The 56,606-nt window shown below is 61.8% G+C and carries 51 protein-coding genes (2 of these 51 cut by a window edge); 23 read left to right on the forward strand and 28 right to left on the reverse strand.

Annotated elements, in window-relative coordinates:
• The 4 genes from OC445_RS15855 to speA all read left to right on the forward strand — a co-directional run.
• A protein-coding gene (locus tag OC445_RS15855; RefSeq protein WP_003188197.1) for a DUF2333 family protein crosses the window boundary here: on the forward strand, positions 1-589 show its 3' portion. The gene continues 479 nt to the left of window position 1, outside the view; the window shows 589 of its 1,068 coding nt (coding positions 480-1,068); its start codon lies beyond the left edge, outside the window; the stop codon is at positions 587-589.
• A gap of 2 nt (positions 590-591) precedes the next feature.
• A complete protein-coding gene (locus OC445_RS15860; RefSeq protein ID WP_054918781.1) occupies positions 592-1,128 on the forward strand; it encodes an NUDIX hydrolase in 537 nt (178 codons plus the stop codon).
• Between the two features lie 306 nt (positions 1,129-1,434).
• Entirely contained in the window at positions 1,435-1,806 is a 372-nt protein-coding gene (locus OC445_RS15865; RefSeq protein WP_003188201.1) for a translation initiation factor Sui1, read from the forward strand.
• A gap of 142 nt (positions 1,807-1,948) precedes the next feature.
• On the forward strand, positions 1,949-3,862 hold the full coding sequence (gene speA / locus OC445_RS15870) for an arginine decarboxylase (RefSeq protein WP_034126423.1): 1,914 nt from the start codon (positions 1,949-1,951) through the stop codon (positions 3,860-3,862).
• Between the two features lie 80 nt (positions 3,863-3,942).
• Here the strand turns inward: speA and OC445_RS15875 are convergent, their stop codons facing one another.
• Together OC445_RS15875 and OC445_RS15880 are read right to left on the reverse strand one after the other, a co-directional pair.
• Positions 3,943-4,269, reverse strand: a complete 327-nt coding sequence (locus tag OC445_RS15875; protein ID WP_054896399.1) for a hypothetical protein — start codon at positions 4,267-4,269, stop codon at positions 3,943-3,945.
• 100 nt (positions 4,270-4,369) lie between these two features.
• Positions 4,370-5,716, reverse strand: a complete 1,347-nt coding sequence (locus OC445_RS15880) for an MATE family efflux transporter (protein ID WP_034126425.1) — start codon at positions 5,714-5,716, stop codon at positions 4,370-4,372.
• A 299-nt stretch (positions 5,717-6,015) separates the two neighbouring features.
• On the opposite strand from OC445_RS15880, the gene OC445_RS15885 reads away from it, so the two are divergent.
• Positions 6,016-10,911 carry an alpha-2-macroglobulin family protein gene (locus OC445_RS15885; protein WP_197900134.1) on the forward strand — a complete coding sequence of 1,632 codons (4,896 nt, stop codon included), beginning with the start codon at positions 6,016-6,018 and terminating at the stop codon, positions 10,909-10,911.
• A gap of 141 nt (positions 10,912-11,052) precedes the next feature.
• Here the strand turns inward: OC445_RS15885 and OC445_RS15890 are convergent, their stop codons facing one another.
• Complete coding sequence (locus OC445_RS15890) at positions 11,053-11,346, reverse strand: hypothetical protein (RefSeq protein WP_003188208.1); 294 nt, start codon at positions 11,344-11,346, stop codon at positions 11,053-11,055.
• A gap of 245 nt (positions 11,347-11,591) precedes the next feature.
• Here OC445_RS15890 and pbpC point away from each other — a divergent pair, with 245 nt between their 5' ends.
• The 6 genes from pbpC (at position 11,592) to OC445_RS15920 (ending at position 18,472) form a co-directional block, all read left to right on the forward strand.
• The gene (gene pbpC, locus OC445_RS15895; protein WP_405647535.1) at positions 11,592-13,883 is read left to right on the forward strand and encodes a peptidoglycan glycosyltransferase PbpC; all 2,292 of its coding nucleotides are present in this window, start codon (positions 11,592-11,594) and stop codon (positions 13,881-13,883) included.
• A gap of 144 nt (positions 13,884-14,027) precedes the next feature.
• Positions 14,028-14,336, forward strand: coding sequence for a MazG-like family protein (locus OC445_RS15900; RefSeq protein WP_003188211.1), 309 nt, complete (start codon positions 14,028-14,030; stop codon positions 14,334-14,336).
• Complete coding sequence (locus OC445_RS15905; protein ID WP_047712475.1) at positions 14,329-15,078, forward strand: methyltransferase; 750 nt, start codon at positions 14,329-14,331, stop codon at positions 15,076-15,078. The genes OC445_RS15900 and OC445_RS15905 overlap by 8 nt, the downstream gene beginning before the upstream one ends.
• A 23-nt stretch (positions 15,079-15,101) precedes the next feature.
• Entirely contained in the window at positions 15,102-15,704 is a 603-nt protein-coding gene (locus tag OC445_RS15910) for a DUF4136 domain-containing protein (protein WP_262020212.1), read from the forward strand.
• Positions 15,705-15,747: 43 nt separating this feature from the next.
• A complete protein-coding gene (locus tag OC445_RS15915; protein ID WP_034126431.1) occupies positions 15,748-16,305 on the forward strand; it encodes a DUF4136 domain-containing protein in 558 nt (185 codons plus the stop codon).
• A gap of 223 nt (positions 16,306-16,528) precedes the next feature.
• Positions 16,529-18,472 carry a pilus assembly protein TadG-related protein gene (locus OC445_RS15920; RefSeq protein WP_186527435.1) on the forward strand — a complete coding sequence of 648 codons (1,944 nt, stop codon included), beginning with the start codon at positions 16,529-16,531 and terminating at the stop codon, positions 18,470-18,472.
• 488 nt (positions 18,473-18,960) lie between these two features.
• Here OC445_RS15920 and OC445_RS15925 read toward each other — a convergent pair whose 3' ends face one another.
• Together OC445_RS15925 and OC445_RS15930 are read right to left on the reverse strand one after the other, a co-directional pair.
• Positions 18,961-21,711, reverse strand: a complete 2,751-nt coding sequence (locus tag OC445_RS15925; RefSeq protein ID WP_198791524.1) for a PAS domain-containing sensor histidine kinase — start codon at positions 21,709-21,711, stop codon at positions 18,961-18,963.
• Positions 21,708-22,145, reverse strand: coding sequence for a TadE/TadG family type IV pilus assembly protein (locus OC445_RS15930; protein ID WP_003188217.1), 438 nt, complete (start codon positions 22,143-22,145; stop codon positions 21,708-21,710). The genes OC445_RS15925 and OC445_RS15930 overlap by 4 nt, the downstream gene beginning before the upstream one ends.
• 71 nt (positions 22,146-22,216) lie before the next feature.
• Between OC445_RS15930 and OC445_RS15935 the strand changes: the two genes are divergently transcribed.
• Both OC445_RS15935 and OC445_RS15940 read left to right on the forward strand, forming a co-directional pair.
• Positions 22,217-22,720 carry a prepilin peptidase gene (locus OC445_RS15935; protein ID WP_054896406.1) on the forward strand — a complete coding sequence of 168 codons (504 nt, stop codon included), beginning with the start codon at positions 22,217-22,219 and terminating at the stop codon, positions 22,718-22,720.
• Positions 22,721-22,791: 71 nt separating this feature from the next.
• Positions 22,792-23,577 carry a response regulator transcription factor gene (locus OC445_RS15940; RefSeq protein WP_034125881.1) on the forward strand — a complete coding sequence of 262 codons (786 nt, stop codon included), beginning with the start codon at positions 22,792-22,794 and terminating at the stop codon, positions 23,575-23,577.
• 136 nt (positions 23,578-23,713) lie between these two features.
• Here OC445_RS15940 and OC445_RS15945 read toward each other — a convergent pair whose 3' ends face one another.
• From OC445_RS15945 to cpaB, 8 genes are read right to left on the reverse strand one after another with little or no spacing between them, the layout of a single operon-like run.
• On the reverse strand, positions 23,714-23,986 hold the full coding sequence (locus OC445_RS15945; RefSeq protein ID WP_034125882.1) for a DUF3613 domain-containing protein: 273 nt from the start codon (positions 23,984-23,986) through the stop codon (positions 23,714-23,716).
• A 10-nt stretch (positions 23,987-23,996) separates the two neighbouring features.
• Positions 23,997-24,722 (reverse strand): tetratricopeptide repeat protein, encoded by a 726-nt coding sequence (locus OC445_RS15950; protein ID WP_034125883.1) that lies wholly within the window; start codon positions 24,720-24,722, stop codon positions 23,997-23,999.
• A 10-nt stretch (positions 24,723-24,732) separates the two neighbouring features.
• The gene (locus OC445_RS15955; RefSeq protein WP_054896408.1) at positions 24,733-25,620 is read right to left on the reverse strand and encodes a type II secretion system F family protein; all 888 of its coding nucleotides are present in this window, start codon (positions 25,618-25,620) and stop codon (positions 24,733-24,735) included.
• Position 25,621: 1 nt separating this feature from the next.
• On the reverse strand, positions 25,622-26,503 hold the full coding sequence (locus OC445_RS15960; RefSeq protein ID WP_034125885.1) for a type II secretion system F family protein: 882 nt from the start codon (positions 26,501-26,503) through the stop codon (positions 25,622-25,624).
• Positions 26,504-26,512: 9 nt separating this feature from the next.
• Positions 26,513-27,784, reverse strand: a complete 1,272-nt coding sequence (locus OC445_RS15965; protein WP_054896410.1) for a CpaF family protein — start codon at positions 27,782-27,784, stop codon at positions 26,513-26,515.
• Positions 27,781-28,974 (reverse strand): CpaE family protein, encoded by a 1,194-nt coding sequence (locus OC445_RS15970; RefSeq protein ID WP_034125887.1) that lies wholly within the window; start codon positions 28,972-28,974, stop codon positions 27,781-27,783. Before OC445_RS15970 ends, OC445_RS15965 begins: the two co-directional genes overlap by 4 nt.
• The gene (locus OC445_RS15975; RefSeq protein WP_054896411.1) at positions 28,971-30,176 is read right to left on the reverse strand and encodes a type II and III secretion system protein family protein; all 1,206 of its coding nucleotides are present in this window, start codon (positions 30,174-30,176) and stop codon (positions 28,971-28,973) included. Before OC445_RS15975 ends, OC445_RS15970 begins: the two co-directional genes overlap by 4 nt.
• 19 nt (positions 30,177-30,195) lie before the next feature.
• Positions 30,196-31,140 (reverse strand): Flp pilus assembly protein CpaB, encoded by a 945-nt coding sequence (gene cpaB / locus OC445_RS15980; protein ID WP_054896412.1) that lies wholly within the window; start codon positions 31,138-31,140, stop codon positions 30,196-30,198.
• Between the two features lie 337 nt (positions 31,141-31,477).
• Between cpaB and OC445_RS15985 the strand changes: the two genes are divergently transcribed.
• The gene (locus OC445_RS15985) at positions 31,478-31,675 is read left to right on the forward strand and encodes a Flp family type IVb pilin (RefSeq protein WP_034125890.1); all 198 of its coding nucleotides are present in this window, start codon (positions 31,478-31,480) and stop codon (positions 31,673-31,675) included.
• 53 nt (positions 31,676-31,728) lie between these two features.
• Complete coding sequence (locus OC445_RS15990; RefSeq protein WP_034125891.1) at positions 31,729-32,133, forward strand: response regulator; 405 nt, start codon at positions 31,729-31,731, stop codon at positions 32,131-32,133.
• A gap of 227 nt (positions 32,134-32,360) precedes the next feature.
• Here OC445_RS15990 and OC445_RS15995 read toward each other — a convergent pair whose 3' ends face one another.
• The 4 genes from OC445_RS15995 to OC445_RS16010 form a co-directional block, all read right to left on the reverse strand.
• The gene (locus OC445_RS15995) at positions 32,361-34,043 is read right to left on the reverse strand and encodes a ShlB/FhaC/HecB family hemolysin secretion/activation protein (RefSeq protein WP_089042157.1); all 1,683 of its coding nucleotides are present in this window, start codon (positions 34,041-34,043) and stop codon (positions 32,361-32,363) included.
• A 186-nt stretch (positions 34,044-34,229) separates the two neighbouring features.
• Positions 34,230-36,020 (reverse strand): collagen-like triple helix repeat-containing protein, encoded by a 1,791-nt coding sequence (locus OC445_RS16000; RefSeq protein WP_262020213.1) that lies wholly within the window; start codon positions 36,018-36,020, stop codon positions 34,230-34,232.
• Between the two features lie 300 nt (positions 36,021-36,320).
• Positions 36,321-37,169, reverse strand: coding sequence for a MaoC family dehydratase (locus OC445_RS16005; protein WP_198791526.1), 849 nt, complete (start codon positions 37,167-37,169; stop codon positions 36,321-36,323).
• A 2-nt stretch (positions 37,170-37,171) separates the two neighbouring features.
• Positions 37,172-38,524, reverse strand: coding sequence for a 3-oxoacyl-ACP reductase (locus OC445_RS16010; RefSeq protein ID WP_054896414.1), 1,353 nt, complete (start codon positions 38,522-38,524; stop codon positions 37,172-37,174).
• Positions 38,525-38,637: 113 nt separating this feature from the next.
• Between OC445_RS16010 and OC445_RS16015 the strand changes: the two genes are divergently transcribed.
• Together OC445_RS16015 and OC445_RS16020 are read left to right on the forward strand one after the other, a co-directional pair.
• Positions 38,638-39,915 carry an acetyl-CoA C-acetyltransferase gene (locus OC445_RS16015; protein ID WP_262020214.1) on the forward strand — a complete coding sequence of 426 codons (1,278 nt, stop codon included), beginning with the start codon at positions 38,638-38,640 and terminating at the stop codon, positions 39,913-39,915.
• Positions 39,916-40,049: 134 nt separating this feature from the next.
• A complete protein-coding gene (locus tag OC445_RS16020; protein ID WP_014716761.1) occupies positions 40,050-40,949 on the forward strand; it encodes a PA4780 family RIO1-like protein kinase in 900 nt (299 codons plus the stop codon).
• A gap of 134 nt (positions 40,950-41,083) precedes the next feature.
• Here OC445_RS16020 and cueR read toward each other — a convergent pair whose 3' ends face one another.
• The 3 genes from cueR to OC445_RS16035 all read right to left on the reverse strand — a co-directional run bounded on the left by cueR (position 41,084) and on the right by OC445_RS16035 (position 44,290).
• Positions 41,084-41,485: a Cu(I)-responsive transcriptional regulator gene (gene cueR, locus OC445_RS16025; RefSeq protein ID WP_003188242.1), complete on the reverse strand. Its 402-nt coding sequence runs from the start codon at positions 41,483-41,485 to the stop codon at positions 41,084-41,086.
• Positions 41,482-43,683, reverse strand: coding sequence for a heavy metal translocating P-type ATPase (locus OC445_RS16030; protein ID WP_198791528.1), 2,202 nt, complete (start codon positions 43,681-43,683; stop codon positions 41,482-41,484). The genes cueR and OC445_RS16030 overlap by 4 nt, the downstream gene beginning before the upstream one ends.
• A 226-nt stretch (positions 43,684-43,909) precedes the next feature.
• Positions 43,910-44,290, reverse strand: coding sequence for a hypothetical protein (locus OC445_RS16035; RefSeq protein ID WP_034125899.1), 381 nt, complete (start codon positions 44,288-44,290; stop codon positions 43,910-43,912).
• A 147-nt stretch (positions 44,291-44,437) separates the two neighbouring features.
• Between OC445_RS16035 and OC445_RS16040 the strand changes: the two genes are divergently transcribed.
• Positions 44,438-44,635: a heavy-metal-associated domain-containing protein gene (locus OC445_RS16040; RefSeq protein WP_072445975.1), complete on the forward strand. Its 198-nt coding sequence runs from the start codon at positions 44,438-44,440 to the stop codon at positions 44,633-44,635.
• Between the two features lie 86 nt (positions 44,636-44,721).
• A complete protein-coding gene (locus tag OC445_RS16045; protein WP_057977734.1) occupies positions 44,722-45,915 on the forward strand; it encodes a multidrug effflux MFS transporter in 1,194 nt (397 codons plus the stop codon).
• A gap of 8 nt (positions 45,916-45,923) precedes the next feature.
• Here the strand turns inward: OC445_RS16045 and OC445_RS16050 are convergent, their stop codons facing one another.
• From OC445_RS16050 to OC445_RS16060, 3 genes are all read right to left on the reverse strand, one after another.
• A complete protein-coding gene (locus tag OC445_RS16050) occupies positions 45,924-46,103 on the reverse strand; it encodes a hypothetical protein (protein ID WP_014716767.1) in 180 nt (59 codons plus the stop codon).
• Positions 46,104-46,249: 146 nt separating this feature from the next.
• Complete coding sequence (locus OC445_RS16055) at positions 46,250-47,263, reverse strand: zinc-binding alcohol dehydrogenase family protein (protein WP_034125902.1); 1,014 nt, start codon at positions 47,261-47,263, stop codon at positions 46,250-46,252.
• Positions 47,264-47,400: 137 nt separating this feature from the next.
• Positions 47,401-47,694 (reverse strand): putative quinol monooxygenase, encoded by a 294-nt coding sequence (locus OC445_RS16060; RefSeq protein ID WP_034125903.1) that lies wholly within the window; start codon positions 47,692-47,694, stop codon positions 47,401-47,403.
• Positions 47,695-47,811: 117 nt separating this feature from the next.
• Here OC445_RS16060 and OC445_RS16065 point away from each other — a divergent pair, with 117 nt between their 5' ends.
• The 3 genes from OC445_RS16065 (at position 47,812) to OC445_RS16075 (ending at position 51,133) form a co-directional block, all read left to right on the forward strand.
• Positions 47,812-48,741, forward strand: a complete 930-nt coding sequence (locus OC445_RS16065) for a LysR family transcriptional regulator (RefSeq protein ID WP_198791529.1) — start codon at positions 47,812-47,814, stop codon at positions 48,739-48,741.
• 134 nt (positions 48,742-48,875) lie between these two features.
• Entirely contained in the window at positions 48,876-49,562 is a 687-nt protein-coding gene (locus OC445_RS16070; RefSeq protein WP_034125905.1) for an ArsR/SmtB family transcription factor, read from the forward strand.
• Positions 49,563-49,762: 200 nt separating this feature from the next.
• Positions 49,763-51,133: an MFS transporter gene (locus OC445_RS16075; RefSeq protein WP_057977730.1), complete on the forward strand. Its 1,371-nt coding sequence runs from the start codon at positions 49,763-49,765 to the stop codon at positions 51,131-51,133.
• A gap of 126 nt (positions 51,134-51,259) precedes the next feature.
• Here the strand turns inward: OC445_RS16075 and OC445_RS16080 are convergent, their stop codons facing one another.
• Positions 51,260-52,213: an adenosine deaminase gene (locus OC445_RS16080; protein WP_014716772.1), complete on the reverse strand. Its 954-nt coding sequence runs from the start codon at positions 52,211-52,213 to the stop codon at positions 51,260-51,262.
• 193 nt (positions 52,214-52,406) lie between these two features.
• On the opposite strand from OC445_RS16080, the gene OC445_RS16085 reads away from it, so the two are divergent.
• Positions 52,407-53,498: a calcium:proton antiporter gene (locus tag OC445_RS16085; protein ID WP_003188263.1), complete on the forward strand. Its 1,092-nt coding sequence runs from the start codon at positions 52,407-52,409 to the stop codon at positions 53,496-53,498.
• Between the two features lie 135 nt (positions 53,499-53,633).
• On the opposite strand, the gene OC445_RS16090 is transcribed toward OC445_RS16085, so the two are convergent.
• From OC445_RS16090 to OC445_RS16105, 4 genes are all read right to left on the reverse strand, one after another.
• Positions 53,634-54,992: an 8-oxoguanine deaminase gene (locus OC445_RS16090; RefSeq protein ID WP_060764621.1), complete on the reverse strand. Its 1,359-nt coding sequence runs from the start codon at positions 54,990-54,992 to the stop codon at positions 53,634-53,636.
• 211 nt (positions 54,993-55,203) lie between these two features.
• Complete coding sequence (locus OC445_RS16095; protein WP_054918743.1) at positions 55,204-55,890, reverse strand: SDR family oxidoreductase; 687 nt, start codon at positions 55,888-55,890, stop codon at positions 55,204-55,206.
• Positions 55,891-55,946: 56 nt separating this feature from the next.
• Positions 55,947-56,528, reverse strand: a complete 582-nt coding sequence (locus OC445_RS16100; RefSeq protein ID WP_054918742.1) for an IMPACT family protein — start codon at positions 56,526-56,528, stop codon at positions 55,947-55,949.
• Positions 56,529-56,540: 12 nt separating this feature from the next.
• Positions 56,541-56,606, reverse strand: the 3' portion of a protein-coding gene (locus tag OC445_RS16105) for a TetR/AcrR family transcriptional regulator (protein ID WP_034125910.1). 594 nt of this gene lie beyond the right edge of the window; 66 of the gene's 660 nt are visible here — the last part of the coding sequence; its start codon lies beyond the right edge, outside the window; the stop codon is at positions 56,541-56,543.

Below are 56,606 nucleotides of genomic sequence, written 5' to 3' on the forward strand. Positions count from 1 at the left end.
CGACAACAAGAGTTGGGTGCTGCCATCCAGTGAGTCGGAATACCAGGAAGGCATCAATTCCCTGAGCCGCTACGAAGCGCGCCTGTCTGACCCGAACCAGCGCGGCGCGCTGTTTTATGCGCGTGCCGACAACCTCAACAACTGGCTGGGCGATGTGGCCACACGTTTGGGCTCGCTGTCCCAGCGTCTGTCCGCCAGCGTGGGCCGGGTCAAGTTGAACACTGCGCTGAAAACCGAGGCGCTGGCGCCGGGTGAAGTGCCGCAGGTCGATGAAGAAGTGGTGGAAACCCCATGGATGCAGATCGACAACGTGTTCTACGAAGCGCGCGGCCAGGCATGGGCGCTGTCCCATCTGCTGCGTGCCATCGAAGTCGATTTTGCCGACGTACTGGCCAAGAAAAATGCCACCGTCAGCGTGCGCCAGATCATTCGTGAGCTGGAGGCCTCGCAAGAACCGGTATGGAGTCCTATGATTCTTAACGGCAGTGGCTTCGGCGTACTGGCGAACCATTCGCTGGTGATGGCCAACTATATTTCCCGGGCAAACGCTGCAGTGATCGACTTGCGTCAGCTCCTCAACCAGGGTTGATGATGGACGCTACTCAAAAGGAGGCCGCACACCGAGCGGCCTCCGACGCTGAACTGATCTGCTGGGTCGACGAGCAGGACCACCTGCTCGGTCACCTGGTCAGGTCCGACCTGCGCCAGCGCGGCTTGATCGGCCGTTGCACATTTATCTTCCTGTTCAATTCCAAAGGCGAGCTGTGTGTGCACCGGCGCACGCTGAGCAAGGCGCTGTATCCAGGGTATTGGGATACGGCGGCGGGTGGGATGGTGGCGGCGGGAGAAAGCTATGCCCTGTCGGCACAGCGGGAATTGGCGGAAGAGCTGGGCGTGAGTGGCGTGGAGTTGGTCGAGCACGATCATTTTTACTTTGAAGATGGCGACAGCCGCCTGTGGTGTACGTCCTACTCTGCTGTATGGGACGGCCCGCTGTGTTTGCAGCCTGAAGAGGTCATGGAAGCGCGTTTTCTATCCATTGAAACGGTGCTTGCAGAGGCCGAGCAAAAGTCTTATTGCCCGGACGCCCAAGAGGGCTTGCGGCGCTATCTCGCCTCACGTCGCTAAAGTTGTATAAATTGGCGCCATTTGGCTCTTAGCAACTTGGCTTTTTGCCGTTACACTGCGCGCCTTTTCACCCGAACCGCTATTGTTTCACCCTGTAGGAGCGAGCTTGCTCGCGAAAAACGCCAAGACACCGCGTGCTGGCTGAATGCCCGCGTTATCGTTGACGATCTTCGCGAGCAAGCTCGCTCCTACAGTGGTGGTGGCCTTGACGGTTCGGTAGCGCTGCCCCTGCCTGAGTGGGGCTTCGCGGTCGGTCACCGCCTTGTGCGGCGCCGATCAGTCTTCATCCTCCCAAGAGGATTGCCGGTGGCCAAAAAAGCCGCATCCTTCGCCGCCCTTGGTGGCCTGGTATTTTCCACCGACGCAGGTCGACACTGCCCGGACTGTCGTCAGCCCGTGGATTCGTGCACCTGCAAACAGACCCTGATCCCCGAAGGCGACGGTATTGCCCGCGTGCGTCGCGAGAGCAAAGGCCGTGGCGGCAAGACGGTGACCACTATCACCGGCGTGCCCCTGGCTGAAGAAGCCCTGAAGGAATTGGCCACCTCGCTGAAAAAGCGCTGTGGCACCGGTGGCGCGTTGAAAGACGGGGTTATCGAGATTCAGGGCGATCACGTCGAGTTGCTGTTGGCCGAGCTGATCAAGCTCGGGTACAAGGCCAAGAAGTCCGGCGGCTGAAAGCCTCTTCCCAACCTGTGGCTAAACTCTGTCCTGCCAGTGGGGTCTACTTCCCTTGCAGGCAAATCGTCATTTTCATTCTTTAGACTGCGCCAGCCTCCGCGAGAGGTGGCGCCTTCGCCTTCATTTATAGGGGACTTCGATGTCCGTACGACGCACACGCAAAGACGATGGCAGCCAATGGACAGTTGCGGACAGCCGCAGTGTTTACGGGATTCGCCATTGGGGGGCCGGGTATTTCGCGATCAATGAAGCCGGTCGCGTAGAAGTCCGTCCGAACGGCCCGAACAGCACGCCCGTCGATCTGTACGAGCAAGTCGATGAGTTGCGCAAAAGCGGCCTGTCGTTGCCGTTGCTAGTGCGCTTCCCCGATATCCTGCAAGACCGCGTGCGCCAATTGACCGGTGCCTTCGATGCCAACATCGAGCGCCTGGAATACCAGAGCAAATACACTGCGCTGTACCCGATCAAGGTGAACCAGCAGGAAGCGGTGATCGAGAACATCATTGCCACCCAGAACGTTTCCATCGGCCTGGAAGCCGGCTCCAAGCCTGAGCTGCTGGCCGTGCTGGCCCTGGCGCCGAAGGGCGGCACCATCGTCTGCAACGGTTACAAAGACCGTGAGTTCATCCGCCTGGCGCTGATGGGCCAGAAGCTCGGCCACAACGTGTTCATCGTGATCGAGAAAGAGTCCGAGGTGGGGCTGGTGATCGAAGAGGCGGCGAGCCTCAAGGTCAAGCCGCAGGTGGGCCTGCGTGTGCGCCTGTCGTCCCTGGCATCGAGCAAGTGGGCGGACACCGGTGGCGAGAAATCCAAATTCGGTCTGTCGGCAGCCCAGTTGCTGTCAGTGGTCGAGCGCTTCCGCGCAGCCGGCCTGGACCAGGGCATCCGCCTGCTGCACTTCCATATGGGCTCGCAGATTGCCAACCTGGCCGACTACCAGCACGGGTTCAAGGAAGCCATTCGTTACTACGGCGAACTGCGCAACCTCGGCCTGCCGGTGGACCACATCGACGTCGGCGGTGGCCTGGGCGTGGACTACGACGGCACGCACTCGCGCAACGCCAGTTCGATCAACTACGACATGGACGACTACGCCGGCGTGGTAGTGGGCATGCTCAAGGAATTCTGCGACGCGCAGAGCCTGCCGCACCCGAACATCTTCTCCGAAAGCGGCCGCTCCCTGACCGCTCACCACGCCATGCTGGTGGTGCAGGTGACGGACGTCGAGAAGCACAACGACGAAATCCCGACCATCGAAAACAAGGAAAGCCTGCCGGAAACCGTGCAATGGCTGGTGGACCTGCTGGGCCCGACCGACATCGAGATGGTCACCGAAACCTACTGGCGCGCCACCCACTACATGAGCGACGTGGCCACCCAGTACGCCGACGGCAAGCTGACCCTGGCCGAAAAAGCCCTGGCCGAACAGTGCTACTTCGCGGTGTGCCGTCGCCTGCACAACTCGTTGAAAGCCCGCCAGCGCTCGCACCGCCAGGTGTTGGACGAACTCAACGACAAGCTGGCCGACAAATACATCTGCAACTTCTCGGTATTCCAGAGCTTGCCGGATACGTGGGCCATCGGCCAGGTCTTGCCGATCCTGCCGCTGCACCGCCTCGACGAAGAGCCGCTGCGCCGCGCCGTGCTGCAAGACCTGACCTGCGACTCCGACGGCAAGATCAAGCAATACGTCGACGAGCAGAGCATCGAAACCAGCCTGCCGGTTCACGGCTTGAACGAAGGCGAGGACTACCTGCTGGGTATCTTCCTGGTCGGCGCCTATCAGGAAATCCTGGGCGACATGCACAACCTGTTCGGTGACACCGACTCGGTGAACATCTACCAGCGTGAAGACGGTTCGGTGTACAGCGCCGGGATCGAGACTCACGACACCATCGAAGACATGCTGCGCTATGTGCACTTGTCGCCGGAAGAGTTGATGACGCACTACCGCGACAAGTGCGCGAGCGCGAAGATCTCGGCGTCCGAGCGTACCCAGTTCCTGGATGCGTTGCGTCTTGGGTTGACTCGTTCTTCTTACTTGTCTTCTTGAGTCGTGCGGCCTCACCGGAACTGAGCGAGTGTTCGTTTAGTTCCTGTGAGGCCGGCCGCATTGGCACGACGTTGATCAAGTCACCTTACGAGCAAGCATTGCGTCACTGGGCATTTGCTCTCTGAGTGAACGTTGAGGGCTATCTGCGTTATTGTGCCCTGACTGTTGAGGCGCGACAGGAGCACCTCTTTTCCATCGATTGTCAGGTCCTTTGATTCGCCTTTGGTGATTCTGTGCTGTTCAGTCCCATGTATCACCACGAGTGTGTACTCACCGGCCATTTGGTTCTCCACCCGCAGTGTCCCGGCCGGCTGCGCTGTTGAGTTCGATGGCGCCGTGCAGCCTGCGGTAGTCAGCGTGGCGATTACCCAAAGGGTGACGATGCCTGTTTGTCGTTTGATATTCATAGCGATTTTCCTTGGCGTAAGCAGGGGAGGTTGCCCACCGCTATTCAACGCTTGAAAAATCGGCTTGTAACCTGTCAGAAGTAACAGGTAGGGGCTCGTGTCAGCGGGTATCGCTCAGCCAGCGATTCTGCGTGCTCAGCCACCAGGCAATCGCCCCCAGGATCAAGCTGCGTACCGCCATGAATAGCAAAAAAGTTATCCACAGTCCGTGGTTGCCCAAGCCCTGCAAGGCCCAGGCAATCGGCAGTACCAGCATCACCGTCAGCAACATCCCATCGCGCATTTCCCGCGCCCGCGTTGCACCGATAAACAGCCCATCGAGCAAATAACTCCACACCGCAATCAACGGCAATACCGCGAGGTAGGGCAGGTAGATATCGGCGGTTTCGCGCACGCTGGGGATATCGGTTTGCATGGCGATGAACAGATGGCCGCCGAAGGTGAACAGCAGGGCGAAACCCACGCTGGCGATCAGCGACCAACCACAGGCAACCACCAATGACCGCCGTAACGCTTGCCGGTCACGTGCGCCGATGGCGTGGCCGCACAGAGCCTCGACCGCGTGAGCCAGGCCATCCAGGGCATGTGCCGTCAGTAACAGCCCATTGAGCAGCAAGGCATTGGCTGCAACTGTGGCATCTCCCAGCCTTGCGCCTTGCACCGTGATCATGAAAAACACCGACTGCAACGCCAGGCTGCGGATAAAAATGTCGCGGTTGACCGCCAGCAACGGGCGCCAGCTTTGCCACAGTTTCAAGGCGGCCCAAGCGATATGCCCAGGATAGGCGCGCAGGGCTTTTTGCGTAAGCGCCAGGCCGAGCAGGGCGCCGGTCCACTCTGCGATCACCGAGGCTCGGGCGGAGCCGACCACGCCCCAGTCCAGCCCGAGGACGAACCATAGGTTAAGCGCGATGTTGACCAGGTTGGTGGTCAGCAAAATCGCCAATGGCGCTCGTGCATTCTGGGTGCCGAGGAACCAGCCGACCAGTGCATAACTGGCGAGAGCGGCGGGCAGGCCGAACAGGCGGGTGTGGAAAAACTCGCGGGTCAGTTGGTTCAGTTCGGGCGAGGGCTGCATCCATTCCAGGGCCAGATGGCTCAGGGGAATGCCCACGGTACCCAGTAACATCGCCAGCCCCAGCGCCAACAGCAAGCCTTGCAACAGGATTTGCCGCAACGCTGCACCATCGTTACGCCCGGCGGCCTGGGCGGCGAACCCGGTGGAGCCCATGCGCAGGAAACCCATGGCCCAGGCGAGGAAGGTATACAGGCTGGCGCCGACAGCCACGGCACCCAGTTGGTGGGCGTGGGGCAGGTGGCCGATGACCATGCTGTCCACCAGAGCCACCAAGGGCACCGAGATATTCGACAGGATCATCGGCGCGGCCAGGGCCCAGACGCGGCGATGGGTGGGGCGGTGGCGCCAGTCGGTCAGCAGGGCGGTCATGAAGGCTCCTTGGTGGAGCGGCATTGTAACCGTCAACCCGCCACACAGCAGAGCCAATGTGGGACCTGGCTTGCCTGCGATAGCAGTGGGTCAGCCAGTGAAGATATCGGCTGAAAGACCGCTATCGCAGGCAAGCCAGCTCCCACTGTTTGATCTCCAGTGGCTGTGGGATTTGGCTTGGCTTCATGCCCACCTAGAACCAACCGCCCCTCCGTCGGTCAATGTGACCGGCGCCGCAGCAGCTTGGTCGGCGCTGATATATAGTTCACCCCTCGGTTCCCTCTGACTATGAGTGCCCCATGCTTAACAAAGGACTGTTCCTGGCCTGCGCGCTGGCCCTGCTGAGCGCTTGCGATTCTTCCGATAAACCCGCTGCACCGCCTGCGCCCACCGTGGCGGCAGCGCCGAAGCCGGTGAAAGCGGCGGTGGACGTGGCAGCGTTGAAGCAACGCTATGCCGGGCGTGAGCTGAGCGTGGTGGATGTGTCCGAGGTGCAGTTGGATGGGGCCAGCACGCTGTCGGTGAGTTTTTCCATTCCGCTGGACCCCGATCAGAAATTCGCCGACAAGCTGCACCTGGTAGACAGCAAGTCTGGCAAGGTCGATGGCGCCTGGGAACTGTCCGATAACCTGATGGAATTGCGCCTGCGCCACCTTGAACCGCAGCGCAAACTGGTGCTGACCGTGGACGCAGGGGTGAAGGCGGTCAACGGCAACACCCTCGCCGCCGAATACAGCGCCCGCCTGGAAACCCGCGACCTGCAAGCCACCGTCGGCTTCGCCAGCCGTGGCACCCTGTTGCCGACGCGCCTGGCCGAGGGCCTGCCGGTGATCGCGTTGAATGTCGACAAGATCGACGTGGAATTCTTTCGGATCAAACCCGAATCCCTGCCGTCGTTCCTGGCGCAGTGGGGGCGTAATACCAGCCTGCAAAGCTATGAGTCCCGTGAACTGCTGCCAATGGCCGAACTGGTGTACGGCGGGCGTTTCGACCTGAACCCGGCGCGCAATACCCGCGAAACCCTGTTGCTACCGATTGCCGGCCTCAAGCAGTTGCAGCAGCCGGGCGTGTACCTCGCGGTGATGCGCGCTTCGGGCACCTACAACTATTCGCAACCGGCCACCCTGTTCACCTTGAGTGATATCGGCCTGTCGGTGCACCGCTACGCCAATCGCCTGGATGTGTTTACCCAGGCCCTGGAAGGCGGCAAGGCACTCAACGGCGTCGAACTGGAAATCCTCGATGCCGAAGGCCGCGTGCTCGGCCAGGGCAAGACCGAAGACGGTGGCCACGCCGAGTTGCCGCTGCCGAAAAAAGCCCAGGTGTTACTGGCCAAGCAGGGCGAGCAAACCAGCCTGCTGCGCCTGGACAGCGCCGCGCTGGATTTGGCGGAGTTCGATATCGGCGGGCAACCGTCCCACCCGTTGCAGTTCTTTGTGTTCGGCCCGCGTGATTTGTATCGCCCCGGCGAAACCGTGCTGCTCAACGCGCTGTTGCGTGACAAGGATGGCAAGGCGGTGAAGCCTCAGCCGGTGAGCGTCGAAGTGCGGCGCCCGGATGAACAGGTGAGTCGCAAGTTCGTGTGGGAGGCCGACGCGTCGGGCCTGTATCAATACCCGTTGCAGCTGGCTGGCGAGGCGCCGACCGGGCGCTGGCAGTTGGTGTTCGACCTCGGTGACGGCAAGCCGCAACTCTATGAATTTCTCGTCGAAGACTTCCTGCCCGAACGCCTGGCGCTGGAACTCAAGGGCAGTGACACGGCGTTGAGCCCGGCGGATAACCCGGTCATCCAGGTCAACGGTCGTTACCTCTACGGCGCGCCCGCCTCCGGTAACCGCGTCAGTGGCCAGGTGTACGTGCGGCCACTGCGCGAGGCGGTCAAATCCCTGCCGGGCTACCAGTTCGGTTCCGTCACTGAAGAAGAGCTGAGCCAGGATTTCGAACTGGACGAAAGCGTACTCGACGCCAATGGCGAGCAAGCGCTGACCCTGGAAAGCAAGTGGGCCGAGGCCAAGTCGCCGTTGCAACTGATTGTGCAAGCCAGCCTGCAGGAGTCCGGCGGTCGGCCGATCACCCGGCGCCTGGTGCAGCCGATCTGGCCGGCCGAGCAATTGCCGGGCCTGCGTGGCCTGTTTGACGGCAAGGAAACCAACGGCGATGGCCCGGTGGAATTCGAAGTGCTGGTGGCCAACCAGGACGGTCAGAAACTGGCCGCGCAAGACCTCAAGGTGCGCCTGGTGCGTGAGCGCCGCGACTACTACTGGAACTACTCGGAGAATGACGGCTGGAGCTACCACTTCAACGAGAAATTCCTCAACCTCGATGAGCAGAGCCTGAACATCAAGGCGGGCGACACCGCCAAGGTCAGCTTCCAGGTGGAGTGGGGCCCTTACCGCGTGGAGGTCGAAGACCCGCAGACCGGGCTGGTCAGCAGCCTGCGTTTCTGGGCCGGCTACCAGGCCCAGGACAACACCGAAGGCGGCGCCGTGCGCCCCGACCAGGTCAAGCTAGCGTTGGACAAACCCGCCTATGGCGATGGCGACACCGCCAACGTCACCGTCACGCCACCGGCTGCCGGTAAAGGCTACCTGTTGGTGGAGTCTGCCGAAGGCCCGCTGTGGTGGCAGGAAATCGACGTGCCGGCCGAAGGCAAAAGCTTTGCGGTGAAGCTCGACCCTAAATGGTCGAGCCACGATCTGTATGTGAGCGCCCTGGTGATTCGTCCCGGCGAGCGCAAAGCCAATATCACGCCTAAACGCGCCGTGGGCTTGCTGCACCTGCCGCTGGATCGCACCCAGCGCAAACTCGGCCTGACCCTCACTGCACCTGAAAAAATGCGCCCCAAACAACCGCTGACGGTAAAGATCGCCGCCAAAAACGCCGATGGCAGTGTGCCTCAAAAGGTGCACGTACTGCTTGCGGCAGTGGACGTGGGCATCCTCAATATCACCGAATTTCCAACGCCCGATCCGTACGCCAGCCTGTTTGGCCGCAAAGCCTATGGCGTCGACCAATTCGACATCTACGGCCAGTTGATTGAAGCCGGCCAAGGGCGCCTGGCCAGTCTGGCATTTGGTGGCGACGCGGCGTTGGCCAAAGGCGGCAAACGCCCGGACACCAGCGTAACCATCGTCGCCCTGCAAAGCGCCCCGGTGACGCTGAACGACAAAGGCGAGGGCGAAGTCAGCGTCAATATCCCCGACTTCAACGGCGAACTGCGCCTGATGGCCCAAGCCTGGAGCGATGATCGCTACGGTATGGCGGAAGGCAAGACGGTGATTGCCGCCCCGCTGATTGCCGAGTTGTCGGCGCCGCGCTTCCTGGCAGGAGGCGACCAGACCACCCTGGCCCTGGACCTCTCAAACCTGTCGGGCAAGGCGCAGAAACTCGATGTGCAATTAACGACGCAAGGGCCGTTGGAACTGGTCAACAGCGACGCGCAATCGGTTGAACTCAAGCAAGGCCAGCGCACCACCCTGCGTATTCCGGTACAAGCCTGGGGCGGTTTCGGTCAGGGCAAGGTCAAGGTTACGGTCAATGGCCTGGACCTGCCGGGGGAAAACCTGCCTCCATTCAGCCGCGAATGGACCTTAGGCGTGCGCCCGGCGTACCCGGCCTTGCTCAAGCATTACCGCGCCGTGATCAAGGATCAGCCGTGGAGCTTACCGGCGGGCGCACTGGATCAGTTCGATGCCTCGGGGCGTGAGGCGCTGTTGAGCCTGTCGAGCCGGCCGCCGTTGAACCTGGGCGCGCAGATCAGTGCGCTCAAGGCGTACCCCTATGGTTGCCTAGAGCAAACCGCCAGTGGCTTGTACCCGTCGCTGTATGCCGACGATGCGCTGCTCAAGCGCCTGAGCATCAAGGGCGAGCCGGATGCCGAGCGCAAGCGCAAGATCGAGTTGGGCATCGAGCGCCTGCTGGGCATGCAGCGCTACAACGGCAGCTTCGGTTTGTGGGGCGCTGATGGCGAGGAAGAATATTGGCTGACTGCGTATGTCACCGACTTCCTGCTGCGCGCCCGCGACCAGGGTTTTGCAGTACCGCCTGAAGCCTTGAAGAAGGCCAGCGAGCGTCTGTTGCGGTATGTGCAGGAACGTAACCTGATCGAGGTGGATTACAGCGACAACGCCGAGCACACGCGTTTCGCCGTACAGGCCTACGCCGGTATGGTGCTGGCGCGCAGTCAGCAGGCGCCGTTGGGTGCGTTGCGCAGTCTGTTCGAACGGCGCAGCGACGCACGCTCCGGCTTGCCGTTGGTGCAGTTGGCCATCGCCCTGCAGAAAATGGGCGACCAGCCGCGTGCCGATCAAGCCTTGCTCGCCGGTTTGGCGGCGCAGCGCAGTGCCAAGGAGTGGCTGGCCGACTACGGCAGCCCGTTGCGCGATCAGGCGATGATTCTGGCGTTGCTGGAGGAGAACGACTTGGCCAAGGGCAAGCGTGAAGAGCGCCTGTTTACCTTGTCGGACCAGTTGGCGGCCAGCCCCTATCTGTCGACCCAGGAGCGCAACTCGTTGTTCCTGGCCGGGCGGCTGGGTTTCGCGCAGCCCGAATCGGCGTGGAAGGTGCTGTTGGATGGCAGCGACGGGGAGCATGAGCTGAATAACCAGCAGTCGACGCTCAACCTGGAAGGCAAGCTGCTTTCCGGCAATTTGAGCCTGACCAATCAAAGCGATGTACCGGTCTACCAGCAACTGACAATCTCGGGTTACCCACAAGTGCCGCCTGCCCCGGGTGGCGAGAACCTGAGTATTCGCCGCGAATACCTGGGCATGAATGGCCAGCCGTTGAATTTGCGCAGCCTCAACAGCGGCGACCTGGTGCTGGTGCACCTGGCCGTCAGTGCCAAGCAACGGGTGCCGGATGCCTTGGTGGTGGACTTGCTGCCCGCCGGCCTGGAACTGGAAAACCAGAACCTGGCACAAAGCGCAGCGAGCCTGGAGAACGCCAGCAGCCAGGTGAAGGAGTGGCGCGAGTCGATGCAGAATGCCTCGCTCAAGCATCAGGAGTTCAGGGACGACCGCTATGTGGCGGCGATGAATCTGGATGGCTATGGCACCACGCACTTGTTGTACCTGGCGCGTGCGGTGACACCGGGAACCTACCGCGTGCCGCCGCCGCAGGTAGAGTCGATGTATCGGCCGAACTGGCAGGCGGTGGGCGAGACGCCAGTGGATATGGTGATCAAGGGCCGCTGAAAGGGGATGGTTGAATCTCTGTAGGAGCGAGCTTGCTCGCGAAAAACGTCAACGAGAACGCGTGTTTCCTGAATCAACGCGGCGCCTTTGAGTTCTTCGCGAGCAAGCTCGCTCCTACAGGGGAATCGAGTGGTTGCACCGTCAGTGCACGACCCAACTGAGTAGCCAAAGCCCCAGCATCAGCCAGATGATTCCCACGATAATCGAGGCCCGCATAAAGGCGCGTACCGCCGAGTACAGGAAGAGCAACCCGACGATCAGAGTGATGATGCTGATGATCGAGGTGTCCATGCCCAAGGTGCGTGACAGGCCGTCGATAAAGTTGCCGCCGGCGTGGGTCAAGGCCCCGAACAAACCGCTGAGCCCGTCGACGATAAAACGGATGACGGAACCGAGCGCCTGGCCCAACCATTCGAAAAAGCTTTCTACCTGCATGTGCGTGTCCTGATGAGAAGGTGGGCGTAACTGTGCCTTTGGTTGTCGATAACGCAGGCGAGTTCCCTGCAAGCATAGAGGTTTGCCCGTTTGAGTTTTAGTTTAATCACCTGCGGATGTACGCGGCCCAATGTGGGAGCGGGCTTGCTCGCGAAGGCGGCGTGCCTGTGACATCTCTGCCAACAGACCCACCGCTTTCGCGAGCAAGCCCGCTCCCACAGTTATTGCGCTGGGCTTTGGGTTGTGTGGTGTTGGTGGTTGCCTTGCTATGGCTGGCCGATCGCATCTGGCCCTTGCCCCTGCCACAGGACGACCTGGCGCGGGTGGTGCTGGCCGAAGATGGCACGCCGCTGTGGCGATTTGCCGATGCCAATGGCGTATGGCGCTACCCGGTACAAACCTGCGAAGTCTCACCCTATTACCTCGACGCGCTGCTCACCTATGAAGACCGTTGGTTCTACCAACACCCCGGCGTAAACCCGTTGGCGCTGGTGCGTGCGACTTGGCAAAACCTGAGCGGCGCGCGAGTGGTGTCCGGCGGCAGCACCTTGTCGATGCAAGTGGCGCGCCTGCTCGACCCGCACTCACGCACCCTGCACGGCAAGTTACGCCAGCTGTGGCGTACCGCGCAGTTGGAGTGGCACCTGTCCAAGGACGAAATCCTCAACCTGTACCTGAACCGTGCGCCCTTCGGCGGTACGCTGCAGGGCGTGGCGGCAGCGAGTTGGGCGTACCTGGGCAAGTCGCCATCACAACTGACTCACGCCGAAGCCGCGTTGCTCGCGGTATTGCCCCAGGCGCCGAGTCGTTTGCGCCCGGACCGTCATCCGCAGCGCGCCCAGCAGGCCCGGGACAAAGTGCTGCGCCGCCTGGCCGAGTTTCAGGTATGGCCGCAATCGGCGGTGGATGAAGCCTTGGAAGAACCCCTGTTGCTCGCCCCACGCCTGGAACCGAGCCTGGCGCCCTTGCTCGCACGTCGCCTGAATCGCCCCGACAGCCCGCCACTGATTCGCACCACTCTGGATGCCACCTTGCAACGCCGTCTCGAAGACCTGCTGTTGGGCTGGCGCGCACGCCTGCCGGAGCACACCTCGGCGGCCATCCTGGTGGTGGAAGAAGAAAGCATGGCGGTGCGCGCCTACCTGGGGTCGGTGGATATCAATGACACCAAACGCTTTGGCCATGTGGACATGATCAGCGCGCTGCGTTCGCCCGGTTCCACCTTGAAGCCTTTTCTCTACGGGATGGCGTTGGATGACGGCCTGATTCACTCCGAATCGCTGTTGCAGGACGTGCCTCGGCGCTATGGCGATTACCGTCCAGGCAACTTTTCCATGGGTTTTACTGGCGCGGTGCCGGCGAGCACCGCGTTGTCCAGTTCGTTGAACCTGCCTGCGGTGCAACTGCTGGAAGCCTACGGGCCCAAGCGCTTTGCCGCACAGATGCGCATCGGTGGCATGCCGTTGGCGTTGCCGGCATTGGCCGAGCCGAACCTGGCGCTGATCCTCGGCGGTGCGGGCAGTCGTCTGGAAGATCTGGTGAGTGGTTACAGCGCCCTGGCCCGCGATGGCAAGAGCGCCAGCCTGCGGTTGCAGCCGGACGATACGCTCAGGGAGCGGCCGTTGCTGTCGCCCGGCGCCGCATGGATTGTGCGACGCATCCTCAGCGGCCAGGCGCGGCCCGACCGTGACCCGCGTGCCGAGCTGGTCCAACGGCCGGTGCTGGCGTGGAAAACCGGCACCAGTTATGGCTTTCGCGATGCCTGGGCGATTGGCGTGGGCCCGCGTTACCTGATTGGCGTATGGATCGGCCGGCCCGATGGCACGCCGGTACCGGGGCAGTTCGGCCTGGCGTCGGCAGCGCCGTTGATGTTGCAGGTGCATGACGTGCTGACCAACCGCGACAGCCAGCGCGGCATCAGTGCGCCAGTCAAACCGGTGCCTGCCAATATCGGCGTGGCAGCGATTTGTTGGCCGCTGGGCCAGCCCATGAGCCGCAGCGACCCCAACTGCCGCCGCCAGCGTTTTGCCTGGACCCTGGACAACACCACGCCGCCGACCTTGCAGGCATTGGATCAACCCTTGAGCGTGGGCTTGATGGAAAGCATCTGGGTTAACCCCAAGGGTTTGAGGGTCGATGCCCATTGCCCTGGCGCAACCCCCAAAAACATCGCGCTGTGGCCGGCGCCGCTGGAGCCCTGGTTGCCAAGGATTGAACGCCGGGAAGCGCGCATTCCTGCGCCTGACCCGGATTGCCCTCCGCCGGCGCTGGCCGCTTCATCGCCGTTGTCCATCGTGGGCGTACGCGAAGGCGACCAACTGCGCCTGCCCGCTGCCAGTCAACAAGCCTTGCGCCTGAACATCTCCGCCCTGGGCGGCAGTGGCCGGCGTTGGTGGTTTCTCAACGGTGCGCCGTTGGGCGACAGCGCGAACCAGGACAGCATCAATGCCAGTTTTGAACGGCTGGGCCGCTATCAGCTCAGCGTATTGGATGAAGCCGGCCAAACCGCCAGGCTCGAGTTCAGCGTTGTCGACTGATCGCTCCCACGCTCTGCGTGGTAACGCCGCCTGGGACGCTCCGCGTCCCGTCATCCGCGCAGGCGACGCGGAGCGTCACTGGAAGCATTCCCACGCAGAGCGTGGGAATGATCGGGTAAGCTATACCCATTCAGGAGCCCCCGCATGAACCTCGAACACCTCACCGAACGCCTGCACCGCATTCGCGATACCAACGACTGGAAGCAGTTCCACAGCCCGAAAAACCTGGCCATGGCTGCCAGCGTGGAAATGGCCGAGCTGGTGGAAATCTTCCAATGGCTCACCGAAGACCAATCCCGCCAACTGCCCGCCGATAAACTCGCCCATGCGGGCCAGGAGGTCGGCGATATTGTCCTGTACCTGCTGTTGCTGTGCAGTGAGCTGGGGCTGGATATGAACGAAGTGGTGCGCGCCAAACTGGCCGATAGCGAACGGCGGTTTGCCCATGAGTGATCGTCATTTCGACCAGTTGGCCACGCGCTTTGCCGAAAAAATCTACGGCGGTGCCAAGGGCGCGATTCGCCTGGCGGTGCTCCAGGCCGACCTGGTGCAAGCCTTGCCGCAGCGGCCGTTGCGCGTATTGGATATCGGCGCAGGCCTGGGGCACATGTCGCTGTGGCTGGCCGAGCAGGGCCACGAGGTAACCTTGGCCGAACCCGCGGCGCCGATGCTTGAAGGTGCGCGCCAGCGCTTCGCCGACGCGGGCCAAAGCGCGACCTTTATTCATGCACCGTGGCAGGACTTGCTCGGCCAACTCACCGAGCCTTACGATCTGGTGCTGTGTCATGCCGTGCTGGAGTGGTTGGCCGAGCCCCACGCCATCCTGCCGGTACTGCACCAACTGACGCTGCCGGGTGGCTGGTTGTCCCTGGCATTCTACAACCGTGATGCGTTGATCTACCGCAATCTGCTCAAAGGCCACTTCCGCAAAATGCGCAAGAACGACATGGCCGGCGAAAAGCAGAGCCTGACGCCGCAACAACCCCTGGACCCACGGGAGTTGGCGGCGCAACTCGAAGGGCTGTGGCAGGTCGAAAGCCAAAGTGGCGTGCGGGTGTTCCACGACTATATGCCGGTGGAATTCCAGGCTCGCGCCAACCTGCAGGACTTGTTGGAGATGGAGCTCGCTCACCGTCGTCACCCAAGCTTTGCCGGGCTTGGGCGATATTTGCACTGGATCTGCCGCCCGGTTTAAGCGGCCCAGCGTGGGAGGTCGACATGCGTCGTCTCGGTTTAATCCTGTTGTCTTTAGCGCTTGGGGCCTGCTCGAGCCCCAATCCTTACGTGGCCAGTTCGGCACCGATGCCGCCGGCGCCCGCCCAGGCGGCCACTACCTTTGATGCCAGCGCCTACCCCGCGCCGGTGCGCGACTATGGTGCCTACCGCAGCTGGGGTTGGCTCAACGGTCAGTTGCCGGCGGGCACGGCCTGGGCCGATTCGGCGCAGATTGCCGAGGCGGTCAGCGGCGCCCTCGATCAGCGCGGCTTGCGCCCCTTGCATGACAAGCGTGCGCCCGACCTGCTGGTGAGCGCCGATGTACGCCTGGAAAAACGCCTGCGCCAGGTCCAGGACGATTATGGTTACGGCTACGGCGGCTATAACCGCTATGGCAACGGTTACGGCATGTACAACAGCGTGCCCGTGGTGCGCACCTATGAAGTGACAGTGGCCGTGGCGCGTTTCAGCCTGTTCGATGCGCGCACCCGCCAGCCGGTGTGGAGCACCAGTGCCGAAACCACCAGCCAGGGCAGCCTGAGCGAACGCGCCGATAGCTTGCGCAAGGCGATGCAGAAGGCAATGGCTGCCTATCCGCCCAGTTAGCAGCTATTCTCATTACATGCCCACGTTGTTTTTGGAGAACACCATGCTTCGTCGCATCGCTGCGCTTGCTGTTGTCATGTTGCTGGGCGGTTGCCAGAGCAACCAGGTCAACCACGATTTCGACGCCAGCCGAGACTTCGGCGCCTACCGTAATTGGGCCTGGAAAGACCCAGCGTTGCAGTACCGTCCCGATGACCCGAGGATCAAGAGCGACCTCACCGAGCAACGCATCCGCCAGGCCGTGGGCGAACAGCTGGATCAGCGCGGTTTGCGTCCTGCGGCGGCGGGTACCAAGGCTGACCTGAATGTACAGGCCTACCTGATCGTCGAAGACCGCCAGCAGCAAGTCACCACCAACTATGGCGGTGCCTGGGGCGGCCCGTGGAATGGTTACTGGGGCGCGCCGATGTACAACGAAACGCGCAACATTACCTACAAAGTGGCGACCATCCAGATCGACCTGCTCGACGGCAAGGACGGCAAGCTGGTGTGGCGCGGCAGCGACGAACAGATGATGGCCAGCACGCCGAACCCCGAGGAACGCAACAAAGCCATCCGCAGCACCGTGACCAAGATCCTTTCCAACTACCCGCCGCGCTGATCGCTCACTGTAGGAGCGAGCTTGCTCGCGAAAAACGTCAACGATAACGCGTACTTCCTGAATCAACGCGGCGTCTGTAGGTTTTTCGCGAGCAAGCTCGCTCCTACAGTATCAGGGCGTATCAGGGCATCTCCGCCAGTCGCCAATGTGGCGAGTTGCCAGCAACCTGCCGAAGCCTTGTCTACACTCCAGTGCAACGGAGAGTTAGCGCAGGAGTGCTTCGATGTCTCCCCGATTCGGCTCCAGACAGCGTGGTGCAATTGGCTTGATGGCGGCAGGCACTTTGGCCTTGGCCTTGGTGTTTACGTTGCTGGCGGTCGACAGCGGGCGCTTGTATTTGGAAAAGCGCAAGCTGCAATCCGTCGCCGATACCTCGGCGTTGGAGGCAGCCAGTCTCGGTGGCCAATGCGGTACCAACACCACCGCAAACGCCTATGCCACGCAAAATGCGGCGCGCAACGGTTTTGTGGTCGGTAATGGCAGCACCCTGGCGGTGACATGCGGCACCCTGGCGACCAATGCTCTGAACACCCGTGTGTTTACCGCTGATGCCACCAAGAGCGACGCTATCCGCGTGGTGGCTTCCCGCACTGTGATGACCAGCGTTGCCAATGGGCTGTGGAACCTGTTCAGTGGTGCGCCGATTACCCCGCAAATCAACTTGAGCGCCACCGCCGTCGCGGCGACACCACCGCCCGTGGCGCAGCTGTCGATCCGCAGCAGCCTGGCCAGCGTCGATTCAGGCAAATCCCCGCTGCTCAACCTGGTCATCGGCAACCTGCTCGGCGGCAACCTTTCGCTCACGGCGGCGGGTTGGAACGGCTTGCTGCAGACCAACGTCAACCTGCTCAGTTATTTGGACCAACTGGCGATTAACCTGAACGTGAAGGCCGGTGACTACGATGCCTTGCTCAGTACCGCAGTCTCGGCTACTCAACTGATCGACGCTGCTGTGAAGGTTTTGCAGAAAAACGGTGCGGCGGTCACAGCGGTCGTCAATGACGTGATTTCGATTCAAGCCATTGCGCCCAACAGCAAGCTGTTGACCGTGGGTGACCTGATCGACATCGCCACCGGCACGCCGACGGCGGCGCTGAATAGCAACGTGCAATTGTTTCAACTGTTGGAAGCGGTGGCGCAGTTGTCCAGCAGCAAGAATGCGGTGAGTGCGGCGGCGCAGGTCGCGATTCCGCTGGTGGGCAATGTGTCGATCCAGACCAAGGTCATCGAACCGCCGCAGCTGTCGGCCATTGGCAATCCTGTGTTGGCCAAGAAGGGCTTGCAGAATACCCCGCCGACCGATCAGATTTTTGTACGCACCGCGCAAGTGCGCACGTTGGTGACCGTGCAGGCGCCGATCATCAAGGCGGTCTCTGGCGTGGCGTCCATATTGACGGGCCTGGGCACGCCGGTGTCCCAGGTGGTCAAGGGCTTGTTGAACCTCAACCTGCCGGCGGTGGTTGGCGGTGTGTTGTGCCTGGTGGCCTGTAATGTGGCTGACGTCGATGTCACCACATCGCTGGCCATTTACATCGAAGCCGGCAGTGCGCAAACCAATGTCACGGATTTCAATTGCGACTCGCCGGCCTCCAAATCCTTGACGGTGAAAACCACTACGTCCCTGGCGACCCTGGCGGTCGGTACGGTGGATCCGGTGGCGGCTTTTTCTTCCTCCGCAGCAGTCGATGTGCAGCCGGTCAGGCTGATCGATTTTGGCCAGCGCTACTGTGTGGTCCTGACGCTGCTGTGCAGCCCCAACCGTACACCCAATGTGGGGGGTGGTTTGCTGTTGAAAGCCAACTCCACCATTGCCGCGCAAACCAGCACGATGGTGTTTGCGCCGGTGGCCGAGATGAATGCGCCGCCCACCTACAAGTTCGCGCCGGGCACCGCCAATATCGTCGGCAGCCTGGCGGCGACCCTTAATGGCTTGCAGGTAACTTATGCACCGCCCAGCGGCAGTGTCTCCAGTGGCGCGTTGGCTGGGGTTGCCGGGCTGTTGGCGACCATTACCACGGCGGTGGTGGGGCTGATCCAGAATGTGCTGTCACCGATTCTCGACCCTGTCGTCAACACCTTGCTCAGCGCCTTGGGCATCAACCTGGGCAACGCCGAAGTCGGTGCCAATCTCACCTGTCATATGGGCAGGGCTTACCTGGTGATTTAGCTGACTCCCCGAGTTCCAAATGTGGGAGCTGGCTTGCCTGCGATGGCGGCCTGCCAGCCGACGCCTATCTACCTGACCCCCCGCGATCCAACTGTGGGAGCGGGCTTGCTCGCGAAGGCGGCCTGGCAGTCAACACAGTTGGAACGTGTACATATCCATTCCTGCGGTAACGGCCACTTATGGTTCCGCTTTTACAGCGGCTCACTTTTGAAAAGCCCAAAAGTAAGCAAAAGGCTCTTGCCCCACCACTCGGCACCTCGCTTAGGCTCGGTGTGCCCGCAATCCGCCAGTGATTTGGGGGGCCGCCGCCACGCGCCATCCATGGCGCGGGGCGGCTAAACCGGCATCCCTGCCGGTTTACCCCCCAAATCACTGTCGAATTCCGGCCAGCGTGGTTTAACGGGGCGCTTAAGATCAAGATCACAAGCAGATCAAAAGCAAGAGCAAGAGCAAGAGCAAGAGCAAGAGCGGCTCGCTTCGCATCGTGGTTAGCTGATTGAGTTTTGCGCGATGGGTAACTCGACGCAGAATTTCGCGCCGGCCTCGCCGTTGGTAACGCTCAGGCGCCCACCCATGTTTTCCACAATCCCATAGCTCACCGAGAGCCCCAATCCGGTGCCGACGCCGATTGGCTTGGTGGTAAAGAACGGTTCGAAAATCCGCTCCAACAGGCGCGGGTCGATCCCGCCGGCGTTGTCTTCAACCCAGATACGCACATGGCGGCTGTCGTGCTCGCTGTGCAGGGCAATCCAGGGGCGCAGGGCAGGGTCTTTTTCTCGCCGGCTGAGTAATGCGTCGCGGGCATTGACCATCAGGTTGATCAGCACCTGTTCCAGCTGGTCGACATAGCCTTTGACCTGCACCGAGAAGTCCGCAGGGCTGATGCGCACGTCTACACCTTTGCCGCGCAGGCCTTCGCTGAGCAGGGACAGGGTGCCCTCCAGCGCCTGCGCGGGGTCGAACGGTTGCTGCTCGATTTCCGAGCGGCGGCCGAACACGCGCATATGGTCGACCACCCGTGCCGCGCGTTGCACCTGGGCGTCGATACGCTGCAGTTTTTCCGTGAGGTAGTCGATTTGCACATCGCCATTGCCCAGGCGCTTGAGCACATTGGTGATGGCCATGTGCATCACGTTCAGCGGCTGGTTGATCTCATGGGCCAGGCCGGTGGCCATTTCGCCGAGGGTGGCCATTTTCGCGCTTTGGGTCAGTTGCTGCTGGGAGCGGCGTACTTCGGTGTTGTCGCGCCCTACGGCTTGCACTTCGATCAGGGCGCCTTGTTCATCGAAGACGCCACGGTCCGACCACACCCACCAGGCATGTTCGCGCCCCGGCAGTTGCAGGCTGATTTCCGCGGTGCTCACCGGGAATTCCGGGGTCAGTTGCTGAATGCGTTGCATAAAGGCGGCGCGCTGTTCATCCGACAGCCACTGGCCCAAGTCGATGCCTGGCAATTGGTCGGGCCGGCATTCCAGGTAATTGGCCAGCGGCGTGTTGCCAAAGGTGAGGATCAGGTCGGGACGGTAGCGACAGATCATCGCTGGCGAGTCTTCCACCAGGATGCGGTAGCGCTCTTCACTTTGGCGCACCTGCTCGGCGGCCAGGGTCGCCTCTGTGACGTCCAGCCAAAGGCCCACGGCTTCCACCGGCAAGCCGAGGTCGTCGCGCAAAAGCTTGGCTTCGTCGAGCAGCCAGTGGTAGTTGCCTTGCTTGTCGCGCAGGCGGTAGCGGCTGCGCACGTTGCCTTCGCGCAGCAGCTGGCGGGTGCGTTCGAAGTAGTGTTCTCGGTCGTCGGGGTGGATCAGCGCCGCCAGGGTGTCGTGGTTGCAATCGGCCAAGGTCCAGCCCAGCAGCGGCAACAGGCTGGCGCTGAAAAACGCTGGGTGCAGCGCGCCGTTGACGTAGCGCTGCACATAGATGACGGCCGGTGAGCTGGCGATCAGGTTGTCCAGGCGCGCATGGGCGGCGGCGGCTTGCAGTTGCTGGTTCTGAATGTCGCTGATGTCGAGCATGAAGCCGACCCAGCGCCGTTCATTGCCGGCTCCCAGCACTTGGCCTTGTATGCGGTACCACAGGGGCGACTGCTCGGACTCGGTGCGTTGCAGGCGCACGTTGGTCAGCAGTGGCTTGCCCAGGGCTTGCAGGTCTTGCAGGCGGCTGTCGAGGGCCTGACGGTCGGCGGGGTGGATGAGCTCGAGCCAGGTACCGAGGGGTTGGCGGGTGGGGCCGTCGTCTAGGCTCAGGTTGCGCAGCAATTGTGGCGCCAGTTGGATTTCCTGGGTAGCGGGCAACAGTTCCCACCAGCCAGTGCCGAGCAGGCCTTGCAGGGCTTCTACCCGTTCCAGTTGCTGGTGGTGACGCTGTTCGCGCAGACGGCCCAGCAGCGGCGCGGCGAGTGCTGCGCACAGGTTCAGCCAGTCACGCTCGCCGGTGTGGTGTGCCTGGCCGTTATAGAAGCCACACAGCAGCCACGCGGCGGCGCCATGGCTGTCGCGGTACGGCACCAGGAAGCCGTCGGCATTGCCAAATACACTGTGCAGGCGCGGGTTGTCGCTGCGCCCCTGGGCAATGTCCAGGCTAAGTGGCGTGTTGCCGTTGATGCTGTCCAGGCTGGTGCCCAGGTGTTGCCCGGTCTGCCACAAGGCCGGGGCGTCGTGAGCGGCGTAGTGACTGTAGATGCGCCAGCCTTGATCATCTTCGTCGAGCAGTGCCATGGCGACGCAGGGGATGCGCCAACGCTGGGCCACGCTGCGCAGGTGTTCGCTGAACACCTGGGGCAGGCGGTTGAGGCTGCACACGCGCAGCTGTTCGCTCATCAGGGCGGCGAGTTGGTGGTTCTGTTCGCGTTGCTGCACCCGTACTCGGTCGGCCAGCAGGTCAGTGATGTCCAGCAGGTGCAGGGCCCAGCCGTCGCCCTCCGGCTCGATCCAGCCGCGGGTATGCAGGACCTGGCCAGCAGCGCCCTGGAAGTCGAGGTCCAGGCCGTGTCGTTGCCACTCCTGCGGCGTGCCCTCGACACTCCGCGCGCTGTCGGCACACAGCAAGGTCTGCAAGGGGGGGTTGGGCGCGTTGGCAAGATGCTGGGCAAGCAAAGGCCTCAAGGTGCCTGAGATGTTCAGCACCCCACCCAGGTTGTCCAGTTGCACTTGCAGGCCCGGCGCGGGGGTTGCTGGCGCGCCCAAGGCCAGGGCGCTGGTGCGCCCGCGCAGGCGTGCGAACAATTTATCCCCCGTCGTCAAAACTGAAGGCTCGAGGTAGCAGTGAGGTTGGTGGGCAGGTTGGGTACGGTGCCCACCCCGGGCAATACCAGGGCCGGCAAGACCGCTTTGATATTGGCCGAGGGGTAGGTGATCTTCACTGTCAGCAAATTATTGGTGTAGGTGGCGGTGATATAGCCGGGCAAGAATTTCAATGAGCCGGGGATCCAGTTCAATTGGGCCTGGGCGGCATCCTTGGCGCGTTGCACCACCAGGGCCGAATAGCCTGCGGTGCTGGGGTCCAGGGACACACTGCGGCGGACCCCTTCGGCTGCCGCTTGGTGAAATGACTGCATCAACAGCAGCGGCAAGCTGTAGCTGAGCATGCCGTAGAACACTGCAAAGAAAATCACGAAGACCAAGGCAAACTCGATCGCCGCAGCGCCTTTTTGCTTTCTCGGGAGGCTCGATTTCATGACTGCGTCTACCCTGAGTCGAGTACTTGATATCAGCATAGAATCATTCAGCCAAAAGGGATGTTTTTTACGTGATCCAGACGCTAGTGATTGTGCTGTGGTTGGGCGTATGTGCTGTGCAGGATATTCGCCAGCGCCAAATTTCCAATACGCTGACCCTGGGCGTAGGCCTGCTGGCGCTGATTTACCTGCTATGGGCGGGCTCGACCTGGCTGGGTGCGCCCCGCAGCGAGGGTGGCCTGGCCTTGGCTTTGGCGCTGGTGCTGACCCTGCCCGGCTACGCGTTGGGCCGCTTTGGCGCGGGGGATGTGAAGTTGCTAGCCGCCTTGGGGCTGGCCTCCAATATCGACTACCTGTTGGGGGCGTTGATCGGCGCTGGCATCGTAATGGTGGCCTGGACACTTATGCATCAATGGCTTAGCTCAAATCGCGTTGAGCGGGCAGGGCAAGCGTCAACAAAACAGCCCTTTGCGCCCTTCGTTTTGACAGGTTTTGCCGGCAGCTGGTTTTGGATCCATCAGTCGCACGAGTTGATTAATGCTATGTACATAGTCGGAAAGTACGTCTACGTTTAATGAGTAGTTGTGTAGGAGTTTTCGTCAGAAAGGATAGGTCATCATTTGGCTTGCCAGGCATGGAGTAGCGCGTGAACAAGCTTACGTCTGCAGTAAAAGTGCTCGTTGTCGACGATCAACCATTGATCGTGGAGGAACTCTGTGAATTTCTTGAAAGCAGCGGGTACCGTTGTGTCCCGTGCGAGTCCAGCCAGCAAGCGGTCCAGCGTTTTGGCGAAGACCTTCAGATTGGTTTAGTGCTGTGTGACCTGCATATGCCGGACATGGACGGCATCGAACTGGTCCAGGCGCTGCAACGGATCGCCGGCAAACATCGTGCGTTCGAAGCGATCATGCTCACCGGTCGTGCCGACAAACAGGATGTGATCAAAGCCCTGCGTGCGGGCATCGCCGATTACTACCAGAAGCCGATCAACCTCGATGAATTGCTCGAAGGCCTCAAGCGCCAGGAAGCGGCGTTGGAGGAACGGCAAAAAGACCTGCAGCTGGGCACGCTCAACCAGAAGTTGCAGTACCTGTCCGAATCGATCAATGACTTGTATATGGACTTGGACAAAGTGCGTCGCAACCCGACGCTCCAGGACCATGATGGGGACCCATCGGCCGATGAAGCCGGGCCGTTGGAGATCCCGGCGATTTTCAATCAGCTGTCACCGCGCCAGCTGGATGTGGCTCGCCTGGTGGGCAAGGGCCAGACCAACTATCAGATTGCCTGTGAATTGGGGATTACCGAGAACACGGTGAAGCTGTACGTGTCCCAGGTGCTGCGCCTGACCCATATGCACAACCGCACGCAGTTGGCGCTGGCGTTGTCACCGAGCAACTCGGCGATGCGCCAGCGGGTGACTGCGCACTAAAGGCCCAAGCAAACCTTGCAGGAGCCATCTTTCTGTGGCGAGGGAGCTTGCTCCCGCTCGACAGCGCAGCTGGAGTCGGCTTTTCTTGGGGGCGCTTCGCTCCCCAGCGCAAGCAAGCTTGCTCGCCACAGTAGCTTTACTTGCTTCCACTTTGCGCAGTGCCGCCTATTTTCTGATCAAAGAACTCCGGAATCGGGTGCTTGTTGCTGTCCAGCCAGCGCTTGAGCGCCTGTTCGCGTTCTGCCGGCGTGGTTTTCTGGGGGTTGGCCGAGGCTGCGCGCCCGCTCAGTTGCAGTGCCATCCAGTTTTCCGTTTCGGCCTGCCGGGGTGAAGACGGCCCCGCTTCGATGGCCGAAGCGAGGAGGGGCAGGGCCAGGCATGCAAGGCCGGCGAGGTATTGGAATTTCATCATCGACTCCTTATTTCACAGAGGCCGGCAGCGTATCGCTGACCGCCGCTACCTGATCTTTGACTGGGCGCTGCGGTGCCGTGCCAGCGTCCTTGAGGTGTTGCGCCCGTGCCTGGGCTCGGGTCACCTGATCAGGGCTCAACCCGAGTTGGCCGACCACTTTCGCGGCTTGCTCCCAGTTGTCCTGATAGATCAGCAAGGTCACCAGGTTGACCGCCGCTAATTGATCGCTCTGCTTGAGTTCGATGGCGGTCATGAATTCAAAGCGCGCGTCTTCAAGGCGCCGTTGATCGAGGTACACCACGCCCAGGTCGTTGCGGATTTTTTCGTCGGTGGGCGCCAGCCGTGCTGCGCGTTGCAGGTGAGCCATGGCCTGGCCGTTGTCGCCCTTGGCCGACGCCAGTTGCCCCAGGCCGTGCTCACCGTCGGCGGCCAGGCAGGTGCCCAGCAGGCTGCGGTACAACGGCTCGGCGTCGGGACGGCCTAGCAAGCGATAGGCACGGGCCTGGCGCTGACGAACCTGGGGCAGGGCGCTGGGCAGGTTCTGCAGGTTGGCAAGGCTGGCGTGCAGCTTGCCTTCGTTGGCCATGTCATCGGCCAGGTTCAGCGACAGCTCCTGGTCCGAGCTGGGCTTGGGGCAACTGCCCGGCGCCAGCAACCCGGCCCACGGAACCTGGCCGTTGCTGGCACAGCCGCCCAGCATCAGCAGGCTCAAGGCGACGATCAGTGGTTTCATGGCAGGCTCCTCAAAAGTTATTCAAGGCTCGGGAGATGGCGATCATGGCCGGCCCCCCGAGCACGATCAGCAAGGCGGGAAACAGGAACACCATCATCACCACGGACATCTTCGCGGACATCTTCGAGATGTATTCCTGCAGGCGGGTCAGGCGGCGGTCGTCAAGCAACTGCTTGAGGGCCAGCAAGGATTTCATCGCGCCGCCGCCCTGGTGGATCAACTGCTGAAGGATGATGCAGGTGTCGGTGAACTCATCCACGGCCAACAGGCGTGCGGTCTTGCCCAGCTCTTCGGACAGTTCCAGGCCCGAGTCGACCCTTGCCAGGATCAGGCGCAGTTCATGGGTCAGGTCTGGCAGCAAGCGCTGGGCTTCGGTGCTCAACACCCGCAGCGATTGCTCAACTGCCATGCCGGATTCGAACAGGATGCGCAGTAACGGAATGAAGGTGGAGATTTCCCGAGCGATACGCTCCTGGCGGTATTTCGCACTGAGGGCGAGGATGCGTTTGGGCAGCAAGTAACCGATGCCTAGGGCAATCGCCGGGGCAATCCAGGGTGAGCCGGCATGGGGAAACAGCAGCTGTTGGCCGAGCAGGGTCAAGCCCAGCAACACGATGGGCACGCCGATCTGGAAAGCGGCAAACATGGAGCGCTGGTTGGCTTTACGCCAACCGACTCGGTTGAGCAGGGTCTGGGTTTCGTTGTCCAGGCTGACCGAGCGCTGGGCCACGGTGCTGGCGCCCAACTGGCGCATCAGGCTGCCGAGTTTGTCCTCGCGGGTCAGTTGGCCTTGCAGGCGTTGGCTGACCAGGCGTTGTCGGCGCCTTTGCTCTAGCAGGTTGCCGACGATCAAGGCGACGGCGGCGAGCGACAACAGGATGCAAATCAGGATGGCCATCTCAAATACTCCGCAACATGCGCCACATGACGAAGGTGCCCGTGATGTCGAGCGCCACCGCGGCCAGCAGCAGGTGGCGCCCGGTTCCGTCATTCCACATGCTCATCAGGTAGCCCGGGTTGACCATCAGGAAGTAGCCGACCATGACGATAGGCAAACCCGCCAGCACATAGGCGGTCATGCGCGTTTCGCCAGTCATGGCCTTGAGTTGGCGCGCACCCTGTTCGCGCTCGCGGATCATCTTGATCAGGTTTTCCAGCAGCTCGCTGGCGTTGCCGCCGTAGCGGTGGTTGACCTTCAGGCCAAGAGCAAACAGGCGGAATTCATCGCGCTCGTAAAACTCGGCAAAGTCGCTGACCGACTCCGGCAGGCTCACGCCCATTTGCACGTTGCGCTGGATGCGGCTCATGGCCTGCTTGAGCGGCGCTTCGGTGCTGTCGATCGCGCCCAGCACAGCGTCCGCCAGGGTGCGCCCAGACTTGAGGCTGCGCACGCTGTGGTCCAGCAGCTGCGGTAATTGTTCGACCATGCGCTGCACTCGCCGTTGGTAGCGCCAGGCGATATACACCCGCAGCAGCAGCGGCGGCAGGATCAGCATGGCCAACAGTCCCAGCCCGCCGGCCAGCAGATAGCCCAGCAACATGCCCAGCGCCCAGCCGCTCAGCCACAAACCCAGGCGGTCGGTGGGCTTGCCCAGGCCGGCGCGCTGGAACATGCGCTCCAGCGCGACCCAGCTGCCGTTCGGCTCCTGGGGCACCGGCTGGCCGTCGCTGAGCCGCTCCAGCACCCGGTCGGTGCCGGCCTGGCGCAACCCTCGCTGGAACAGCCAGACGGACAGGCTGATCAGCAGGATGCAAATGAGCAGCAAGACAAGTCCGGTCATGAGCCCTCTCTACAACGGCAATGCCGATTCGCGCCGCAACTTGTCGCCGGCCGGGTTGAGCGCTTCGCGCAGAAAGCCGAAACCGGTACGGCGGTCGAGGCGGAACAGGGTGTTGGTGACATACACGTCGTCGCGCACCCCCACCACTTCCACCACCTCGCTGACGCAACGGCGCCCATCGGGCAGGCGCGTCAGTTGCACCACCACATCCAGTGCGGCACAGATCATCTGCCGCAGGGTTTTCTCCGCCACCACCCGGCCGGTCAGGCCCACCAGGGTTTCCAGGCGCAGCAACGCGTCCTGGGCATTGTTGGCGTGCACGGTGCTCATGGAACCGTCATGGCCGGTGTTCATGGCCGTCATCACGTCGAGCACTTCGACGCCACGGATCTCGCCAAGGATGATGCGGTCCGGGCGCATCCGCAGGGCGTTGCGAATCAGGTCGCTGGCCTTGACCTCGCCATGCCCCTCGGCATTGGGCGGACGGGTTTCCAGGCGCACCACGTGGGGGTGGCCCAGTTGCAGCTCGGCGACGTCTTCGATGGTGACCAGGCGTTCGTGGGGGTTGATCAATTGGCTGAGGATATTGAGCAGCGTGGTCTTGCCGGTGCCGGTGCCGCCACTGATCAGGATATTGCAGCGCTTGCCCACCGCCTCCTGGAAGAACTCGAAGATGTTGTGGTCGATGGTTTGCATCGCCACCAGGTCGCTGCTCTTGAGCATGTCCTTGCGAAATTTACGGATCGACAGGCACGGGCCGTCCAGGGCAATCGGCGGGATGATCGCATTGACCCGGCTGCCATCCGGCAAGCGCGCATCGACCATCGGCGACGACTCATCCAGGCGCCTTCCAAGGGGCGCGAGAATGCGCTGCATCACGCGTTCTACATGGTGCGCGTCGATAAAGCGCAGGTCGCTCTGGTGGAGTACTCCGTCACGCTCGATAAACACCCTGTGCGGGCCGTTGACCAGGATCTCGGTGATCGACACATCGCGCAGCAGTACTTCCAGCGGGCCGAAGCCGGTCAGCTCATCGACGATTTCCTCGGCCAGGCGCTCCATCTCATAGCGCGAAATCGCCAGGTGCATGCGCGTGATGTATTCGGCCACTTTGTCGATGACAAATTGCGCCAGGGATTGGCGCGAGCCTTCCAGCAGGTTCTGGCCCGACTCTTCGATGGCATCGATGATGTAGCGATGCAGCACCAGTTTCAGGCCGTCGTGGTCGTTGTGCGCGGCACTTCCACGGGCCGGTGCGCCGAAGAGTTTTTCGCCGTTCATCGACTCGCTCCCAGTAGGCGTTCGAACCAGCGCGTCGAAGGTTTATCCAGTCCTTCGGTGCGTTTGGCCAGGCGCTCGCCCAGGTGGCGCAGGGCTTGGGTCAACGCTTCGCGGGGGGCCAGGGTGAACAGGCTTTGCCCCTGGTTCTTGGCGTTCAGGCGCACTTCGGGGCTCAGGGGCAGCACGGCGATGCACTCCAGGCCGAAGCTTTTTTCCAGGGCTTCGGTGCCGGGGGCGCAGCCTTTGACGTAGCGATCGACGAGCAGCTTGGCATGGTCGAGCTTCATGCCTTTTTCGCGCCACAGGTTCAGCATCGCCAGGTTACGCCGACAGTCGAGTACGCACTGGTCGGTGCACCACAACAGCTTGTCGCAGTGGCTGACAAAGGTGCGCAGGGCTTCGCTGTCCGCTTGCCCGGTGAGGTTGACTACGATGTGCTGGAAGTGCTGACGCAAGGCGCTGAGCAGCATGTACAGCTCGGCGGCGCTGGTCATTTCCAAGGGGTCATCGCTGGCGGCGTAGGCGAGGATCCGCAGGCCGTCGTCGGTGCTGGTGAACGCGCTGTTGATCAGGGTGGCGTCCAGGCGTCGCAGGTGGCGCAAGGCGTCACCGAAATTGAAGGTGCTGTCCAGGCCCAGCAGCGCCAGGCTGTCGCCCCTGGGCAGGCCGAGGTCGAGCATCAGCGTCTGCTGGCCGCTCTTTTGCACCACCATCGCCAGGTGGCTCGCCAGCAGGGCGCCATCGGTATTGCCCTGGGCACCGTAGAGCACGGTGAGGCCGCCAAGATGGGCGTTCGGCGCGCTGGGCGGCAAGCGCTTGCTCAGACGCCGCACCAGCCCGGCCACTTCGCTGGAGCGTGAACCATAGGCGACAAAATCCCGCGCACCGGCACGCATGGCGTTGAGTACCAACTGGTTGTCCATGCCGTCGCCCAAGGCCACCACCGCCAACATCGGCTTGGCTTCCAGGGCGCCTTCGATCAAGGCGCTCTGGGCTACCAGGTGCTCGCGGTCCAGGCCCACGAACACCAGGTTGGCGAAGGTCACGTCCACCAGTGCCAGCAATTCATCCAGGCTGCCGCCGCCCACGTTGATCACTTGGCCAAGAGGGGCCAGGGCACCCTGGAGCCATTCCAGGTCGGTGCTGTTACGGGTGATTGCCAGGAAGGTCTGGCTCAGGCTATCGCTCATTGGGAAAGTCCACTGCGACGGTCGAAGTTGCCGTTTTCCAGGAAGAACAGGCGGAACCAGTTCGGGTCATAGGTGCGCAGTTTTTCGCCGGGCAGCGACGGCAACTGCGCATTGGCAGCCAGTGGCTGGACCAGATGCGGCGTGACAATCATCAGCAGTTCTTTCTCTTCGCTCTGGATATTGGAGTCGCGGAAAAACGCACCAAGGATCGGGATATCGCCCAGGCCCGGGAGCTTGGCGATGGTGGAGCGATTAGTGCTGCTGATCAGGCCGCTGATCACGAAGCTTTCACCGTCGGCCAGTGACACGCTGGTGTCGGTGCGCCGGACGGTCAGGGCCGGCACTTGAATGCCTTCGATGCGAATCGCATTGTTGTAATCCAGCTCGCTGACTTCCGGGGCGACTTTCAGGGCGATGCGGTTGTGGTCGATGACCGTGGGCGTGAGGGTCAGGCGAATACCGAACTCCTTGTATTCGATGGTGATGGTGTCGCTGCCGGCACTGGGCACCGGAATCGGCACTTCGCCGCCGGCCAGGAAGGTCGCGCTCTGGCCGCTCATGGCCACCAGGCTCGGGCGCGCCAGGGTATAGGCGAAGCCGCTGCTTTCCAGGGCGTTGATCAGTGCCTTGACCCGGCCACCGCCAAACCCGATGTTGAAGTTGTCGGCACTCACCGGCAATTTGAAAATGCCCTCTGACGGGGACAGCAAGTCGGGGCTGCCGAGGAAGAAGTTTTTACCCATGCCCAGGATCTTGGTGCTGGCTTCCTTGAGCTTGGTGCGGCTGACCTCGACGAAGCGAATATCGGTCTGCACCTGGCTGGGTAGCGTCGGGTCTTCGGAGGGCGACAGCGATTGGCTGGTCAGCGCCGAAGTAGCCTTGCCCTTGACGAACACCATGCTCTGGCGCGGCGTGGTCGAGCAGCCGGTCCACACCATCAGGCTGGTAGCGCCGCTGCCGACGCCAGTGAGCAGGAAATGGCGGTCGCCGTTGACCCGCACATCGGCAATTTTCGGGTCGCCGATAGCCAGGCGCGTAATCGCTACCGGCGACTGCAGCTCGGTCTGCAAGCCTTCGCCTACCTCGATCACGGCGGGCAATTGGCCCAGGGCGTTGCAGCTGCCCGATGCGCCCATCGCCATGCCCAGGGGCAGGCACGGCAGCATCAAGGCCAAGGCCAATTGAGCGTAGCGTTGGCTCATTCAAGGCATCCTTGTTCAATCAGGGGGTAGGTTGTGCTGCCGCCGCGCCGCGAATCACTTCGATACCCCGACGCTGGCCGGTGACGGCCACCGCAGGGGTGATTTTTTTCGGCGGGCCGCTGAGGGCCAATTGGGTGAATTGGTAGAGGTCGCGGTTGGCGCTTTGCACCTTGTCCGGGGTGTCGCTTTCACCGGCCCAGTAGCGGCTGAGCAATTGTTCGTCGGCACTGCGCACGGCCAGGCGCAGCGTGCCGGCTTGGGAAGCGAGCATCAACCGACTCAGCAATTGTTCGGGCACCGCCAGCACCACACTGCGCGCGGCGGTGCGACGTTGAGCCGCCTGGGCGCGTTCTTCGGCGGTGGCGGGTGGCGGTACTGCCGGGCTGCCGTCGTTGGCCAAACCCAGTTGGTCGCCGACGCTGAGCAGGCGAATCGCCGGGATGACCACCTGCGCCGATTGCTCGGCATTGGCATTGTCCTGGCGCAAGAACAACAAGACATCCACGTAGTCGCCGGGGCTCAACTGGCCACCGGCACCGATGACCTCGTCGACGGCGACGGCGAGCGCGCGTTCATCCGCACGAATCATGCGGGCCAGGGGGCCGCCGGCGGTGAAGCTTTCATCATTGAGCCAGGTGCCGGCACCCAGGGCCCGCAAAGGCGTACGACCGATGGCCTGGTCAACGCTGGTCAGGCTGCCTGCCGGCACGGTGCGCAGTTTTTCCACGGCTACATCGGCAGCGGTGAGGGGCACAAAAGGCGCAACCGCGTGCACCAGTACCACGACGGGCTGGCGGGTCTGGTCTTCCACGACTGCAACGGTTTTTTCCACGGAAATGACAGGTTGTGGCGAGGGTGCTACGGCAGGTGCCGGTGGACGGCTGAGCACCAGGCCCCAATACCCTGCCACCAGGGCTCCGATAAGCAGCAAGCCAGCCAGGACCATGCTGATGCGACTGTTCATGACGGCGCTCCCTATCCTGTTGCACTACTTTTATTCCCGTTAATCCAAACGAGTTAAATTCGCAACTGGGCTGTGATGAACAACTAACGATTTGGCTATTTGAAGGTAGCTCAGCTAGGACGAAATGCCATTACCGAACGAAAAATTTATTGATGTTTTTAGCATCGGGCCTTTAAACAACGGACTTGCAGGGCGCATGAAGCCACTAATACTTTATGATTAATTCATTCTTACAGTTGTGAGTGTTAAATTTGTTGACAATGCTCTAGTGGCACACGGCAATCATTGTGCGGGCCAGCTGTATCGGCGCTTTGTGGCGCATGAAGGAGATCTCAACATGATCCTTGACCTGTTCTTGAAATTTTATGTTCACGCTCAGTTATTCCTGCGCCGCAGAGATGGGGCGTCGGCTATTGAATATGTGATTATCGTCGCGATAGTTGCGTTGGTGATCGTCGGTATTGGTACTGGGCTTGGCGATAAGATAAAAGGCATCTTCGAGCAAGTGTCCGATGCGCTGCCAGCGGCGACTTAGCCGTCATTGCAGTATTCTTTCGTTCCGGTGATTCTTTTTATCAGGTACCGCCCATGACCCACCCTTCGTCATCCCGCCAACAAATCCTATTGGTGGACGACGAGGAGGATGCGCTGGTGGAGTTGGCCGAATCCCTCGAAAACGAGGGATTTGTCTGTTTCACCGCGACCTCCGTCACCTTCGCCTTGCAAGAATTGACACTTCACCCTGATATCGCCCTGGTCATCACCGATCTGCGTATGCCCGAGGAAAGTGGTATCTCCTTGATCAAGCGCCTGCGCGAACATACCTCACGCTCGCATTTGCCTGTGATCGTGATGTCTGGTCATGCAGAAATGGACGATGTCAGCGATATGCTGCGCTTGCAGGTGCTGGACTTGTTTCGCAAGCCGATCTACCTGGTGCGCTTGCTCGATACCCTCAACAGCCTGTTTCCCCTCTCTACACCTGGTCGGTAACGGACCTGCACCGCTTATTAAATGTGGGAGCTGGCTTGCCTGCGATGATGGCCGAACAGTCAGCGACTAACTGCCTGACACTCCGAAACCCAACTGTGGGAGCTGGCTTGCTCGCGAAGGCGGTATGGCAGACCGAGATATGTACTCATTCCAACCCAATTAAATGGTCGACCCGAAGAGCGCCATCGCAGGCAAGCCAGCTCCCACATTGATTACAGGTGCCCTCGTCACAGTTGATAACTGAAGCTCAGCGTATACCGAGGCCTGCGATTGAAGCTGTCCAGGGCGATATCCGACATTGGCTTGGCCGCTTCCAGCGCGATGTTGTAATACTTGTTGTCGCCAAAGCGTAAACCTACCGCCGCCGACGACATGTCGTTGGCCTTGACCGGCAGGTCGTTGAACCAGGATTTGGCGCGATCGACCACTACGTAGGGTTGCAGGATTTTCACCCAGTTGCCGGCGCGGTTGAAGCTGTAGTTGACCTCGTACGCCACCCCCCAGCCTTTGTCGCCCGAGCCTTGGTCGTCCGGGTAGCCGCGGCCGAAATTCTGCCCCCCGAAGGTGGCGCGTTCGCTGTCGGGCAGGGTGTTGTTGCTCCAGTACAGCGCGCCGGAAAGTACGACTTGCCAGTTGTCGAAGAACTTGTCGCTTTGCACGCCGGAGAGGCGCAGGCGGAAGAAGTCGAGGTCGGGTTTAGCCACGTCCAGGTCACTGCGGGCCTTGGCGCCCAGGCCATCGATGCCCTGGTACAGGCCACCGCTGATGATGCGTAGGCGTCGCGCGTCGGCTTTGCGCCAATCTCCTTCGAAGGCCAGGGCGCGCAGGTTGGATTCGATGTCGAAACGCAACGGGTAACCCACCAGTTTATAGCGCGTGGTCTGGTCGACCGCGTACAGGCGTGTGCCCAGGGTGAAGGACTCGGTCGGGGAGGCAATGAACGGGTGGCTCAGGCCGATGGAGTAGCGGTCGATGGACTGGTGCGGCTTGAGTTCGAAACCGCCGTCCAGTTGCACGCTGCTGCTGGGGTCGGCGCGATAGCGCTCGGCGGCGAGCGCCAGTTGGGTGCCTTCGGCATTGATGAATTGGTTGTAGTCCACGCGGTAGTAATGCTCTTTGTCCTCGCCGGGTGGGAACAGGCCGCTGACGCTGAGCTGCTCGCCCATGGACGTCTGGGAATTGCTGGTGGCGCTCAGCAACGCTTGCGTGCCGCCACGGCTTTTCTGCACCAGGCTCATGCTGGTGGTGAAAGGTTTGCGGCTGGCCTGGATCTGCATGTGCGTGGCGCCATCGGTGGTGCCTGGCGGCGGTACTTGCGCTTGTACGCTGAGGCCGGGGATGCGGCTCATCAGCGTGGTATAGCGCTCGAAGGTCTTGCGAGTCAGTGGGCGTTCGGCCAGGAGCTTTTGCGCGAGTTTATCGACGTAGGCCGACACCGAACCAATGTCGCCGGTTTGTTGATAGTCCTTGATGTAGCCTTCCACCAGTACCACGCGGACCAGGCCATTTTCGAAGTTCTGTTGCGGCAGGAAGGCGTAGGACAGCAGGTAGCCATCCTCCTGATAACGGCGGGTGATGCCACGGGTCGCTTCAATCAGTTGCGCAAGGTTGGTTTCACGTCCAATCAACGGCGCATACACCTGCGCCGTCTCGGCGAGCGGGTAGACCGTTCCGCCTTCGATCTGCAACTTTCGAATAGTGACCTTGGTGTCCATCAACAGCGGCTGGCCTGCAGTCGGCGGCGCCTCGGGTACTTGGGTTTTCGACGTGGGTGGTCGGTAGGCGTCCGCGGGCAGGTTGGGTACCGGCAGGGTGCGGACAGTGTCGTTGCTGTTGAGAAAGCTGGGAAGGGTCTCGGCCTGGGCGTAAGCACTGAGGGTGAGCAATAACAACGGGGTCAACACGCGCATAGGACACTCCATGGTCAACTGCAGCAGCGCTTCGGGCCCGCCGGGTTCTGGGACGCGGTTCGGGAGGGCGGCGACTGTTCACAGGTGTCGCTGCCCATAAAAAAGACGAGAGACTTATTAAAGGTCTCTCGTCTCAACCAAGCGTAGGCGCTGTAGGGGAGGCCGTCTAATCGGCCAGGTGCATTTCTATTTGCCGGTCAGGCCATTCAACAAACCGCCCAGACCGCCTGTGGCCGTAGTGCCGCCCGTGGTGGTGGCAGTGCCGGTTGCTGTGGCGGTGGTGCCGATATTCAGGCCGCCGAGCAAACCACCGCTGGTGCCGCCAGTCGCGCCGCCGGTTACCAGGCCACCCACCGAGGCGACGGTGCCGCCGACCGCTGTGACGGTGGTGCCTACCGCGTTGGTGATCGGGTTGGCATTGGCTGCCGTCAAGTTAGTGCCCACGCTGCTCACAGCGCCGCCGACTTGAGTCACCAGACCATTGACCGGAGCACCCACACCGGTAGTGGTGCCGATGGTTTGGGTCAGGTTGGTGACGCCGCTGGTCACAGGGTTGAGCGCTGCGCCGACATTGGCCGCTACGGTGGCGACCGGTGCGGTAGCTGCGGTGTTTGCTACACCTGTGCCACCCAGCGCAGTGCCCAGCGACGCAACGGTGCCGCCGACTGCACCACCGGTCACACCCGTTGCACTGACTGTGCCGTTGGTATTGCCCACGTTCAGGCCGGTACCCACGTTAGCCACCAGGCCACCCACCAGTTCCGGAATGCCGGGAGCCGAGGTGCCACCGGTTGGGGCGACATAACCACCTGATTTATCCAGTGTGCCACCGACGCCAGTGAGTACGGTGCCGACAACGCCGGTGACCGGGTTGCCCGTGCCGCCCGTGCTGGCGACTTGAGTACCCAAGCTGGTGACGGTCGAGCCGACCTTATCCAGTACGCCATTGAGTGGAGTGCCCAGGCCGGTTGCGTTACCCAGGTTGCCGGTGGTGTTTTCCACCAGCGACACCACAGGCACCACGACTTTGCTGCCCAAGGTGTTGGTCAACGAACCCAGCGGGCCGGTGGTGCTGGCCGTACTGAGGGTATCGCCAAGCATGGTGACGGTGGTGCCGACTTTATCCACGACGCCACCTACCGCAGTGCCCACTCCGCCTGTCGCGCCGCCGACCACAGGTATTCCGCCGAGAGTGGTTGACAGTGTTTGGCCGGTGGTCGAGAGGCCGCCGCCCAGGTCGGCCACGCCGTTACCTACGCCTGCCACCGTGGTGCCCAAGGAGTTGGTGTTGGTGCCCAGTGAGCCCAAGCCGGCGGTTACGCCAGTGCCGATGCTGTTAACGGCGGTGCCTGCCGAGGTGACCAGGCCGCCAGCGGTTGCGCCGACGATGGGTACGCCATTCAACGTCGAACCCAGGTTACCGACCGCTGTACCGACATTGCCCACAGTGGTGCCAAGGGTGCCGGCAATCTGGCCGGTGACCAGTGGGGTGGTTGTCGAACCTGTTCCGCCACCTGTTCCGCCGCCAGTGCCGCCGCCGGTGCCGCCGCCCGTGCCGCCGCCGGTGCCGCCGCCGGTGCCGCCGCCAGTACCACCGCCAGTTCCGCCGTCACCACCGCCCGTGCCACCGCCCGTGCCACCGCCGGTTCCGCCACCAGTACCGCCACCAGTACCGCCGTCACCGCCGTCTGTGCCACCACCGGTTCCACCGCCAGTACCGCCGTCACCGCCGCCTGTGCCACCACCGGTTCCGCCGCCAGTACCGCCGTCACCGCCGCCTGTGCCACCACCGGTACCACCGCCTGTACCGCCATCACCGCCACCAGTACCGCCTCCGGCACCTGCACCTGCATCCGGCGATGACGCCGCCACGCTGGATTTATGCCCGCCACCACCGCTGCTGCAGCCGCCCAGGCTCATTGCCAGAATCAGGGCCAGCGCGGTACTTGCTTTCCAAAACACGACTTGAGTTTTCATGATTGAGTTCCTTGCACCTGGTACAACCTTGGTTGTTTCAAACCTTCGTTACTTCTTCGGATAACGATAGGTTTGTCCGTGTGGCTATCTCAGGCGAGGGCACTCTTTCACGCAACGCTCAACTTGGTATTAACGATTTATATACATCCGGCCATCGTCGGCTTAATGACTAATACCAAAGGTGTAATGGAAGGGTGTTTCAGGATTTTTATATTAGTAAAATCAAAGTGTTGTAAATAAAGACGGACCTCGTAAGGTCCGCTATAACTTAGGGTGTATATATACAATTAATCAGGGTTTTCAGGCAGTCGGCTGCCACTGCCCCAGCATATGTTGTATATCCCCAGCGCCTTTGAGTTCCAACGCCCCGCTGGAACCGGCCGCGCTGCTCATCAATATCACTTCACTGGGCAGGCGCACCGGCTTCATGAACGCGACGTCGATTTCAATATTGGCGGCCGGTAAGTGTTCTGCCAGCGCCGCGAGAGTGCGCGCCTTGTTCCATAACCCGTGGGCGATAGCCTGGGGAAAACCGAACAACTTCGCGGTCGGGGTACTGAGGTGGATGGGGTTGTAGTCGCCAGACACTCGGGCGTAGCGTCGGCCAATATCAGGGGGGGCTTTCCAGCGCGTCAGTTCGGTGAGCGTTCCTGGAGTCTGCGATCCGCTGTCCGCAGCTTCGCCTTCAACCTTTACGCCCCGACATAGCATTTGGCTTTCGCCCTCCCACAAGAGCCCAAGGGCATCCTCGACAACCGTCACGATGTCAAAGGTGGCCCCCTTGGGATGGGTGCTGAGATTGCGTGCGTAGACACCGACACTCACGTCACCGACTCCACCTAAAGGCCGATGAATCCGGATGCGATTGCGCAGGTGGATCAACCCCAGCAGCGGAAATGGAAAAGTCTTGTCCGTCAGCAATTGCAGTTGCAGGCCGAACGCGAGGATATGCGGATAAGTCGCGGGCAGCATCGGGCTGTCAGCAAAGCCGCATACCTTGCGATAAGCCGCAACCGCGCCGGGATTGACACTTATCGGGCAGCGCAACCCACATTCGGGCAGTGAGCTGCCGGTGATCTTGCGCTTGAGCGCCGCACGCCAATACAGCGGCAGTAGGGGCGGGGTGCTGTCCAACGTTTGCCATTGCATGCTTACGCTCCCAGAAGACTTTGCCCACACACCCGCAGCGCTTGGCCGCTGACCGCACCGGAACCCGGCTGGCTCAGCCAGGCGACGGCTTCGGCCACGTCCTGGGGCAAGCCACCTTGGCCCAGGGAACTCATGCGGCGCCCGGCCTCGCGCAGGGCGAAGGGAATATGCGCGGTCATCTGGGTTTCGATAAACCCTGGCGCGACGGCGTTGATGCTGATCCCACGCTCCTTCAACAGCGGCGCCCAGGCTTGAGCCAGGCCGATCAACCCGGCCTTGCTTGCGGCATAGTTGGTTTGCCCACGATTGCCGGCGATGCCACTGATGGAAGCCAGCAACACCACCCGTGCATTGTCCTGCAGGGTGCCGCTGTCGAGCAGGGCCTTGGTCAGCACTTGCGCAGCCTTGAGGTTGACCGCCAGCACTGCGTCCCAGTATTCCGGGGTCATGTTGGCCAGGGTTTTGTCGCGGGTGATGCCGGCGTTGTGCACCAGGATGTCGAGCCCGTCTGGCAGGTGCTCGATCAGTTGGCGTGCGGCATCTTCGGCGCAGATATCCAGGGCCACCGTGCGTGCATTCAGGCGTGCGGCCAGGGCTTCAAGGTCGGCCTTGGCCTGGGGCACATCGAGCAGAATGACCTCGGCGCCGTCGCGGGCCAGGGTTTCGGCGATGGAGGCACCGATGCCTCGAGCGGCGCCGGTAACCAACGCCTTGCGCCCGGCCAAGGGGCGCGTCCAGTCTTGCACCGGTGTGTCGCAAGCTGACAGGCGAATCACCTGGCCCGATATATAAGCGCTTTTGGGCGAGAGAAAAAACCGCAGCGCGCCCTCCAACTGGCCTTCGGCACCGTCGCCCACGTACAGCAACTGCAGCACGCCACCGCTGCGCAACTCCTTGGCCAAAGAGCGGCTGAACCCTTCCAGGGCGCGCTGGGCGCTGGCGGCGAACGGATCGCTGAGGCTTTCCGGCGCCCGGCCAAGGATCACCAAGTGGGCACTGTGGTCGAGGTTTTTAAGCAGTGGTTGGAAGAATTCGCGCAGCTGCTTGAGCTGGTCGGTGTGCTGCAAACCGCTGGCATCGAACACCACCGCCTTGAGCTTGGGGCCGTGTCCTGGAATCCACGCGGGTGCTGTCGAGGCTTCGGCGCCGTAGCTGTAGACGGCGTCGGTGAGTCGGTTGGCAAATGCCAGCACCTGGGTAGCCAATGCGCCACCGCCCAGCAGCAGCGCACCTTCGACCGGGCGCAGGCGCCCGGCTTGCCAGCGTTCCAGGCGTACCGGTGACGGCAGGCCAATGGCGGCGACCAGGCGATGGCCGAGGCTTGAGTTGGCGAAGTCGATATAACGGTCAGACATGGAACGCTCTCCGAAGGCTGGGGTTCAAAGGTTGACCACCCTGGGGTGGCAGTCGTTCGATTGAGCCTAGGCTAGGCTTGATGATTCCACCCACCACCACAAGGGAGCTTTCCATGACTCAATTGCGCCGTGTAGCGATCATTGGCGGTAATCGCATTCCTTTCGCCCGATCCAATGGCCCCTACGCCACGGCGAGCAACCAGGCGATGCTGACTGCCGCACTGGAGGGTCTGATCGAGCGCTACAACCTGCACGGCCTGCGCATGGGCGAAGTGGCTGCCGGCGCGGTGCTCAAGCATTCCCGTGATTTCAACCTGACGCGTGAATGCGTGCTCGGTTCGCGCCTGTCACCGCAAACCCCTGCGTACGACATTCAGCAAGCTTGCGGCACGGGGCTTGAGGCGGCGCTGCTGGTGGCCAATAAAATTGCCCTGGGCCAGATCGAATGCGGCATTGCCGGCGGGGTGGACACCACCTCGGATGCACCGATTGGTGTGAATGAAGGGCTGCGCAAGATCCTGCTGCAAGCCAACCGCAGCAAATCCCTGGCAGATAAATTAAAACTCCTGTTACAACTTCGTCCTCATCACCTCAAGCCGGAACTGCCGCGCAACGGCGAACCGCGTACCGGTCTGTCCATGGGCCAGCACTGCGAACTGATGGCCCAGACTTGGCAGATCCCTCGTGCCGAGCAGGACCAGCTTGCGCTGGAGAGCCACCAGAAGATGGCGGCGGCTTACGCCGAAGGCTGGCACAACGATTTGCTCACGCCCTTTCTCGGCCTCACCCGCGACAACAACCTGCGCCCCGACCTGACCCTGGAAAAACTCGCCAGCCTCAAGCCGGCCTTCGAGCGCAGCGAAAAGGGCACGCTCACCGCCGGTAACTCCACACCGCTGACCGATGGTGCCTCCCTGGTGTTGCTGGGCAGCGAGGCGTGGGCCAAGGAGCGCGGCTTGCCGATCCTCGCTTACCTGCGCGATGGCGAAGCGGCGGCGGTGGATTTCGTCCAAGGTGCCGAGGGCCTGCTGATGGCGCCGGTGTATGCGGTACCGCGTTTGCTGGCGCGCAACGGCCTGACGTTGCAGGACTTTGATTATTACGAGATCCACGAAGCTTTCGCCGCCCAAGTGCTGTGCACGCTCAAGGCCTGGGAAGACGCCGACTATTGCAAGACCCGCCTGGGCCTGGACGCACCGCTGGGGTCGATCGACCGCAGCCGGCTCAACGTCAAGGGCAGTTCCCTGGCGGCGGGCCATCCGTTTGCCGCCACCGGTGGGCGGATCGTCGCCAACTTGGCTAAATTGTTGGATGCGGCGGGCAAGGGCCGTGGGCTGATTTCCATTTGTGCCGCCGGTGGCCAAGGCGTGACGGCGATTATCGAACGCTGATTGCCGACAAAATTGGCCCATTGAATGCATTCTCAAGGGGTCAGAGGTCAGTAGCCTCTCCCCCCGGCGAGCCGATTGCCGTATAACGAGTTCCACACGCGTGTTTGGTAATACAGGACCCACAATAAAAGCTGATGAAGACTCCTAAACGCATTGAACCCCTGATCGAAGACGGTCTGGTCGACGAAGTGCTGCGCCCTCTGATGAGTGGTAAAGAAGCAGCTGTTTATGTGGTGCGCTGCGGCAATGAATTGCGTTGCGCCAAGGTTTACAAGGAGGCGAATAAACGAAGTTTTCGTCAGGCATCCGAATACCAGGAAGGCCGTAAGGTCCGTAACAGCCGCCAGGCACGAGCCATGGCCAAGGGCTCCAAGTTCGGCAAGAAAGAAACCGAAGATGCCTGGCAGAACGCGGAAGTGGCGGCGCTGTTTCGCCTGGCCGGTGCGGGCGTTCGTGTGCCCCAGCCGTTCGACTTTCTCGAAGGCGTACTGTTGATGGAACTGGTGGCCGACGAATACGGCGATGCGGCGCCGCGTCTGAATGACGTAGTGCTGGAGCCGGACCAGGCGCGCGAGTACCACGCTTTCCTGATCTCCCAGATCGTGCTGATGCTGTGCACCGGCCTGGTGCACGGTGACCTTTCCGAGTTCAACGTACTGCTCACGCCTACGGGCCCGGTGATCATCGACCTGCCCCAGGCGGTGGATGCGGCGGGTAACAACCACGCGTTCAGCATGCTGGAGCGCGACGTTGGCAACATGGCTTCCTACTTCGGGCGTTTTGCCCCGGAGTTGAAGAAAACCAAGTACGCCAAGGAAATGTGGGCGCTGTATGAAGCCGGCACCTTGCACCCGGCCAGTGTATTGACCGGTGAGTTCGACGAACCGGAAGAACTGGCGGATGTGGGCGGTGTGATCCGCGAAATCGAAGCGGCGCGGCTGGATGAAGAGCGTCGCCAGGCGATTCGCGCGGCGGATGATGCGCCACCAAGCAAAGTGCCGGACGAGCCACCGCCGCCGCCTTGGATGCAGTAACTTACAGCGACGCTGATCGTTCCCACGCTCTGCGTGGGAATGCATCCCTGGACGCTCTGCGTCCTAAAGCGTGACGCGGAGCGTCGAAAGCGGCATTCCCACGCGGAGCGTGGGAACGATCATTGTGCTGTCTGTCAGGCGCAGCAGTTGCCCGCTGCCAACTCCTTGAGGATCGGGCAATCGGGCCGGTGATCGCCCTGGCAGTGCTCCATCAGGTCCTGCAAGGTATCGCGCAGTTGCCCCAGCTCGCGAATCTTGTGGTTCAGCTCGTCGATGTGCTGGCGCGCCAGGGCTTTTACGTCGGCGCTGGCCCGCTGGCGGTCCTCCCACAGGGTCAGCAACTTGCCGACTTCTTCCAGTGAAAACCCCAGGTCTCGCGAGCGCTTGATGAACGTCAGGGTGTGCAGGTCGTCGTGGCCGTACACCCGGTAGCCGCTGTCGGTGCGGTGGGCGGTTTTCAGCAGGCCAATGGATTCGTAGTAGCGAATCATCTTCGCACTTAGCCCGCTGGTGCGGGCGGCTTGGCCGATGTTCATGGGCGTTGATCCTCCAATTCCTTGGGTTTCCAGGTTTTCAACAACAGGGCATTACTCACCACGCTGACGCTGGACAAGGCCATGGCAGCGCCAGCCAGTACCGGGTTGAGCAGGCCGAAGGCGGCCAGGGGAATGCCGATCAAGTTATACACAAAGGCCCAGAACAGATTCTGTCGAATTTTCGCGTAGGTCTTGCGGCTGATCTCCAGGGCGGCCGGCACCAGGCGCGGGTCGCCACGCATCAAGGTGATACCGGCGGCGTGCATGGCCACGTCGGTGCCGCCGCCCATGGCGATGCCGATATCGGCAGCGGCCAGGGCTGGTGCATCGTTGATACCGTCGCCGACCATGGCCACCACGCCGGTTTTTTTCAGCTCGGCCACGGCAGCGGCTTTATAGGCGGGCAGTACTTCGGCATGCACATCGTCGATGCCCAAGGCCTCGGCCACCACCCGTGCACTGCCGTGGTTATCGCCGGTGATCAGGTGGCTGCTGATGTGCTGCGCCTTGAGTTGTTGCACGGCTTGCAACGCGCCGGGCTTGAGCGTGTCGCCAAAGGCAAACAGCCCCAGCACACGGGGTTGCGCGCCTTGTTCGATCAGCCAGGACAAGGTGCGGCCTTCGGCTTCCCATTCCTTGGCACGAGGGCCTAAATCGCCTGCGTCCAGGCCGGTCTCTTCCAGCAAGCGGCGATTACCCAGCGCCAATGGCCGACCGTCGAGCGTACCGGCAATGCCGCGCCCGGTCAGGGATTGGCTGGCGCTCACATCGGCCACGTCCAAGCCTCTTTCGCGGCAAGCATCCAGCACGGCTTTGGCCAGTGGGTGCTCACTGCCGCGTTGCAGGGCGCCGGCCTGTTGCAACAATAGGGCTTCGTCACCATCCACGGCCGCCAAATGCGCAATGTTGGGCGCGCCGGAGGTGAGGGTGCCGGTCTTGTCGAACACTACGGCGCTCACGGCATGGGCGCGCTCCAGGGCTTCGGCGTCCTTGATCAGGATGCCGTGGCGTGCGGCGACGCCAGTGCCGGCCATGATCGCGGTCGGTGTGGCCAGGCCCAGGGCACAAGGGCAGGCGATCACCAATACGGCCACCGCATTGATGATGGCGGTTTCCAGGGATGCGCCATACAGCCACCAGCCCACTACGGTAATCAGCGCCAATACCAGCACGGCCGGCACGAACACCTGGCTGACTTTATCCACCAGTTTCTGAATCGGTGCCTTGGCGGCCTGGGCGTCTTCGACCAGGCGGATGATGCGCGCCAGCACGCTTTCCGCGCCCAGGGCCAGGGTGCGCACCAGCAGGCGGCCTTCACCGTTGATGGCGCCACCGGTGACCGCGTCGCCGGGTTGTTTGGGCACCGGCAGGCTTTCGCCGCTGATCAGGGCTTCATCGGCATGGCTCTGGCCTTCCACCACCTCACCGTCCACCGGGAAGCGTTCGCCGGGTTTGACCAGCACCAGGTCGCCGTGCTTCAACGCACTGATGGCGACGTCTTCTTCACGGCCGTCCTGCACGCGAATCGCACGTTCCGGACGCAAGGCTTCAAGGGCGCGGATGGCGCTGGCGGTCTGGCGCTTGGCGCGGCTTTCCAGGTATTTGCCCAGCAGCACCAGGGCGATCACCACCGCCGAGGCTTCGAAGTACAGGTGCGGCGTCACGCCTGGGGCGGCGGTGAGCCATTCATAGATACTCAAGCCGTAGCCGGCACTGGTACCGATCGCCACCAGCAGGTCCATATTGCCGGCGCCGGCGCGCACGGCTTTCCACGCGGCGACATAGAAGCGCGCACCCAGGATGAATTGCACCGGCGTGGCCAGGGCAAACTGTATCCAGGCGGGGAGCATCCAGTGCAGGCCGAAGGGTTCTACCAGCATCGGCAGCACCAAGGGCAGCGCCAGCAGAACGCCCGCCACCAGCGACCAGCGCTCGCGGCGCAGGCGCCGGGCCTGATCGGCGTCGGTAGCGGTTTCGCTTTGGGGCAGGCTGGCGGTGTAGCCGGCTTTGTCGACGGCGGCGATCAACACGCTGGGGTCCATCTGGCCCTGTACTTCGATGTGCGCGCGCTCATTGGCCAGGTTGACGCTGACACGTTGCACGCCAGGCACTTTGCCCAGCGCGCGTTCGACCCGCCCGGCACAGCTGGCACAGGTCATGCCGCCGATGGGCAGGTCAAAGGTGGTGGATCCATTCATGGGGCAGTCCTCCAGAAGAAGTTGCCACTAGGATCAACCTTAACCTGTGGGGAAGGTCAAGCCCGATCGTTCCCCCGCTCTGCGCCGATCGTTCCCACGCTCTGCGTGGGAATACAGCCCGTGACGCTCCGCGTCACCCTGGCGTTGAAGTAGTGCCTTGTACCCGGGACGCAGCGCGTCCGATGAGGCGTTCTCACGCAGAGCGTGGGAACGATCGTGGGGTTACTCAGTATTCCAGTTTCGCCGCTTTGAGGTACATGCCGTCCGGGCCCAGTGCAATGCGTAATTTGCGTACATCGCCGGCTTTCAAGGTGATGTTCTGCGCGGGAGGCGCGAGCATGCCTGGCAGACAGCCGGGGGCCTGACTCGGCAACACTTTCAGGCGCAGCGACACATCGCCGGGGGGAAGGTTGAAGGAGGTGGCCTGCTCCTGGAACAGACGCCCGGCCAGTTGGTCCTGGATATACAGGCCGATCTCGCAGTGGGTCGGCACTTCCAGGCGTTCGCGGGAAATAATCAGCACCGCATAATCTTCAGCTGCCAGGGCCTGGGGCGCAGCGGCAGGCAAGCTCATCAGGCCGGCAAGGGCAAAAAACGACCAGCGCATGGCGAATGCTCCATGGTTCACAGCTAGGGAGGTTGAAGCTTGGACGACGCCGCCGCCGAATACCAGCCCGGCAGAAATACTGAGAACTTGACCTTGCCATCATGGCAAGCTCGACACTGGGCTCAACCTCATCAAAGGAGTCATGTCATGCAAATATTCAGCGTTGAAGGAATGACCTGCGGCCATTGCGTTAAAGCGGTGACCCAGGCGGTACAGAGCCAGGATTCGGCAGCAAGTGTGGAGGTCGACTTGAAGGCTAAAGAAGTGCGGGTGGCAAGCAGTCTGTCCTCTGACCAAGTGATCGATCTGATTGCCGAGGAAGGCTACAGCGTCAAGTTGGCGTGATTTTCTGATCGTTAGCCACCTAACGTAATGTTCATGGCACCCAAGCGCGGCTAGACTGTCGAGCTGCCGACTCACTTGGGTGTCTGATGAACCTTCGCATAATCCTGATTCTGGGCGCCTTGAGCGCCTTCGCGCCGTTGGCGATCGACTTTTACCTGCCGGGATTTCCGGCAATGGCCTCGGCCTTCGCCACTGACGAAAAACATATCCAGCTGACCCTGGCGGTGTATTTCGCGGGCCTGGCTATTGGCCAATTGATCTACGGGCCGCTGGCCGACCGCTTTGGCCGGCGCGTGCCGTTGCTCAGCGGCGTCACCCTGTTTACCCTCGCGTCTTTCGCTTGTGCGTATGCGCCGTCCCTGGAATGGCTGATCGGTGCACGCTTCGTGCAGGCCCTTGGCGGGTGTGCGGGCATGGTGATTTCCCGGGCGGTGGTCAGTGACAAATGCGATGCCGTGGGTTCGGCCAAGGTGTATTCGCAACTGATGCTGGTGACCGGCCTGGCCCCGATCCTGGCGCCGTTGGCCGGTGGCCTGATGGTCGGCGTGTGGGGCTGGCAGTCGATTTTCCTGGCGTTGTCGTTGTTCAGCGTGATGGCGGCCATCGCCGTGGCGGTCGGGTTGCCGGAAACCTTCCCGGCCAATCAGCCGCGCCAGCCGTTGTCGGGCTCGTTGCGCCGCTACGGCTCGCTACTGTCAGACCGGGTGTACCTGGGCTATGCCTTGACCGGCGGCATCTCGATTGCCGGGATGTTTGCCTACATCGCCGGTTCCCCCTTCGTGTTTATCAAGCTCTATGGCGTACCGGCCGAGCATTACGGCTGGTTGTTTGGCTCCAACGCCGCGGGCTTTATCCTGGTGGCGCAACTGAACGCAAGATTGCTCGCCAAGCGCGGCCCGGCGTTTTTGTTGTCGCGTACCGTGTGGGTGTACGTGGCGGCGGCGTTGACGCTGTTGGGAATTGCCGCGTTGCGCACTGAGGCACTATGGCCGTTATTGGTGCCGCTGTTTATCTGTATCGCCAGCCTGGGCTGCATTTTGCCGAATACCTCGGCCTGTGCCATGAGCGGGCAGGGGGCTCGGGCCGGCAGCGCATCGGCGTTGCTCGGTTGCATTCAGTTCGGTGTGGCTGCAGGGGCGGCGTCGTTGGTCGGTGTGTTGCACGACGGCACGGCGATGCCGATGGCCATGGTCATCAGCCTCTGCGGGGTGCTGGCGGTGACCATTGCCATGGCGACCCAGCGCCTGCAACGGGCAAGGGCCGTACAGGCGCAGGTCTGAAGTTCGGTTTAGCCAGCGGAACGTTGCTGGTTGAGGGGGAAGCGATGGGGCGCCTGGATCCGGGCCTGCAGCGTGTCGGCGAAGGCGCGGGCCTCGGCTTCACTGCGAAAGGTGATGGCCTCGCCGTCGAGACGAACTTGCCATTGGCTGCCTGGGGATTTTGCTAACGCTTTTATCAGGATTTTCATTGCTGACTTCCTCACGTAAAAGAATCGTGGCAAAGGCGGCCAATATAAACCTGAACGGGCGCATAAATATGACAAGGATCAACTCTCGGACTAATGGTGTCGTCCGTTACCTACGTGGATAACAGACGACACTGACAGCCGTTTTTTCAGAACCCTTCCAGCACGATCTTGCCCTTGGCCTTGCCGCTTTCCAGTAGGGCGTGGGCGCGGCGCAGGTTTGCTGCATTGATCACACCGAAGTGCTCGCCTACCGTGGTTTTCAGGGTGCCGGCGTCGATCAGTTCGGCCACGCGGTTGAGCAGGTTGTGCTGCTCGATCATGTCTGGCGTTTCGAACATCGAACGGGTGTACATGAACTCCCAGTGCAGCGACAGGCTCTTGCGCTTGAGCTTGCTCACATCCAGGGCCTTGGGATCGTCGATCAACGCCAGCTTGCCTTGGGGTTGCAGTGCTTCGACCAGTTGGTCCAGGTGTTGCTCGGTCTGGGTCAGGCTGGCGACGTGGGTCACTTGCCCGTGCCCGGCCTGTTTCAACACTTCGCTCAGCGGCTGGCTGTGGTCGATCACCACGTGTGCTCCCAGGGCCTTGGCCCATGCGTGAGTCTCGGGGCGCGAGGCGGTGCCGATGACCTTCAACGCGGTGAGCTGGTTGGCCAACTGAGTCAGGATCGACCCCACACCACCGGCAGCGCCGACGATCAGCAGGCTCTGGCCTTGATCGTCTTTGCCTTCAGTCACCTGCAAACGTTCGAACAACAGCTCCCACGCAGTGATAGCGGTCAACGGCAATGCGGCCGCTTCGGCAAACCCCAGGCTTTGGGGCATATGGCCGACGATGCGCTCATCAACTGTGTGCAATTCGCTGTTGCCGCCTGGGCGTACCAGGGAACCGGCGTAGTACACCTTGTCGCCGGCCTTGAACAACGTCACGTCACTGCCGACCGCCTTGACCACACCCGCCACGTCCCAACCCAGCACCTTGGCGGCGCCATTTTCCGGGGCGACGTTCTGGCGCACCTTGGTGTCCACCGGGTTGACCGAGATGGCTTTGACTTCCACCAACAGGTCACGGGGGCCGGCCACGGGGGCTGGTAGTTCGATGTCTTGCAGGGATTCTGGATCGGTGATCGGCAGTGAGGCGTAGTAGGCGATGGCTTTCATGATGACTCCAAGTGAATACGGTCAAGGTAGGAGCGAGCTTGCTCGCGAAGATCGTTAACGATGACGCGGTGTTTCTGGTTTCGCGCCTCGTCGTTGGGGTTTTCGCGAGCATGCTCGTTCCTACAAAAAAGGCGGGATCAGGCGAGAAATTTCAGGCGCTTGAGTTCGAAGTGTTCGATCACATCGGCGGCCTTGGCGCGAAAGCTCTGGATATGCGCGCTCTGGTCGTGGTCGGCCAGTGCAGCGTCGTCGCTCCAGCGCTCGAGCATGTAGAAGGTCTCGGGGTGTTGCAGGTCCTGGTGCAGGTCGTACTGCTCGCAACCGGCTTCCAGGCGGGTCGGTTCCAGCAGGCCGCGCAGCAGGGTTTCCAGGGTGGCGTGCTGGCCGGGTTTGGCGATCAGCGTGGCGATGACATTAAAAGCAGTGGGCATAGTCGATTCCTGGCACGGGCTAACGGGATGGACAGATGATTGGCTATTTCCCACGCCGATAAAAGCGGCTAAAACAGCAGGCTGTTTCAACCAAATATTGATAATGAGCGGAAATGCATGCTGCGTTTTGATGATTTGCAGTTGTTTGTGCGAGCGGCGGACTTGGGCAGCCTGTCGGCCGCAGCGCGGGTCATGGACCTGTCCCCGGCGGTGGCCAGTGCCGCGCTCAAGCGTATCGAACAGCAACTGGGTACGCGCTTGCTGGCGCGCTCCACCCGCAGCCTGCGCCTGACAGCCGAAGGCGAGGGCTTCCTTGCGTACGCGCGGGCGTCACTGAGCGCGCTGGATGAAGGGCGGCGCCTATTGGCCAGTGGCCAGGATCATGTCAGTGGCGTGCTGCAATTGTCGGCACCCTCGGATTTCGGCCGCAACCAACTGTTGCCGTGGCTGGATGCGTTCCAGCAGGAGCATCCGCAACTGAACGTGCGCCTGTTGCTCGGTGATCGCATCGCCGACCTGTTCCGCCAGCCCGTGGACATTGCCCTGCGTTACGGCGAACCCGAAGACTCCAGCCTGATTGCGCTGCCCATTGCCCCGGACAATGTCCGCGTGCTCTGCGCCGCCCCCAGTTACCTCGCCCGGCATGGCGAGCCGCGCCATCTGGAGCAATTGGCCCAGCACAATTGCCTGCTGTACATGCTCGGCAGCCGCGTCCACGACCACTGGGGTTTTTACGATGGCAAGCGTCATGTGGGCCTGACGGTCAGCGGCGATCGCTTCAGCGATGACGCCGATGTGGTGCGCCGCTGGGCGGTGGCGGGCATGGGCATCGCCTACAAGTCCTGGCTGGATGTGAGCACCGATGTGCTAGCCGGGCGCTTGCGTCTGATCCTGCCGGAACTGCAGGGCGAGCGCACCCCGCTCAACCTGCTGTGCGCCCACCGTGCGCAATTGAGTAAACCCATCAATCTGCTGCGGGACATGCTCGTGTCCCGTTGTGCGACATTGACGGCCCAGCGACCGGGACGAATGGCTTCTCGTCAATAGCCTGCGCCACGCTCGGAAGTTTCACTCATATCTTGTCCTGATTTGCACCGTCAGACACCGGGGAACCTCCTGCCTGCGCACCTATACTTGGGCGTCAACCGCAGCAGAAAAATGGTTTAACAGGGAGTGAATACATGGGAGCAGCACCTTGCATCAGTCAGATCGCCAGCTTGCTCGCCGAGCCTAAACGCACGGCCATGCTTTGGGCCTTGATGGACGGTTCGGCGAAGACTTCCGAAGAGCTGGCGACGCTGGCCGGGCTGTCGCCGGCGTCAGCCAATGCACATTTGGCGCGGCTGTCCGGCAGCGGCCTGTTGCGGATCGAGGCGCGGCGGGGCCAGCGCCTGTTTCGTGTAGCGGCGGCCGATGTCAGTGCTGCCATTGATGCGCTGGCCAGCACCACTATGGCCAGCGCGGCCCGCAGCACACCTGATGTTTTGCCAGCGGCGCTGCGCGCACCGCCATTGCTGCGCCGTGCCCGCTGGTGCCATGGCCACCTCGGCGGCGAGCTGGCGGCGCAGTTGTATCAACGGATGCTTGAGGCCGGGTGGATCGAGCGCCATGAGCCGCGTACAGAGGTGACGCCCAATGGCGTGCAGGCGTTGGCGCAGTTGGGCATTTTTACCCAGGCATTGGCATCGCCGCTGGCCTGCGACTGTTTCGACTGGAGCCAGCAACAACCCCACTTGGGCGGTGCGTTGGGGGCGGGCTTGATGCAACTGTTTCTGCAGGCGAACTGGATCAGCGTGATCAACGAGTCACGGGCCTTGTCGGTCAATGACCTGGGGCTTGAGCACATAGCCCGCATCGCCAAACTGTAGGAGCGAGCTTGCTCGCGAAAAACTCGAGTGCGCCGCGTTTTATCCAGAAACCCCGCGTTATCGTTGACGATCTTCGCGAGCGAGCTCGCTCCTACAGGCGCTGGCGTCGTTCTCAGCTGTCGTCAGGTCGCATCCAGCAATAGCCGGCGCAAACGATGCCGCACACTCGCAAGGGGGATTTTTCATACGAGGGGTGTGGCATGGGTAGGCAGGGTTATAGCGCGGCGGAACGCCTGGAACGGTTGCCCATCAGCGGTTACCACCGAATCATTTTCATCATCATCGCCCTGGCGTTTTTCTTTGACTCCATGGACCTGGCGATGATGACCTTCCTGTTGGGCTCGATCAAAACCGAGTTTGGCCTGAGCACGGCCCAGGCCGGGTTGCTGGCCAGTTCGAGTTTTTTCGGCATGGTGGTGGGCGCTTCGCTGTCCGGGATGCTTGCTGATCGATTCGGTCGCAAACCGGTGTTTCAGTGGAGCATCGTCCTCTGGGGGTTGGCGAGCTATTTGTGTTCCACGGCCCAGACGGTGGAGACGCTGACGTTGTTTCGGATCCTGCTGGGCATTGGCATGGGCATGGAGTTTCCCATTGCCCAGTCGATGCTGTCGGAGCTGATCCCCGCCAAAAGACGCGGGCGCTATATCGCCTTGATGGATGGTTTCTGGCCGTTGGGCTTTGTGGCTGCGGGCGTACTGTCTTACTTCTTGTTGCCGGTGATTGGCTGGCGCGACATCTTCCTGGTGCTGGCGGTACCGGCGGTGTTCGTGCTGGCCATCCGTTTCTTTATCCCGGAGTCGCCGCGTTGGCTGGAACAGGCTGGGCGCCATGAGGCGGCGGACAAGGTCTTGCTTGGCATCGAGCAGAAGGTGCGCGATTCCCTGGGCGGCGCCGACTTGCCGGAGCCGATTGCCCTGCCACGGATCGAGAGTGCGCCGGGGACGTTTTTCTCCGCGTTCCAGCAGCTGTGGTCGGCGCAGTACCGCCAACGCACGATGATGATCTGGAGTGTGTGGTTCTTCGCCCTGCTTGGGTTCTACGGGCTGACGTCGTGGTTGAGTGCGTTGTTGCAGCAATCGGGTTTTGCCGTGACTCAGTCGGTGTATTACACGGTGATCATTTCCCTGGGCGGAATCCCAGGTTTTTTGATGGCCGCGTGGTTGGTGGAGCGCTGGGGACGCAAGCCTGTGTGCGTGGTGACCCTGCTGGGCGGCGGGGTGATGGCGTTTCTGTATGGGCAGAGCGCAGTGTTTGGCGGCAACGTGGGCCTGCTGATCACCTCGGGGTTGTTGATGCAGTTCTTCCTGTTTGGCATGTGGGCGGTGCTGTACACCTACACGCCGGAGTTGTATCCCACCTCGGCACGTGCAACCGGCTCGGGGTTTGCGTCGGCGATTGGGCGGGTTGGTTCGTTGCTGGGGCCGTTGGTGACCGGGTTGGTGTTCCCGATAACCGGGCAGGGCGGTGTATTTGCCTTGGGCGCGCTGTGCTTTGCGGTGGCGGCGCTGGTGGTGTGGCTGTTCGGGATGGAGACCAAGGGCAAGACCCTGGAAGAACTCACCCAGGCTTGAAGCTGATGGGGCCATGTGGGAGCCGGGCTTGCCCGCGATAGCGGTAGGTCAGGCAATAAGAGGCTGGCTGATACACCGCTATCGCAGGCAAGCCAGCTCCCACAGGTTGAGTCCAAGTCTATTCAGTTACGGTTTCACGAGCCGCGCATCCAGGCTGTTCTGCGCCAGGCGTTTGGCCTGGTCCTGGGTCATGCCCAGGGAGGTGTGCAGCGCGTGGAAGTTCTCGGTGACATAACCGCCGAAGTAGGCAGGGTCGTCCGAGTTCACGGTGACTTTTACACCACGCTCGAGCATGTCGAGGATGTTGTGCTGGGCCATGTCGTCGAACACGCAGAGCTTGGTGTTGGACAGCGGGCATACCGTCAGCGGGATCTGTTCGTCGATGATGCGCTGCATCAGGCGTTCATCTTCAATGGCTCGCACGCCGTGGTCGATGCGCTGGATTTTCAGCAGGTCGATGGCTTCCCAGATGTACTCGGGCGGGCCTTCTTCACCGGCGTGGGCCACGGTCAGGAAGCCTTCGTGACGGGCACGGTCGAACACGCGCTGAAACTTGCTCGGTGGGTGGCCCATTTCCGAGCTGTCCAGGCCGACGGCCACGAACGCGTCACGGAACGGCAGCGCCTGGTCGAGGGTTTTCTGCGCTTCGTCTTCGCTCAGGTGGCGCAGGAAGCTGAGGATCAAACCGCTGGTGATGCCCAGTTGCTGCTCGCCGTCTTTAAGCGCAGCGGCGATGCCGTTGAGCACCACTTCGAACGGCACGCCACGGTCGGTGTGGGTTTGCGGGTCGAAGAAGGGTTCGGTGTGGATCACGTTCTGGGCTTTGCAGCGCAGCAGGTAAGCCCAGGTCAGGTCGTAGAAGTCCTGGGACGTGCGCAGCACATCGGCGCCCTTGTAATACAGGTCGAGAAACTCTTGCAGGTTGTTGAAGGCGTAGGCTTTGCGCAGGGTTTCGACGTCGTTCCATGGCAGCGCAATCTTGTTGCGCTCGGCCAGGGCGAACAGCAACTCAGGCTCCAGCGAGCCTTCCAGGTGCAGGTGCAATTCAGCCTTGGGCAGGGCGTTGAGCCAATCGTACATTTTTAAAATCTCATCAGGTGCAATGGCGGCATTCTACAGGCCATGGCTGAAATAATCGGCAAAACCTGACCAGCAGGAGAGTATTTCTGTCACTCACGCAAGGGCGGCCTGAACTAAGGTGTAACGAAACGTTAGCGGCTCGGCGCAGTCTGTACCCCATCAATGACTGATTCGCTGTACGAAAAGGCCCGGAATGCTCACATCCCTCAAGCAAGAAAAATTCATGCTGCTGGCGCTGATTGCCGCCATCGCCGCCTACCCGCTGGAGCACTGGATGCTCCACAGCGGCCAACTGGTTGCGTTGCTGGCCGGCTTTGCGCTGATCGCGTTTATCGTGATGGCGTCGATGCGCGTGGCCCATCACGCCGAACAGTTGGCGGAAAAAGTCGGCGACCCCTACGGCACCATGATCCTGACCCTCGCCGCGGTATTGGTGGAAGTGGTGATCCTGGCGATCATGATGAGTAACGAGCCATCGCCCACCCTGGTGCGCGACACCATCTACTCAGCGGTGATGCTCGATATCAACGGTATCCTCGGCCTGGCCGCGCTGATGGGCGGCATCAAGCATGGCGAACAGTCCTACAACGATGACTCAGCGCGCACCTACAGTGTGATGATTCTTACCGCCATGGGGGTGTCGATGGTGGTACCGGAATTTATCCCCGAAGCGGACTGGAAAATTTACTCGGCCTTCACCATTGGCGCGATGGTGGTGCTTTACACCTTATTCCTGCGCATGCAGGTGGGGCCGCACAGTTATTTCTTCAGCTACAGCTACCCGGAGAAACGCCGTAAGAAACAGCCGGAAGACGAGCACGCGCCGTCTGTCAGCCTGACGTTTTCCATTGCGACCCTGGTGTTTGGGGTGATCGTGATTGGCGCGCTGGCCGAGGTGATGTCCAAGACCCTCGACCTGGGCCTGGAAGGCACAGGCGCACCACCAGTGATTACCGCGATTGTGGTGGCGGCTATCTCGGCCGCTCCGGAAATCCTCACGGCATTGCGCGCCGCGTTGGCCAACCGCATGCAATCGGTGGTCAACATCGCGCTGGGGGCTTCGTTGTCCACGGTGATCCTGACGGTGCCGGTGATGGAAGCCATGGCGCTCTACACCGGGCAGCCGTTCCAGATGGCGATGACGCCGGTGCAAACGGTTATGGTGTTTATCACGCTGATCGTCAGCGCGATCAACCTCAACGATGGTGAAACCAATGCGATAGAAGGGATGACGCATTTTGTGTTGTTTGCGACCTTTATCATGCTGTCGCTGTTGGGGCTGTAACCCGATTTGAAAGGCGCCGCAGACCCAATGTGGGAGCGGGCTTGCTCGCGAATGCGGTGGTTCAGTCACAGATGTACTGACTGACACACCGCATTCGCGAGCAAGCCCGCTCTCACATTTTGATTGGCGCCTGGCTTAGGTGCCCGCGATCAAATGGCGCGCGGCCTGGCTGTGATCGGCGATCAAGCCCTTGAGGTCCAGGCCTTCGACTTGACCATCAATCACCCGCCATTGACCCGCGATCATCACTCGGTCTGCCCGGTCCGCGCCGCACAGCAGCAGTGCGGAAATGGGGTCATGGCTGCCGGAGAAGCGCAGCTCATCGAGCTTGAACAGTGCCAGGTCCGCCTGCTTGCCGACGGCCAACTCGCCAATGTCTGTGCGCCCCAGCAACTGCGCCGAGCCCTTGGTGGCCCAGCCCAATACGCCTTCGGGGGTGATCTTTTCCGCGCCGTAGCGCAGGCGCTGGATGTACAGGGCCTGGCGGGCTTCAAGGATCATGTTCGAAGCGTCGTTGGAGGCCGAGCCGTCCACGCCCAAGCCGATCGGGGCGCCGGCGGCGAGCAGGTCCAGAGTGGGGCAGATGCCGGAGGCCAGGCGCATATTCGAGCTTGGGCAATGGCAGATGCCGGTGCCGGCTGCGCCCAGGCGCTCGATTTCGTCCGGGTTGAAGTGAATGCCGTGAGCCAGCCAGGTGCGTGGGCCGAGCCAGCCGACGCTGTCGAGGTAATCCACGGTACGCAGCCCGAAGCGTTGCAGGCAGAAATCTTCCTCATCGAGGGTTTCCGCCAAATGGGTGTGCAGGCGCACGTCCAGCTGGTTGGCCAGCTCGGCGCTGGCTTGCATGATTTCGGGGGTGACGGAAAACGGCGAGCACGGCGCCAGGGCGATCTGGATCTGCGCACCGTCACCGCGCTGGTGATATTCGCGGATCAGGCGCTGGCTGTCTTCGAGAATCACCTGGCCTTGCTGCACGGTTTGCTGCGGTGGCAGGCCGCCATCGGCTTCGCCCAGGCTCATGGAACCGCGGGTGAGCATGGCGCGCATCCCCAGTTCACGCACGCTGCCTACCTGCACATCAATGGCGTTTTCCAAACCATCGGGGAACAGGTAGTGGTGATCGGCCGCAGTGGTGCAGCCCGAGAGCAGCAATTCGGCCAGGGCGACTTTGCTGGCCAGGGCGAGCTTTTCCGGGGTGAGCCGCGCCCATACCGGGTACAGGGTTTTCAGCCAGGGAAACAGCGGCTGGTTGACCACCGGGCCCCAGGCGCGGGTCAGGGTTTGATAGAAGTGGTGGTGGGTATTGATCAGCCCAGGCAGCACCACATGCTCGCGGGCATCGAACACCTGCGCGCAGGGTTGTGCAGGCGCTTGCCCTTGGGCCAGCACTTCGGTGATGACACCGTCTTGCAGCACCAGGCCGCCACGGGCATCGAGGCCATTGGCAGTGAAAATCGCGAGGGGGTTTTTTAACCAGATACGGGTCGCAGGCATTGGCCGGCTCCTCTGAATGATGGGTTCAGGTTTGCCAGCTCAGTGTTGCCCTGTCTGCTGATCCAGGGTCGCCGGGGAGGGCGAGGTGGGCAGTTTACCTCTGTGGGAGCGAGCTTGCTCGCGAAAATCGTCAATGATGACGCGGGCAGTCTGGTTTAACGCAGTGCTTGGGCGTTCTTCGCGAGCAAGCTCGCTCCTACAGTTGGGGGGGTTACCAGGTGATGGTGTCGCCCTTGTAGTCGACGAAGTGATGGCCGCCTTTGCCGGTGTAGGCATTTACCTGGTCCACCAGGCCGCGCACGCTGGTCTCGACGTCGATGTGGGCATTTTCGCCGCCCATGTCGGTCTTCACCCAACCTGGATGCAGCGACAGCACCGTCGGCTTGGGCTCGCCCAGTTGCGTGATAAAGCTATTGGTCATCGAATTGAGGGCGGCCTTGCTGGCCTTGTACAGCGCCAGGTCCGAGCCGTCGGGAATGGTCACGCTGCCCAGTACCGAACTCATGAAGGCCAGCACGCCGGTGTCTTTGCGGATCTGCCCGACAAAGCGCTGGGCCAGGTTGATTGGCGCCACGGCGTTGGTGAAGAACAACTGGCCGACTTCCGCCAGGGTCGCGTGGCCGGGCTCCTGGTTGGCCGGGCCCTTGACGCCGGCGTTGACGAACAGCAGGTCGAAGGTGCGGTCTTTCAGGCGTTGGGCCAGGGCGATCACGGCTTGCTGGTCGTCCATATCCAACTTCTCGATCTGCACCGGCCCCGCGGCTTTCAGGGCATCTGCCTTGTTCGGATCGCGCACGGTAGCGGTCACGCCCCAGCCGTCCTGGAGCAGTTGCTTGACCAGGCCAAGGCCCAGCCCGCGCGAGGCGCCGATGATCAGTGCGGTTTTTGGCGTAGACATGAAAGGCTTCCTTTGAAATCGCGGTTCAGGGAGTTCAGCGCATAACAGTAGCAGTTTCAGCGTTCGAGCAGGATGCGCCCACGGCTCAGGTCGGCGAGCTGGGTTTGCAGGGTGTCGATGTGCGCCTCCCCCAGGGCGAGTTGCAGCTCTACGCCGTTGGCGGTGAAGGTTTCTTCCACCACAAGCCCGCCGAGTTCAGCGACACGCAGTTTCACCAGGTTCAGCTCGGAGAAGCCACAGGCGCAGCTCAGAGGTACGCGGCTGATCAGCTCGATGCGCTCGGCATTTTGCAGGCATTTATTGGCCCCGCCGCCATAGGCACGGGCCAAGCCACCCGTGCCCAGTTGAATGCCGCCGTACCAGCGGATCACCAATACGGCCACCTGATCAAAGCCCTGGGCCTCGATGGCCGCGAGGATCGGGCGCCCGGCGGTGCCACCGGGTTCGCCGTCATCGCTGCTGCGGTATTGATCGCCCAGCTTCCAGGCCCAGCAGTTGTGCGTGGCGTTCAGGTCGCTGTGTCGCTCGAAAAACGCTTGGGCGTCCTGCGGGCTGGTAATCGGCGCCGCCAAGGTGATAAAGCGGCTTTTGCGTATTTCTTCACGAAACTCGCAAAAACCGGTGAGCGTAAAAGACATAAATCGCTTCGTTTATAGGGCTGGCTTGATGCCGCAGCCTTTGAGAATGATATGGATCAGATTGGTGCCGGCATCTTC

Source organism: Pseudomonas sp. Pse35, assembly GCF_024519715.1.
Classification (GTDB): domain Bacteria; phylum Pseudomonadota; class Gammaproteobacteria; order Pseudomonadales; family Pseudomonadaceae; genus Aquipseudomonas; species Aquipseudomonas paracarnis.

What these genes read in the sequence shown, in the direction of transcription:
- OC445_RS15860 (WP_054918781.1), top strand. Translation starts at nt 592, where the DNA reads ATGGACGCTACTCAAAAGGAGGCCGCACACCGAGCGGCCTCCGACGCT.
- OC445_RS16100 (WP_054918742.1), bottom strand. Translation starts at nt 56,528, where the DNA reads ATGTCTTTTACGCTCACCGGTTTTTGCGAGTTTCGTGAAGAAATACGC.
- OC445_RS16015 (WP_262020214.1), top strand. Translation starts at nt 38,638, where the DNA reads ATGACTCAATTGCGCCGTGTAGCGATCATTGGCGGTAATCGCATTCCT.
- OC445_RS16055 (WP_034125902.1), bottom strand. Translation starts at nt 47,263, where the DNA reads ATGAAAGCCATCGCCTACTACGCCTCACTGCCGATCACCGATCCAGAA.
- OC445_RS15950 (WP_034125883.1), bottom strand. Translation starts at nt 24,722, where the DNA reads ATGAAACCACTGATCGTCGCCTTGAGCCTGCTGATGCTGGGCGGCTGT.
- OC445_RS16000 (WP_262020213.1), bottom strand. Translation starts at nt 36,020, where the DNA reads ATGAAAACTCAAGTCGTGTTTTGGAAAGCAAGTACCGCGCTGGCCCTG.
- OC445_RS16045 (WP_057977734.1), top strand. Translation starts at nt 44,722, where the DNA reads ATGAACCTTCGCATAATCCTGATTCTGGGCGCCTTGAGCGCCTTCGCG.
- OC445_RS15960 (WP_034125885.1), bottom strand. Translation starts at nt 26,503, where the DNA reads ATGACCGGACTTGTCTTGCTGCTCATTTGCATCCTGCTGATCAGCCTG.
- OC445_RS15955 (WP_054896408.1), bottom strand. Translation starts at nt 25,620, where the DNA reads ATGGCCATCCTGATTTGCATCCTGTTGTCGCTCGCCGCCGTCGCCTTG.
- OC445_RS15975 (WP_054896411.1), bottom strand. Translation starts at nt 30,176, where the DNA reads ATGAGCCAACGCTACGCTCAATTGGCCTTGGCCTTGATGCTGCCGTGC.
- OC445_RS15995 (WP_089042157.1), bottom strand. Translation starts at nt 34,043, where the DNA reads ATGCGCGTGTTGACCCCGTTGTTATTGCTCACCCTCAGTGCTTACGCC.
- OC445_RS16060 (WP_034125903.1), bottom strand. Translation starts at nt 47,694, where the DNA reads ATGCCCACTGCTTTTAATGTCATCGCCACGCTGATCGCCAAACCCGGC.
- OC445_RS15915 (WP_034126431.1), top strand. Translation starts at nt 15,748, where the DNA reads ATGCTTCGTCGCATCGCTGCGCTTGCTGTTGTCATGTTGCTGGGCGGT.
- OC445_RS16005 (WP_198791526.1), bottom strand. Translation starts at nt 37,169, where the DNA reads ATGCAATGGCAAACGTTGGACAGCACCCCGCCCCTACTGCCGCTGTAT.
- OC445_RS16065 (WP_198791529.1), top strand. Translation starts at nt 47,812, where the DNA reads ATGCTGCGTTTTGATGATTTGCAGTTGTTTGTGCGAGCGGCGGACTTG.
- cueR (WP_003188242.1), bottom strand. Translation starts at nt 41,485, where the DNA reads ATGAACATCGGCCAAGCCGCCCGCACCAGCGGGCTAAGTGCGAAGATG.
- OC445_RS15885 (WP_197900134.1), top strand. Translation starts at nt 6,016, where the DNA reads ATGCTTAACAAAGGACTGTTCCTGGCCTGCGCGCTGGCCCTGCTGAGC.
- OC445_RS15875 (WP_054896399.1), bottom strand. Translation starts at nt 4,269, where the DNA reads ATGAATATCAAACGACAAACAGGCATCGTCACCCTTTGGGTAATCGCC.
- OC445_RS16035 (WP_034125899.1), bottom strand. Translation starts at nt 44,290, where the DNA reads ATGCGCTGGTCGTTTTTTGCCCTTGCCGGCCTGATGAGCTTGCCTGCC.
- speA (WP_034126423.1), top strand. Translation starts at nt 1,949, where the DNA reads ATGTCCGTACGACGCACACGCAAAGACGATGGCAGCCAATGGACAGTT.
- OC445_RS15970 (WP_034125887.1), bottom strand. Translation starts at nt 28,974, where the DNA reads ATGAGCGATAGCCTGAGCCAGACCTTCCTGGCAATCACCCGTAACAGC.
- OC445_RS15920 (WP_186527435.1), top strand. Translation starts at nt 16,529, where the DNA reads ATGTCTCCCCGATTCGGCTCCAGACAGCGTGGTGCAATTGGCTTGATG.
- OC445_RS16030 (WP_198791528.1), bottom strand. Translation starts at nt 43,683, where the DNA reads ATGAATGGATCCACCACCTTTGACCTGCCCATCGGCGGCATGACCTGT.
- OC445_RS15945 (WP_034125882.1), bottom strand. Translation starts at nt 23,986, where the DNA reads ATGAAATTCCAATACCTCGCCGGCCTTGCATGCCTGGCCCTGCCCCTC.
- OC445_RS16050 (WP_014716767.1), bottom strand. Translation starts at nt 46,103, where the DNA reads ATGAAAATCCTGATAAAAGCGTTAGCAAAATCCCCAGGCAGCCAATGG.
- OC445_RS15990 (WP_034125891.1), top strand. Translation starts at nt 31,729, where the DNA reads ATGACCCACCCTTCGTCATCCCGCCAACAAATCCTATTGGTGGACGAC.
- OC445_RS16020 (WP_014716761.1), top strand. Translation starts at nt 40,050, where the DNA reads ATGAAGACTCCTAAACGCATTGAACCCCTGATCGAAGACGGTCTGGTC.
- OC445_RS15930 (WP_003188217.1), bottom strand. Translation starts at nt 22,145, where the DNA reads ATGAAATCGAGCCTCCCGAGAAAGCAAAAAGGCGCTGCGGCGATCGAG.
- OC445_RS15965 (WP_054896410.1), bottom strand. Translation starts at nt 27,784, where the DNA reads ATGAACGGCGAAAAACTCTTCGGCGCACCGGCCCGTGGAAGTGCCGCG.
- OC445_RS16095 (WP_054918743.1), bottom strand. Translation starts at nt 55,890, where the DNA reads ATGTCTACGCCAAAAACCGCACTGATCATCGGCGCCTCGCGCGGGCTG.
- cpaB (WP_054896412.1), bottom strand. Translation starts at nt 31,140, where the DNA reads ATGAACAGTCGCATCAGCATGGTCCTGGCTGGCTTGCTGCTTATCGGA.
- OC445_RS15890 (WP_003188208.1), bottom strand. Translation starts at nt 11,346, where the DNA reads ATGCAGGTAGAAAGCTTTTTCGAATGGTTGGGCCAGGCGCTCGGTTCC.
- OC445_RS16080 (WP_014716772.1), bottom strand. Translation starts at nt 52,213, where the DNA reads ATGTACGATTGGCTCAACGCCCTGCCCAAGGCTGAATTGCACCTGCAC.
- OC445_RS16090 (WP_060764621.1), bottom strand. Translation starts at nt 54,992, where the DNA reads ATGCCTGCGACCCGTATCTGGTTAAAAAACCCCCTCGCGATTTTCACT.
- OC445_RS16040 (WP_072445975.1), top strand. Translation starts at nt 44,438, where the DNA reads ATGCAAATATTCAGCGTTGAAGGAATGACCTGCGGCCATTGCGTTAAA.
- OC445_RS16010 (WP_054896414.1), bottom strand. Translation starts at nt 38,524, where the DNA reads ATGTCTGACCGTTATATCGACTTCGCCAACTCAAGCCTCGGCCATCGC.
- OC445_RS15910 (WP_262020212.1), top strand. Translation starts at nt 15,102, where the DNA reads ATGCGTCGTCTCGGTTTAATCCTGTTGTCTTTAGCGCTTGGGGCCTGC.
- OC445_RS15900 (WP_003188211.1), top strand. Translation starts at nt 14,028, where the DNA reads ATGAACCTCGAACACCTCACCGAACGCCTGCACCGCATTCGCGATACC.
- OC445_RS16085 (WP_003188263.1), top strand. Translation starts at nt 52,407, where the DNA reads ATGCTCACATCCCTCAAGCAAGAAAAATTCATGCTGCTGGCGCTGATT.
- OC445_RS16070 (WP_034125905.1), top strand. Translation starts at nt 48,876, where the DNA reads ATGGGAGCAGCACCTTGCATCAGTCAGATCGCCAGCTTGCTCGCCGAG.
- OC445_RS15880 (WP_034126425.1), bottom strand. Translation starts at nt 5,716, where the DNA reads ATGACCGCCCTGCTGACCGACTGGCGCCACCGCCCCACCCATCGCCGC.
- OC445_RS16075 (WP_057977730.1), top strand. Translation starts at nt 49,763, where the DNA reads ATGGGTAGGCAGGGTTATAGCGCGGCGGAACGCCTGGAACGGTTGCCC.
- OC445_RS15985 (WP_034125890.1), top strand. Translation starts at nt 31,478, where the DNA reads ATGATCCTTGACCTGTTCTTGAAATTTTATGTTCACGCTCAGTTATTC.
- OC445_RS15905 (WP_047712475.1), top strand. Translation starts at nt 14,329, where the DNA reads ATGAGTGATCGTCATTTCGACCAGTTGGCCACGCGCTTTGCCGAAAAA.